This window comes from Candidatus Nitrosotenuis chungbukensis, assembly GCF_000685395.1.
GTDB classification, from domain to species: Archaea; Thermoproteota; Nitrososphaeria; order Nitrososphaerales; family Nitrosopumilaceae; genus Nitrosotenuis; species Nitrosotenuis chungbukensis.
Map to the genome: position 1 here is coordinate 1 of NZ_AVSQ01000016.1, position 56896 is coordinate 56896.

General features: G+C 41.6%; 65 protein-coding genes and 1 tRNA gene (1 of these 66 cut by a window edge). 31 read left to right on the forward strand and 35 right to left on the reverse strand.

Going from position 1 to position 56896, the window contains the following annotated elements:
• On the forward strand, positions 1–215 hold a 215-nt coding region (locus tag NKMY2_RS05995), incomplete at its 5' end, for an AMP-binding enzyme (protein WP_042685990.1).
• A gap of 45 nt (positions 216–260) precedes the next feature.
• Here NKMY2_RS05995 and NKMY2_RS06000 read toward each other — a convergent pair.
• On the reverse strand, positions 261–623 hold the full coding sequence (locus NKMY2_RS06000) for a hypothetical protein (protein ID WP_042685992.1): 363 nt from the start codon (positions 621–623) through the stop codon (positions 261–263).
• Positions 624–770: 147 nt separating this feature from the next.
• Positions 771–1070, reverse strand: a complete 300-nt coding sequence (locus NKMY2_RS10525) for a response regulator (RefSeq protein WP_081781882.1) — start codon at positions 1068–1070, stop codon at positions 771–773.
• Positions 1071–1599: 529 nt separating this feature from the next.
• Between NKMY2_RS10525 and NKMY2_RS06015 the strand changes: the two genes are divergently transcribed.
• Positions 1600–1797 (forward strand): hypothetical protein, encoded by a 198-nt coding sequence (locus NKMY2_RS06015; protein ID WP_157832465.1) that lies wholly within the window; start codon positions 1600–1602, stop codon positions 1795–1797.
• A gap of 36 nt (positions 1798–1833) precedes the next feature.
• Positions 1834–2178, forward strand: coding sequence for a winged helix-turn-helix transcriptional regulator (locus tag NKMY2_RS06020; protein ID WP_052347552.1), 345 nt, complete (start codon positions 1834–1836; stop codon positions 2176–2178).
• 54 nt (positions 2179–2232) lie between these two features.
• Here the strand turns inward: NKMY2_RS06020 and NKMY2_RS06025 are convergent, their stop codons facing one another.
• A complete protein-coding gene (locus NKMY2_RS06025; RefSeq protein WP_081781883.1) occupies positions 2233–3129 on the reverse strand; it encodes a PEFG-CTERM sorting domain-containing protein in 897 nt (298 codons plus the stop codon).
• A gap of 368 nt (positions 3130–3497) precedes the next feature.
• Between NKMY2_RS06025 and pstS the strand changes: the two genes are divergently transcribed.
• Positions 3498–4997: a phosphate ABC transporter substrate-binding protein PstS gene (gene pstS, locus NKMY2_RS06030; protein ID WP_052347553.1), complete on the forward strand. Its 1500-nt coding sequence runs from the start codon at positions 3498–3500 to the stop codon at positions 4995–4997.
• Between the two features lie 202 nt (positions 4998–5199).
• Here pstS and NKMY2_RS06035 read toward each other — a convergent pair whose 3' ends face one another.
• Positions 5200–5793: a hypothetical protein gene (locus tag NKMY2_RS06035; RefSeq protein WP_052347554.1), complete on the reverse strand. Its 594-nt coding sequence runs from the start codon at positions 5791–5793 to the stop codon at positions 5200–5202.
• Positions 5794–6111: 318 nt separating this feature from the next.
• Between NKMY2_RS06035 and NKMY2_RS06045 the strand changes: the two genes are divergently transcribed.
• On the forward strand, positions 6112–6687 hold the full coding sequence (locus NKMY2_RS06045; RefSeq protein ID WP_042686228.1) for a hypothetical protein: 576 nt from the start codon (positions 6112–6114) through the stop codon (positions 6685–6687).
• Positions 6688–6837: 150 nt separating this feature from the next.
• Here NKMY2_RS06045 and NKMY2_RS06050 read toward each other — a convergent pair whose 3' ends face one another.
• Positions 6838–7245: a PPOX class F420-dependent oxidoreductase gene (locus NKMY2_RS06050; protein WP_238549787.1), complete on the reverse strand. Its 408-nt coding sequence runs from the start codon at positions 7243–7245 to the stop codon at positions 6838–6840.
• A gap of 173 nt (positions 7246–7418) precedes the next feature.
• Between NKMY2_RS06050 and NKMY2_RS06055 the strand changes: the two genes are divergently transcribed.
• Positions 7419–8213 carry a hypothetical protein gene (locus NKMY2_RS06055; protein WP_042686006.1) on the forward strand — a complete coding sequence of 265 codons (795 nt, stop codon included), beginning with the start codon at positions 7419–7421 and terminating at the stop codon, positions 8211–8213.
• Between the two features lie 74 nt (positions 8214–8287).
• Here the strand turns inward: NKMY2_RS06055 and fen are convergent, their stop codons facing one another.
• Positions 8288–9313: a flap endonuclease-1 gene (gene fen / locus NKMY2_RS06060; RefSeq protein ID WP_042686008.1), complete on the reverse strand. Its 1026-nt coding sequence runs from the start codon at positions 9311–9313 to the stop codon at positions 8288–8290.
• 76 nt (positions 9314–9389) lie between these two features.
• Here fen and NKMY2_RS06065 point away from each other — a divergent pair.
• Together NKMY2_RS06065 and NKMY2_RS06070 are read left to right on the forward strand one after the other, a co-directional pair.
• Positions 9390–9486 (forward strand) — tRNA-Ser (locus NKMY2_RS06065).
• Between the two features lie 204 nt (positions 9487–9690).
• Positions 9691–10185, forward strand: a complete 495-nt coding sequence (locus NKMY2_RS06070) for a hypothetical protein (RefSeq protein WP_052347556.1) — start codon at positions 9691–9693, stop codon at positions 10183–10185.
• Between the two features lie 92 nt (positions 10186–10277).
• Here the strand turns inward: NKMY2_RS06070 and NKMY2_RS06075 are convergent, their stop codons facing one another.
• Together NKMY2_RS06075 and NKMY2_RS10760 are read right to left on the reverse strand one after the other, a co-directional pair.
• Positions 10278–10499 carry a type II toxin-antitoxin system RelE family toxin gene (locus NKMY2_RS06075; RefSeq protein ID WP_052347557.1) on the reverse strand — a complete coding sequence of 74 codons (222 nt, stop codon included), beginning with the start codon at positions 10497–10499 and terminating at the stop codon, positions 10278–10280.
• Between the two features lies 1 nt (position 10500).
• Positions 10501–10677, reverse strand: a complete 177-nt coding sequence (locus NKMY2_RS10760) for a hypothetical protein (RefSeq protein WP_157832466.1) — start codon at positions 10675–10677, stop codon at positions 10501–10503.
• Positions 10678–11089: 412 nt separating this feature from the next.
• On the opposite strand from NKMY2_RS10760, the gene NKMY2_RS06080 reads away from it, so the two are divergent.
• Positions 11090–12847 carry a hypothetical protein gene (locus NKMY2_RS06080; RefSeq protein ID WP_157832467.1) on the forward strand — a complete coding sequence of 586 codons (1758 nt, stop codon included), beginning with the start codon at positions 11090–11092 and terminating at the stop codon, positions 12845–12847.
• A gap of 67 nt (positions 12848–12914) precedes the next feature.
• Here NKMY2_RS06080 and NKMY2_RS06085 read toward each other — a convergent pair whose 3' ends face one another.
• Positions 12915–13166 (reverse strand): hypothetical protein, encoded by a 252-nt coding sequence (locus tag NKMY2_RS06085; protein ID WP_042686014.1) that lies wholly within the window; start codon positions 13164–13166, stop codon positions 12915–12917.
• A 93-nt stretch (positions 13167–13259) separates the two neighbouring features.
• On the opposite strand from NKMY2_RS06085, the gene NKMY2_RS06090 reads away from it, so the two are divergent.
• Positions 13260–13631: a winged helix-turn-helix domain-containing protein gene (locus NKMY2_RS06090; protein WP_042686017.1), complete on the forward strand. Its 372-nt coding sequence runs from the start codon at positions 13260–13262 to the stop codon at positions 13629–13631.
• 324 nt (positions 13632–13955) lie between these two features.
• A complete protein-coding gene (locus tag NKMY2_RS06095; RefSeq protein ID WP_042686020.1) occupies positions 13956–15200 on the forward strand; it encodes a cation:proton antiporter in 1245 nt (414 codons plus the stop codon).
• 86 nt (positions 15201–15286) lie between these two features.
• Here the strand turns inward: NKMY2_RS06095 and NKMY2_RS06100 are convergent, their stop codons facing one another.
• Both NKMY2_RS06100 and NKMY2_RS06105 read right to left on the reverse strand, forming a co-directional pair.
• Positions 15287–17488, reverse strand: a complete 2202-nt coding sequence (locus NKMY2_RS06100; RefSeq protein ID WP_042686022.1) for a CDC48 family AAA ATPase — start codon at positions 17486–17488, stop codon at positions 15287–15289.
• A gap of 78 nt (positions 17489–17566) precedes the next feature.
• Positions 17567–18496 (reverse strand): transcription initiation factor IIB, encoded by a 930-nt coding sequence (locus NKMY2_RS06105; protein ID WP_420887348.1) that lies wholly within the window; start codon positions 18494–18496, stop codon positions 17567–17569.
• A 674-nt stretch (positions 18497–19170) separates the two neighbouring features.
• Between NKMY2_RS06105 and NKMY2_RS06110 the strand changes: the two genes are divergently transcribed.
• Positions 19171–20559 (forward strand): NAD-dependent succinate-semialdehyde dehydrogenase, encoded by a 1389-nt coding sequence (locus NKMY2_RS06110; RefSeq protein ID WP_076613398.1) that lies wholly within the window; start codon positions 19171–19173, stop codon positions 20557–20559.
• A 143-nt stretch (positions 20560–20702) separates the two neighbouring features.
• Positions 20703–22619: a glycosyltransferase family 2 protein gene (locus NKMY2_RS06115; protein ID WP_042686025.1), complete on the forward strand. Its 1917-nt coding sequence runs from the start codon at positions 20703–20705 to the stop codon at positions 22617–22619.
• A gap of 8 nt (positions 22620–22627) precedes the next feature.
• Here the strand turns inward: NKMY2_RS06115 and NKMY2_RS06120 are convergent, their stop codons facing one another.
• Positions 22628–23425 (reverse strand): hypothetical protein, encoded by a 798-nt coding sequence (locus tag NKMY2_RS06120; protein ID WP_042686027.1) that lies wholly within the window; start codon positions 23423–23425, stop codon positions 22628–22630.
• A 146-nt stretch (positions 23426–23571) separates the two neighbouring features.
• Between NKMY2_RS06120 and NKMY2_RS06125 the strand changes: the two genes are divergently transcribed.
• Positions 23572–26256: a polysaccharide deacetylase family protein gene (locus tag NKMY2_RS06125; RefSeq protein WP_081781884.1), complete on the forward strand. Its 2685-nt coding sequence runs from the start codon at positions 23572–23574 to the stop codon at positions 26254–26256.
• On the opposite strand, the gene NKMY2_RS06135 is transcribed toward NKMY2_RS06125, so the two are convergent.
• Entirely contained in the window at positions 26253–26573 is a 321-nt protein-coding gene (locus NKMY2_RS06135) for a hypothetical protein (RefSeq protein ID WP_238549788.1), read from the reverse strand. The two genes, NKMY2_RS06125 and NKMY2_RS06135, sit on opposite strands and share 4 nt — an antisense overlap.
• A 20-nt stretch (positions 26574–26593) precedes the next feature.
• Complete coding sequence (locus NKMY2_RS06140; RefSeq protein ID WP_052347559.1) at positions 26594–27073, reverse strand: SRPBCC family protein; 480 nt, start codon at positions 27071–27073, stop codon at positions 26594–26596.
• A gap of 88 nt (positions 27074–27161) precedes the next feature.
• Between NKMY2_RS06140 and NKMY2_RS06145 the strand changes: the two genes are divergently transcribed.
• The 4 genes from NKMY2_RS06145 to NKMY2_RS06160 all read left to right on the forward strand — a co-directional run bounded on the left by NKMY2_RS06145 (position 27162) and on the right by NKMY2_RS06160 (position 29664).
• On the forward strand, positions 27162–28436 hold the full coding sequence (locus NKMY2_RS06145) for a hypothetical protein (protein WP_042686029.1): 1275 nt from the start codon (positions 27162–27164) through the stop codon (positions 28434–28436).
• An 11-nt stretch (positions 28437–28447) separates the two neighbouring features.
• Complete coding sequence (locus NKMY2_RS06150) at positions 28448–28843, forward strand: Mov34/MPN/PAD-1 family protein (protein WP_042686030.1); 396 nt, start codon at positions 28448–28450, stop codon at positions 28841–28843.
• A 238-nt stretch (positions 28844–29081) separates the two neighbouring features.
• Complete coding sequence (locus NKMY2_RS06155; RefSeq protein ID WP_420887350.1) at positions 29082–29333, forward strand: hypothetical protein; 252 nt, start codon at positions 29082–29084, stop codon at positions 29331–29333.
• A 7-nt stretch (positions 29334–29340) separates the two neighbouring features.
• Positions 29341–29664, forward strand: coding sequence for a hypothetical protein (locus NKMY2_RS06160; RefSeq protein ID WP_042686032.1), 324 nt, complete (start codon positions 29341–29343; stop codon positions 29662–29664).
• On the opposite strand, the gene NKMY2_RS06165 is transcribed toward NKMY2_RS06160, so the two are convergent.
• From NKMY2_RS06165 to NKMY2_RS06180, 4 genes are read right to left on the reverse strand one after another with little or no spacing between them, the layout of a single operon-like run.
• Positions 29661–31013, reverse strand: coding sequence for an ABC transporter permease (locus NKMY2_RS06165; protein ID WP_042686033.1), 1353 nt, complete (start codon positions 31011–31013; stop codon positions 29661–29663). The two genes, NKMY2_RS06160 and NKMY2_RS06165, sit on opposite strands and share 4 nt — an antisense overlap.
• Before the next feature lies 1 nt (position 31014).
• Positions 31015–32067, reverse strand: a complete 1053-nt coding sequence (locus NKMY2_RS06170) for an ABC transporter permease (RefSeq protein ID WP_042686034.1) — start codon at positions 32065–32067, stop codon at positions 31015–31017.
• A 31-nt stretch (positions 32068–32098) separates the two neighbouring features.
• Positions 32099–32470 carry a hypothetical protein gene (locus tag NKMY2_RS06175; RefSeq protein ID WP_042686035.1) on the reverse strand — a complete coding sequence of 124 codons (372 nt, stop codon included), beginning with the start codon at positions 32468–32470 and terminating at the stop codon, positions 32099–32101.
• A gap of 12 nt (positions 32471–32482) precedes the next feature.
• Positions 32483–32908: a PIN domain-containing protein gene (locus tag NKMY2_RS06180; RefSeq protein ID WP_042686036.1), complete on the reverse strand. Its 426-nt coding sequence runs from the start codon at positions 32906–32908 to the stop codon at positions 32483–32485.
• 99 nt (positions 32909–33007) lie between these two features.
• Here NKMY2_RS06180 and NKMY2_RS06185 point away from each other — a divergent pair, with 99 nt between their 5' ends.
• Positions 33008–33850 (forward strand): hypothetical protein, encoded by an 843-nt coding sequence (locus NKMY2_RS06185; protein WP_042686037.1) that lies wholly within the window; start codon positions 33008–33010, stop codon positions 33848–33850.
• Here the strand turns inward: NKMY2_RS06185 and NKMY2_RS06190 are convergent.
• Positions 33847–34170 carry a hypothetical protein gene (locus tag NKMY2_RS06190; RefSeq protein WP_042686039.1) on the reverse strand — a complete coding sequence of 108 codons (324 nt, stop codon included), beginning with the start codon at positions 34168–34170 and terminating at the stop codon, positions 33847–33849. The two genes, NKMY2_RS06185 and NKMY2_RS06190, sit on opposite strands and share 4 nt — an antisense overlap.
• Positions 34171–34284: 114 nt before the next feature.
• Here NKMY2_RS06190 and NKMY2_RS06195 point away from each other — a divergent pair, with 114 nt between their 5' ends.
• The gene (locus NKMY2_RS06195) at positions 34285–34527 is read left to right on the forward strand and encodes a hypothetical protein (RefSeq protein WP_042686041.1); all 243 of its coding nucleotides are present in this window, start codon (positions 34285–34287) and stop codon (positions 34525–34527) included.
• Between the two features lie 5 nt (positions 34528–34532).
• Here the strand turns inward: NKMY2_RS06195 and NKMY2_RS10285 are convergent, their stop codons facing one another.
• The 4 genes from NKMY2_RS10285 to NKMY2_RS06215 all read right to left on the reverse strand — a co-directional run bounded on the left by NKMY2_RS10285 (position 34533) and on the right by NKMY2_RS06215 (position 37452).
• Entirely contained in the window at positions 34533–35393 is an 861-nt protein-coding gene (locus NKMY2_RS10285) for a cupredoxin domain-containing protein (RefSeq protein ID WP_157832468.1), read from the reverse strand.
• Positions 35394–35568: 175 nt separating this feature from the next.
• Positions 35569–36162: a hypothetical protein gene (locus NKMY2_RS10290; protein WP_052347561.1), complete on the reverse strand. Its 594-nt coding sequence runs from the start codon at positions 36160–36162 to the stop codon at positions 35569–35571.
• A gap of 28 nt (positions 36163–36190) precedes the next feature.
• The gene (locus NKMY2_RS06210; protein WP_042686044.1) at positions 36191–36430 is read right to left on the reverse strand and encodes a hypothetical protein; all 240 of its coding nucleotides are present in this window, start codon (positions 36428–36430) and stop codon (positions 36191–36193) included.
• Between the two features lie 101 nt (positions 36431–36531).
• A complete protein-coding gene (locus NKMY2_RS06215) occupies positions 36532–37452 on the reverse strand; it encodes a carboxypeptidase-like regulatory domain-containing protein (RefSeq protein ID WP_157832469.1) in 921 nt (306 codons plus the stop codon).
• A 271-nt stretch (positions 37453–37723) separates the two neighbouring features.
• Here NKMY2_RS06215 and NKMY2_RS06220 point away from each other — a divergent pair, with 271 nt between their 5' ends.
• The 4 genes from NKMY2_RS06220 (at position 37724) to NKMY2_RS10765 (ending at position 42943) form a co-directional block, all read left to right on the forward strand.
• Positions 37724–39865: a PKD domain-containing protein gene (locus NKMY2_RS06220; RefSeq protein WP_157832470.1), complete on the forward strand. Its 2142-nt coding sequence runs from the start codon at positions 37724–37726 to the stop codon at positions 39863–39865.
• Between the two features lie 86 nt (positions 39866–39951).
• The gene (locus NKMY2_RS06225; protein WP_042686048.1) at positions 39952–40611 is read left to right on the forward strand and encodes a hypothetical protein; all 660 of its coding nucleotides are present in this window, start codon (positions 39952–39954) and stop codon (positions 40609–40611) included.
• A gap of 364 nt (positions 40612–40975) precedes the next feature.
• Complete coding sequence (locus tag NKMY2_RS06230; RefSeq protein WP_042686051.1) at positions 40976–42694, forward strand: DEAD/DEAH box helicase; 1719 nt, start codon at positions 40976–40978, stop codon at positions 42692–42694.
• A gap of 75 nt (positions 42695–42769) precedes the next feature.
• Entirely contained in the window at positions 42770–42943 is a 174-nt protein-coding gene (locus tag NKMY2_RS10765; protein ID WP_157832471.1) for a hypothetical protein, read from the forward strand.
• 137 nt (positions 42944–43080) lie between these two features.
• Here the strand turns inward: NKMY2_RS10765 and glnA are convergent, their stop codons facing one another.
• From glnA to NKMY2_RS06255, 5 genes are all read right to left on the reverse strand, one after another.
• The gene (gene glnA / locus NKMY2_RS06235; protein ID WP_052347563.1) at positions 43081–44556 is read right to left on the reverse strand and encodes a type I glutamate--ammonia ligase; all 1476 of its coding nucleotides are present in this window, start codon (positions 44554–44556) and stop codon (positions 43081–43083) included.
• Positions 44553–45425, reverse strand: coding sequence for a mechanosensitive ion channel family protein (locus NKMY2_RS06240; protein WP_052347564.1), 873 nt, complete (start codon positions 45423–45425; stop codon positions 44553–44555). Before NKMY2_RS06240 ends, glnA begins: the two co-directional genes overlap by 4 nt.
• Positions 45425–46183, reverse strand: a complete 759-nt coding sequence (locus NKMY2_RS06245) for a DUF432 domain-containing protein (protein WP_157832472.1) — start codon at positions 46181–46183, stop codon at positions 45425–45427. Before NKMY2_RS06245 ends, NKMY2_RS06240 begins: the two co-directional genes overlap by 1 nt.
• 44 nt (positions 46184–46227) lie before the next feature.
• Entirely contained in the window at positions 46228–47760 is a 1533-nt protein-coding gene (locus NKMY2_RS06250) for a KamA family radical SAM protein (RefSeq protein WP_238549790.1), read from the reverse strand.
• Positions 47761–47891: 131 nt separating this feature from the next.
• Complete coding sequence (locus tag NKMY2_RS06255; RefSeq protein ID WP_042686053.1) at positions 47892–48146, reverse strand: Lrp/AsnC ligand binding domain-containing protein; 255 nt, start codon at positions 48144–48146, stop codon at positions 47892–47894.
• A gap of 434 nt (positions 48147–48580) precedes the next feature.
• On the opposite strand from NKMY2_RS06255, the gene NKMY2_RS06260 reads away from it, so the two are divergent.
• A complete protein-coding gene (locus NKMY2_RS06260) occupies positions 48581–49138 on the forward strand; it encodes a hypothetical protein (protein ID WP_042686055.1) in 558 nt (185 codons plus the stop codon).
• Positions 49139–49172: 34 nt separating this feature from the next.
• On the opposite strand, the gene NKMY2_RS06265 is transcribed toward NKMY2_RS06260, so the two are convergent.
• A complete protein-coding gene (locus tag NKMY2_RS06265; RefSeq protein ID WP_157832473.1) occupies positions 49173–49463 on the reverse strand; it encodes a hypothetical protein in 291 nt (96 codons plus the stop codon).
• A 135-nt stretch (positions 49464–49598) separates the two neighbouring features.
• On the reverse strand, positions 49599–49793 hold the full coding sequence (locus tag NKMY2_RS06270; RefSeq protein ID WP_042686060.1) for a hypothetical protein: 195 nt from the start codon (positions 49791–49793) through the stop codon (positions 49599–49601).
• Between NKMY2_RS06270 and NKMY2_RS11085 the strand changes: the two genes are divergently transcribed.
• Together NKMY2_RS11085 and NKMY2_RS06275 are read left to right on the forward strand one after the other, a co-directional pair.
• Positions 49759–49932: a hypothetical protein gene (locus NKMY2_RS11085; RefSeq protein ID WP_420887351.1), complete on the forward strand. Its 174-nt coding sequence runs from the start codon at positions 49759–49761 to the stop codon at positions 49930–49932. The genes NKMY2_RS06270 and NKMY2_RS11085 overlap by 35 nt on opposite strands.
• A 156-nt stretch (positions 49933–50088) precedes the next feature.
• On the forward strand, positions 50089–50340 hold the full coding sequence (locus NKMY2_RS06275; RefSeq protein WP_042686063.1) for a hypothetical protein: 252 nt from the start codon (positions 50089–50091) through the stop codon (positions 50338–50340).
• Positions 50341–50358: 18 nt separating this feature from the next.
• Here the strand turns inward: NKMY2_RS06275 and NKMY2_RS10770 are convergent, their stop codons facing one another.
• Positions 50359–50505, reverse strand: coding sequence for a DUF5679 domain-containing protein (locus NKMY2_RS10770; protein WP_238549796.1), 147 nt, complete (start codon positions 50503–50505; stop codon positions 50359–50361).
• Positions 50506–50610: 105 nt separating this feature from the next.
• Positions 50611–51891, reverse strand: a complete 1281-nt coding sequence (locus NKMY2_RS06280; protein ID WP_042686277.1) for an MFS transporter — start codon at positions 51889–51891, stop codon at positions 50611–50613.
• A 69-nt stretch (positions 51892–51960) separates the two neighbouring features.
• Here NKMY2_RS06280 and NKMY2_RS06285 point away from each other — a divergent pair, with 69 nt between their 5' ends.
• Together NKMY2_RS06285 and NKMY2_RS06290 are read left to right on the forward strand one after the other, a co-directional pair.
• On the forward strand, positions 51961–52536 hold the full coding sequence (locus NKMY2_RS06285) for a hypothetical protein (protein WP_042686066.1): 576 nt from the start codon (positions 51961–51963) through the stop codon (positions 52534–52536).
• Positions 52537–52567: 31 nt separating this feature from the next.
• Positions 52568–53653 carry a hypothetical protein gene (locus NKMY2_RS06290; protein WP_052347566.1) on the forward strand — a complete coding sequence of 362 codons (1086 nt, stop codon included), beginning with the start codon at positions 52568–52570 and terminating at the stop codon, positions 53651–53653.
• On the opposite strand, the gene NKMY2_RS06295 is transcribed toward NKMY2_RS06290, so the two are convergent.
• Positions 53634–54059, reverse strand: a complete 426-nt coding sequence (locus NKMY2_RS06295) for a hypothetical protein (protein ID WP_052347567.1) — start codon at positions 54057–54059, stop codon at positions 53634–53636. The genes NKMY2_RS06290 and NKMY2_RS06295 overlap by 20 nt on opposite strands.
• A 62-nt stretch (positions 54060–54121) precedes the next feature.
• On the reverse strand, positions 54122–55450 hold the full coding sequence (locus tag NKMY2_RS06300) for a hypothetical protein (protein ID WP_042686070.1): 1329 nt from the start codon (positions 55448–55450) through the stop codon (positions 54122–54124).
• A 224-nt stretch (positions 55451–55674) separates the two neighbouring features.
• Here NKMY2_RS06300 and NKMY2_RS06305 point away from each other — a divergent pair, with 224 nt between their 5' ends.
• Entirely contained in the window at positions 55675–55905 is a 231-nt protein-coding gene (locus tag NKMY2_RS06305) for a hypothetical protein (RefSeq protein ID WP_042686073.1), read from the forward strand.
• 49 nt (positions 55906–55954) lie between these two features.
• Positions 55955–56353: a hypothetical protein gene (locus tag NKMY2_RS06310; protein WP_042686077.1), complete on the forward strand. Its 399-nt coding sequence runs from the start codon at positions 55955–55957 to the stop codon at positions 56351–56353.
• Here the strand turns inward: NKMY2_RS06310 and NKMY2_RS06315 are convergent.
• Positions 56342–56896: the 3' portion of a DnaJ domain-containing protein gene (locus tag NKMY2_RS06315; RefSeq protein WP_052347568.1), read on the reverse strand. Its footprint extends 48 nt past the window's final position; only the last 555 of its 603 coding nucleotides appear in the window; the start codon falls outside the window, past its right edge — the gene reads right to left on this strand; the stop codon is at positions 56342–56344. The two genes, NKMY2_RS06310 and NKMY2_RS06315, sit on opposite strands and share 12 nt — an antisense overlap.

Below are 56896 nucleotides of genomic sequence, written 5' to 3' on the forward strand. Positions count from 1 at the left end.
TCAGATCTGATGTAGGGGCAATTGCGACTCCGCAACAAATCTATTTTGTATCAAAGCTGCCAAAAACAAGAAGTGGTAAAATAATGAGAAGGCTGCTAAAGGCAATGGCAAGCAATGAAAAAACAGGTGACATCAGTACGCTTGAAGATGGGGCAGCTGTTAGCGAAATTCAAACTGCGTTTGATGATCTAAAAAATCAGATCTCGCGAGCATGAACGCCAACTGACACAAAGAAAACCCGGTAAATCGACACTGCTTGTCTATTTTGATAGTTTTTTATCTATTGCTGCCTTTATTTGGTGTAGACTTGCCTTCGATTCGGCCTGAGCCTTTTTCATAGCAGCACTGTAGTCTAGTCTTGCCTTGTCTATTGCCGCTTTGGAATCCGCATTGATCTTATCTGTCGGTATTCCCTTTGATATTGCGTTTCTTGCATCCATCTGTGATTTCTCAACAGCTGCCTTGAAATCCGCCCTTGCCTTTTCAACTGCAATCTTGTATGTGGTCATAATTGACTTTACGTCGAGTTTTGCTGTTCCTTTTACTTCTGCAAACGCGTGGCTGTGTGGTGCAACAAAAAGCAGCACTGACAAGACCACTGCTGATATTGCTATTGTCTTCATTTCGTAAGATCTCTAAAAAGGCAATTAAAAAATTTTGCGTAACAATTGCACTATTCTGAAAACGCCGATTTCGTGTGTAGTGTGGGCTCTTTTTTGTGCCTATCTTGGATTAAAATTACTTCTGGTTTCAATATTTTGATCCGGTCGCTATTTTGAATTTTTGATCCAGTCTACAGCTTCTATGATCTTGTCTACCTCAAACGGTTTTTGCAATATCCTGTTCGGGTTCAAGTAATCCAGTTTTTCTGAAACGTCCTTTTGTAAATTGCCTGTTATTATGATGACGTTTGCCTTTGGATCTATTTCTCGAATGTTTTGCAATGCAAAAATGCCATCGTATTCTGGCATTGTCAGGTCCACAAATGTGATGTCCGGGGATTTCTCTTGATACAGTTCGACTGCTTTTTTGCCGTCATGTCCTTTCCCAACTACCTCGACTTGGATTATTTTCTAATATTCTGAAAAAAGCTCAAACACGTCTTTGTCATCATCTATCACAATTGCTGTAAGTGTCTTATCCATACGATGATTCCGTTTTTAATTGGTATGTTTTTTGGCTACGTTTTCCTCTCTCACATTTTTTGTTTTCTGACTCAAAGCTCTTATGCCCTCGTTAATAATCATGCTTAAAACTGAAGAATAACTCCAACTCTTACTTGATTTGGAAATAAAGTCTGCTTGTAGGTGATGGATTTTTTTATCGAGATCCTCGTCGATAGTAAATGTCACGCGTTTTTTTACCATATGCCAAAATTTTGTTATAATTAACTTATTTAACATATAAACTTCGATGAATCGAAGTTAAATTGGAAACTACATATTGAATAAAGATAGAACTGTATGTGTCAAATGATCAACACATATCTCTTCTATGTCTGTCTGACATTAATCACATATGCAAAATAATAATTTTAAAGCATTAGTTACGATCTCGATCGAAGTTGTTTTAATGAGAGCAGGTGGCCCACAATATTTCATGATCCTTTCGAGATTGGAGCGAGACTATGATTGTAAGATTGCTGACTGTTTTGAGCATCCAGAATATCTGAAAAACGTGCTAAAGGACGTTTATGAAAATTCCTATGGTGGGATACTGGATGACTTAGAAACCGAACTTGGAGAGATTGCATCCGAAAAAGAAATCAAATCTTTTCTGAATGCTCTGAGGGAATAAGACTACTCTTAAAAACAAGATTCTCTATGCTTTGACATGGACCTATTTTCCGCCCGGCAGCAGGATTATGTTAGGCCTTATCTTGGCGAAGTAAGCCGATTTGTAGGCAAACGGTGGAGCTTTGGGGTAATCTGGGAACTGCGTAATAATAAAAAAATGAGATTTAATCAATTGCTGTCGTCTCTTTCTGGAATCTCGCCCTCTACGCTCTCTTCTACCCTGAAAAGTCTGGAAAAAAATGGGCTGATAACGCGTACCAGATATGGGAAGACTCCTCCATTCAAAGTAGAGTATAGTATAACAAAGAAGGGAATTGATCTAATCGTTGCAAGCTCCCCGCTGATTAAATGGGTAATGAAAAAAAGAATAAACCCCTTGTGATTTTCTAATTGTTTGGCAAACAGACCTTGGGTTGGTTTGTTAAATGTGTGGTGATTAGTACTTGAATAATACGTTGAATTTTGTTCTAGCAGATATGGCAACTATTGATGCTATTGCAATGGTGAGAATTATCATTACCAATGTGCCAAATTCTGGTATTGCGTATGTTCCGATGATCTCTATCTGCTCCGTGTATTCTGGAAATAGGATCACTAGCGTTCTACTCTGATCATCACTGTATGGTTCATAATAATCGACTGCGGATTCGTCGTCAATTGTGACTATAAATGGTGTGTCGCCGGTGCTCGACTTTGCATCTAAGATATACCTTGGAATGGATAATAGTAATGATCCATCGGTTTTAGTGTTTAGTTGCAAAAGAATAGAATATGCACTACTGCTAACTCTGGCATTTTTTACTACTGCCCCGCTAATTTCATGCGTTATGCAATATTTGTCGCCCTCACCCATTACGGTGATCTGGTTCTCGTCGCACTCTATGGGCGTTCCTGGCGCACCAACTAACTCAAATGTGACTTTGTCATTGGTTTCGTATGAGCCGTATTGGACTCTGATAGTGTATACTCCCTCACTGTTCCATAGGCTGCCAACTGCCTTCAGTGTTGTTTGAAATGTTTTATCCTCCGAAACTTCGATTTGCTGTATCCCTACAACGTTGTTCTGCGGTCCCGTTATTTTGAGTGTGACTGGCATATCTTTTAGATTTGCGACTGCTCCGCGTACTTGAATGTCCGAGCCATAACTGTATAGGTTTCTCTCTATCCAGACCCGCACTGGAACATCGATTTCTCGCAAATCTCTGATGTTCTCATAAAGATCAGTTGTCTCACAAAGTGGACATGCCTTATCTGACGCCGCATAAGCTTGTGTCATGCCAATTATCGCAACAAAAGCAGTTGCGACAAATAACATGGATAAGCGGCGGTTCATTTTATTTTTTAAAGTTTAAGGTTATTTATGTATTTTAATGAAAAATAGTACTATCTGGACGTTTTTGTGACTGTTTTCTAATCATGTGAGTTGGTTGAGACTTGGGAGAGAGTAATTTTACAAAAAAGTATCTGATCCATCCAATCTAAAGAAGAGGTTGTAAAATGTAATCGGGCGCTGGTGAGTAAATGGGCATCACTCCATGTCGGGTTGCGAATAATTGCAAACCGAGTATCTTTTTTATGATTTTAGATGATGATCAGAATTTACTGTGGATGACCGTGGATTACTTGTTTTCTATATAGTTTCCATTGTTTTAGTAATCTATAGTAGTTCTATCCATATATCATATGTATTGGGTAATGTAGATGAGAATCATAGTTGCAAGTATTGTTGCAATTTTTGCAGTGTCCCTTGTTTGCCAATCTGCAGTGGCTCAAAACCAATACACTGTCACTGGCGCGGGGGCAACATTTCCATTCCCTCTTTTAGATCTATGGCGAGTAAAGTACAATGCGGAACATCCAAACATCAACATGAATTACCAATCAATCGGCAGTGGTGGGGGAGTAAAACAGCATATTGAAAAAACTGTCAATTTTGCTGCTACTGATGCTCCGCTAACTGCTGGTGAATTGGAGCTTGTGCCTGACTCACTACACATACCAGAAGCGATAGGTGGGATCACCATATCTTACAACGTTCCGGAGATTCCAGAAAGCGGCCTAAAACTTACCGGCAAACAGATTGCAGACATATTTCTTGGCAAAATAACAAAATGGAATGATCCATCCATCCTTGAAACCAATCCTGATCTGTCTCTTCCAGACAAGAATATTCTTGTGGTGCATCGCTCAGATGGTTCTGGTACTACTCATGTTTTTACTGAATATCTTAACATGGTTAGCCAAGACTGGCATGACCAGATTGGTTTTGGGAAAAGCATTCCTTGGCCTGCAGGTGTTGGGGCGGCGGGAAACGAAGGCGTCGCTGCTACAGTCAGGACCACTCCGTATTCAATTGGATACGTGGAACTTGCCTACGCATTCCAAAACGACATGACATTTGCATACGTTGAAAACGGCGATGGCACCGCATTTATCGAGCCATCACTAGAAACGCTGTCTGCATCAGCTGCAGGAGCTGCATCTAGCTTGCCTCAAGCACATGAAAGCTGGCAAGGCATTACTATCAACAATGCGCCTGGGCCAAACTCGTATCCGATTACAAGCTTTACGTACATTCTCTTGCATCAGAACTTGGAAACCGCCACACCAAGTAAAGAGCATGCCGTAGAAACGGTCAATCTCATAAAATGGATGATAACTGACGGTCAAAAATATTCTCCAGAATTATTGTACGTTCCAATTCCTGCCGAGGTTACACAAATAGGATTGGATGGCTTGGATAAGGTCACGTATGACGGAATGTCACTTTCTGCCAGGGCGGTGACGGAGCCGCAATCCCTGCCTTCACCGGATGCCAAAAGTGGCGGTTGTCTAATCGCAACTGCTGCATTTGGATCCGAGCTTGCGCCGCAAGTACAACTGCTTCGAGAAGTAAGAGACAACGTGCTGTTGGATACGGGATCCGGCATGGCATTCATGGGAGCATTTAACAACATTTACTATTCGTTTAGCCCAGCTGTTGCAGACTTGGAGAGACAAAACCCCGTATTCAAAGAAGTGGTGAGGATGACCATAACTCCGATGCTTTCGACTCTCTCTATACTAAACTATGTCGGCATTGATTCAGAACATGAAATGCTAGGATATGGAATTGGAATCATCCTGCTGAACATAGGTATGTATTTTGTCGCGCCGGCGATAATCATTGTAAAATTACGACAAAAAATATGTAAAATCTAATTTATCTGTGATGCGTAGCCTATTCTGTTTTGTTGTCACAAGCGAATCATTGGGCTGGTCTATGGACACGATCTCACATCTTATGTCTTGTCTGACGCTTCAGCACTATGAATTAAAAGAATCACGCACCCAAGTATGGTGACGGCGCCCAAATCATCAATATGAATATTTAGATTATTTTGTAAACTGTTTTCGTTTTCTACTAATCGAACAATTCCTGAGATTCCAACTCTGCAAGTTGTTCTTCGATCTCTTCTGGAGTTTCAGAACCATAGGAAATCAAAATTCTATCATTATCAAATATTTCATAATCTCGTATGTCTGGGACTTTTTCTCCATTGATGTAAAACTTTAACTCATAATCGTCATTGGTACAGAATTCTCTTTTGTCATGAGACACAAAACAATCCTGCGAGAGTCCTAGGTACAGGGTGTCAAAGAGATAACCGAGTGTTATCCCCTTTGAATGTCTGTGAATGGTGTTGCCGTTTGCTCCCTCGAAATGAATCCAAGGGCTCATTAGTTGAAACTGAATGCTTGAAAAATCAAACTTGTCGCCAAAAATTTTTACGAGTATGGATGCATGTTCATGTGCATCTCTCAGAACGGAACCTGACGGGACGTCAGGCATGTTAGATCCTGTGTTTTGTTTAAGGGTAGTAGGGGCATTTCCGGGAGATGTTTTCGCCGTTTTCTCCAATGTGCTGGGTTGTAAGGAATTTAGATAAATCATAATAGTGGTGCCTGATATTGCTATTCCTGCAAGCGCAATTATGACGAGGTGTGATTTTCTCATAAATCAATTCAAGTAATGGGCTTTTCGCTCTTAAGCTATGCGACTGATTATTTCAAATGAGCCATTGAATTGGTCTGGAAATGCCGTCAAAATTTCATCGTTGGTTATTTGGATTTTGGTAAGGTTGTTCTCTTCAAAGCATGTTGAATAATTATAATTAAACTCAGTCACATTTGAGCCACATGATAATTCTATCATCTCGGACCTTGCATTGTTTCTTCTAGGAGCATGGTGGGAAATGAAGAATTTTTTGAAAAGTTCGATTAAATTATAGGTAATCCTGAATCCTTGATCCATCTTATATGTGATGAATACGTAATGAAATATCTGGCAAGCATGATTGGAATCAAACAGTTGTCTGATCGTGAAAATACGAAAAGTATCACTTTCAGATTACCAAAAAGAATTCTAGAGCAAATTGAACTGGAGGCAGGACAAAACAACGTTTCTGAGAATGTCCTAGTAAAGCAAATCCTCACAAACTATGTTGATTGGTTTAGGCTTTCAAAGGGCACTGGCATGATTCCGATATCAAAAGAGTCATTTCAAATGCTAACCCAAAATCTTGATGGTACATCAATATATGATATTGTTGAAAACATACACTTGATGATAAAGAATTTTGGCCTCATCAGGTATGGAAGATACGATCTCAAGACCGCAATAGAATCATTATCAATGTATGTGCAAATGTCCAATTTTCAGCTAGTCCACCTAAAGGAAGAAAACAGTCACCGATTCTTGATAACTCACAGTCTGGGAATATCTTGGTCTTTGGTCTTAGAGCAGCTAATCAATGCGACATTTGGCGAATTTATTGATCCTTCCCAAATCAAATTCAAGACAACCGATGACTCCATTATTGCTTCTGTCACCTTGCCTTCTCTTGATTAATTCTGAATTTTTTATTCTAATTCTAAAGAAAAAACGTTAAACTTCAAATTCTGTTTTGTTGTCTTGACAGAATCATTGGTAGATCAAAAAACATGATCTTAACCGTTTCAGGGCACGGTTTTTTAGATGTGCTGACAATCAAAATCTGCCTCAGCTGGACATGTGAAAGATCTTTTCTGGTTTTATTTTCAAAATGACTCGTTTTTCGCTAGGCGCTCTGAATGGATACTTGTCTACTCCTAGGTATTTTTTTGCAAGCTTGTCTATGTGCTCGTCAGCACCGTTTGTAGTTTGCTCTACTACTCTTCCTCTAATGCTAACTGTGTTGTAAGGATTGGTTTGATCAACTACTGACAGTGCCACTCGTGAATCTCGTTCAAAGTTTTTTTGTTTTGTTCTTCCCTCCGCGGTATTGACTAGAAAGAATTGACCGTCATAATCAATCCAGACGGGCGTTATTTGCGGCGAACCGTCATTCATTAATGATGCTATGAATGCAAAATTCTTTCCTTTGAAGAGGTTAATTGCCGAATCTGTGAGTTCTCTGCTAATTTGCACAAATTTACTAGGATTTCATAATTCTTAAGCCCTACTACTGATTATTTTACGCAAACCATTGAACAGGTAAAGAAACACGAGCTAAAAGTTTCAGAGTATGACTATTTTTAGATTAAAGCCGTACTATGGAATCCTCTAGATTACTTTTAAGCAAATACTGTTGATAATTAATAGTGAAAAAGGTAAAACTTGCAATCATTGTAATCCCATTTGTAATAGCAGTTGGACTGTTCTGGTTTTTTGCAGGTTCTTATGATTTTGTGCCAAGTGCAACAAAAAATCCGTTTGATGTGGATGGGATGAACAGAATTGACTTGACTAACCCACAAATCCCAAAGGATTCAGAAGGAAGGATCGATTACGATGCGCTAATTCAGCTAGTGTCCAAACCCTACTTTTCCAAGCTGCTCTCTGAGAGAAACGTAAAACACCATCCTGGTGATATTGTTTTGATGATTGGACCACGTGTTTCAATGTATACTGAATACAGCAGCTCATGCGGCTATGTCATAGCAGATAATGGGGAAGACTATTGGCTAAAGAGTAGTTTGGATCATGATACTCTAACGGAGGCAAAAATAATGGACACGAATCCAGATCCATGCAGACCGAATACTAGTTCATGTTTTTGTCAAGCACAGACACATATGGCAGAAAGTACGCTAAAGGAGCTGTCATATTTTGATCCTGTTCAGGAATCTGATGTTGCTAACACTGTTCTAGAATACATGACTCAAGGAAATCAAAATCTCACTCCAAAGTTTCTCATAGGAAAGTATAATCTAGATTTAGGTGACGGTGTAACTGCGTTTTGTGGTGAATTTTGGGGTAAACACAGCTTTGATTATTTTCAAGGAACGATTCGTGACAGTAAAGTTGTAGGATTTGGAATCGAAAACAGTCTTCCAAAGTTATGTGCGATAAACAAGGATGCTCAGTATTTTGGTAAAGTCTTAGGCGAAAATTAAAAATGAGAATGTGATTGTATTTTATTGCTGATCTGAACTGTCGATATGAAACTCAAGTCATACTGTTGATCATTTCAAGCGAACCATTGTTCTAGTGAATGACTGCGCCTCTCTGTGCTTTTATGCAGCCTACTTAATGACGATTCTAGTCTCTCCTTTGAAAAACTTCGCTCCTCAGAGAGATACCTGACTATCTCAGAATAATTCACCGCATCAAATTTGATTTCTGATACGTCTGCTACATTGGGGTTGAGGAAAATGTTTCTTATTTCATTATAGTTGATTTGCACCAATTCTTCTTGAATCTGCGGAACCTCTTCTAGTTTTCCATGCTCTTTTATCATTTTTAGTGCAGTCTTTGGCCCAATTCTGTCAAACCCATCTGGGTTAAAGTCTGTCCCAATTAGTATCCCGATATCAACAAGTTGTTCCTTTGTTATCCCAAGATCATCGAGCATTTTCTGAGTGTCTATTATTTCTGGTTCTATCTCGATGTACGTGTTGCGATTTGGAATCTTGCGCCTTCCGCTGTTTGTAAAATTCCTGACAAGTCTTTTTGTTCCAAACAACAGCGAGTCATAGTCTTGACTCGCAGCTGCATATGCGAGGCCTGTTTTTGTCAGATGTGCAGCTGTAGCCTCTCCCTCCGAAGGTGCTTGGATGTATGGTATCCCAAATAAACCCAAAAGATGCTTTGCGTCATCAACCATGCCATCCTGCATTGAAGTAGTTTGCTGGGCGAATTTTCTCATGTCTTCTAGATTTCTTTCAGCTACTGCTCTTTCGTATTTTACAGTGGCGTCTTTTTTGATCTGTTTTCTGCGTGCAATTTCTGCTGATTTGAGCGATGGAGACTTGCCGTCAAAGACATAAACTGGTTTTATTCCAAGTGATAGAAAGTTAATGTTCCTATAGAACAGGCCGCTTAGGTGGCTTGTTATCCTGCCATGTGAGTCTGACAGCGACGTGCCGTCAGGGCCCCTAATTATTGCCAAAAACTGGTATATTGTGTTGTATGCGTCAACTGCAATCACTTTGGATGAAAATGCCTCCAGCCTCGTCTTTTCTTTTGTTAATAATCCCTTTAGGTCTAGACCCATTGTCCTTTCTGTACGAATCTTGTTTTTGTATCTACCTGCTAATTTGCTATATTAGGGGCAATCTGAAATGTAAATTGCCAGGTTAGCCAAGTGGTACGGCGGCCGCCTCGAGATCAACTCACAGGATAGCGGCTGTGCATTCGCACTCAGGGGTTCGAATCCCTTACCTGGCGCCTAGGTTTTTCCTTTAAATGGTTTTAGCGTAATTTTTTAGAATTTTGGAAAAGATGTCGGGGCTTCGAACCATTCATTTTCATATGATTCTGATTGTTCTTCCCAAATGGACTACGTCGTGAATTGTTCCAAAACTGTATCTGTAGATGGATTCGATACTAATCTGTAGCACAACTTAAGAGCATTGGACTAAAATTCAACTTATGTGGTTTCTTTTACTGTTAATTCTGCCGATTGGTTTGATATTCTTGTTTGGTACGACTGAAAAAGATGTAAGTGCATCGTGTACGGTAAACACAGATTGGCCTGATGCCCCATGCATGGATGTGATTGAAGGCGATCACTATCCGCAAGACCAAGTTGACCGATGGGCAGCATACTATGACTACAAAGGTGCACAATTCATGAAATCTAAAAAAATTCAGATGGATAATGCAATCAAAGAAGATCGACTTATTGGATGGGTTAATGAATCGATACAAAACTCAAATGTTTGGCAGTATTATTATTTTTCAGGTCAGGCTCCAAGTCAATATCCACAAAAAATTGGATTTGACATAATACATCATAATATTACCTCACCACAAAACTTCATGACCACTCACAACCTCGTCTGGAACACGTATCTTTACTGGATTCTGGCTTTGATTGTGGTTGGGATTATTACGGCTGTCCTTGTAATTAGGAAGAAAAAATGAAAAATATGATATCGAACAGTTGTAGTGTGAACCCGACACCAGAACTCACATATTTTCATACACGCTTTCACGTGACTCAATTTTGTGTACTGTTATTTTCTTATCTGCCCAGAATACTTCGTATACAAGCCTATACTTCCAATCCTTATCCTGTATATCGAATCATATCCTTTGAGTTTTGCCACATCATAAATCCTAACTGGAACAGGGTTGTCCTTGAGTGTAAGAAATATGTCCTTCAGATTATCCTTTCTTTTGGAATCAAGCTTGTTGATAACTTTTAAAACGCTTTTCTTTGCATTGATTTCAAACAAATTAATCTAGCGCATTCATCAAAGATGATTCTTTTACGATTGATTCCTTCTTTTTAATTGACGATTTGTCACTTGGGGTGGGCTCTTCGAGGGGAACGACTTTATCGATCAAGTTCTTGTATAACAGTCTTAACTCCTTAATTTCATCCCTAATTATCTTGAATTCTTTTGTACTCATCTATGTCATATATCGCACTAAAACAGTTTAAAGTCTTCGGCTTTCGGAACTCCTGATGTCATAAAATACCGGTGTTTAGGAAGCCCACCTGGTTTTCTAACCTGAATCGTGGCATCCAAACCAATCATAAATGTAGTCAAACTATCTATCTTCACAAATCTGCCGTCATGGCGTCAAACCTTCCGTACCAATCTCTTACCTGGCGCCTAGGTTTTTCCTTTAAATGGTTTTAGCGTAATTTTTTAGAATTTTGGAAAAGATGTCGGGGCTTCGAACCATTCATTTTCATATGATTCTAATTGTTCTTTCCAAATGGACTACGTCGCGAATTATCCAACAATTGTATCTGATCTAGGCGAACTCACCACAATTCTGTAGCACGACTTAAGAATTGCCAAAACAGAAAAAATCAGTGAAGTATTTCATTGTCTTCCTTCTGATTATTCTCTTTGTTCCAATTTTTGCCGAAGAGGTGGGAGCAGTACATTTTCATGGCGGATTGGATCCTGTTCGTTCTCATCTGACAGAGAACTATTACTATTCTCTTGGCGATACGATCAAGTTCAATGGATGGGCAAACGCTTACCACGACGGAGGAAACGGAACGATAACTGTCTCATATCCAACATTTGACATAAAAATAACAGATCCAGACAACCAACTTATCACACATCAGACCCTAACTGGAGACAAAGACGGACATGTTGAATTTTTATTTCCAGTTGGAAAAGATTTCAAGTTTGGTCAATATCTTGTAGACATTCATATCTCAAAAGATGGGTATGATACCTATACGCAAGACCCACAACCTTTCTTTGTAATCAGAGGTCTTGCAGATGAGCTCAAAACTCAAGGGTATGATGTGAAAATCTGGCCGGAAAAGGCGAAGATTCGTTTTGCCACCACTGAAAAGATATTTGTCTCAATTTGCCCATCCCCACTTCAAGGAATCCATACTGAGGAGTTCATAGACCCAGAGACAGGATTCAATGTTTATGATTCGTATTTTTTGGTAGACTATACCATTACAAAGCCTGACGGCACAAAAAATACCCAGGCGTTTTCTTCAGTAAACTCGTATCGATGCAATGAATCACTTGAAAATCAAGTATATGCAGACACTCCAGGCAAGTGGACCATAAGTGCGTCTGCAAAATGGGTCAATGATGGAATTTTGTATTATGCAGAAAGTAATACGATTGACATTATGATCGAGGAACCTGTTTTTAGCAACACACGAGTTGAACGGATTTTGAATAACTTGTATGCTCCTCTGGATTGGAGCCCTGATGGGAAATATATGCTTGTCAAGAATGGGACGGAATATTATGTGAAAGACAATGTCAATCTCGAACTAGTCGACGCACAGGATCATTCCATGACCGAACTAATCATACCAATAAACAACAATAATGATCTCTATGTAGACAGCGCCAAATTCTCATCAGATGGCAAGGGGATATTTTTTGTAACTATAGATCATCTGTACAGGTATGATCTTGCAAACAAGACCGTACACGACATTGAAATCAAAAATATTGCAAGTTTTAGTCTGGATTCTCTTGGACATGTTTTCTATTCTACTCGCAAACCCCAATCAACAGATGAACGATACTTTGAAGTCTGGAAAACAGATCTAGTAAATACAGTCAAAGTGACGAGCGGGCCTGACTTTTCTGGGTTCGATGTAAATGATAATGGTACAAAACTGCTCTACAAAAAATTCCTCAAAGGAGGGTATGGTTGGCAAGAAGATGTTCTTGCAATATATGACATTGACCGCGAACAGGAGATCACAATACCAAAGATAACTGATGCAGACTGTGGTCTGACTCCACAATTTGCTCCGAATAATGATTTGATAATTTATCACATTTCGAGCTGTGGTAAAGGCTGGCCTGGGGGAATGATAAAGATAACAGACATGGATGGAAATGAAAATGTGCTGATTCAGCCAAGCAACAACAACCCTGCAAGCTTTATTGTCAGTCCAGACGGAAAATATCTTGTCTACCCACAGTCATATTATGATGAAAACACAAAGTCCGGCCTGTACCAGATGACTCTTGCAAGGCCGATACCTGAATTCAGTTCGATTTCTAGTTTGCTTCTGATAGTTTCCTTGATTTCAGTTGTTGTTTTTGGAACAAGATTTAGGAAGAATCTGTAGCACAACTTAAGAATCTCAAAATAACGATGTTCATGAAACATGTTTTCATATGTGCCATACTTGTTACCTATCCAATGTTTAGAATTTTCATAATCTCATCTATTCGTTGAGGATTTAGTGCATACTGCATTCCATAAGATGTGGGATGCTGAACAACCAAATTCTCCTTTACTAGTTTTTTGAGGGTTTTTTCTATGTTTCCTCGTTCGTGCGAGGGGCACCCAGTCCTTAGATCTTCAAGCGATACGTGTCTCCCACCGATGATCCTATTTCTATACATTTTTTCCAAAATGAATGCAGATATGCTCTGCTTGATCATGATTGGGTTTACGTGAATATCGTATTTATTAATTATGTACTAGATTACATAGATCTAGTAAGTTTAATATAATATTTTGTCACATCGAGAGCCATGATACGCACAAAGCCAAGTACCAAAGCCATGCCTGATGGTCCGCTTGAAAGCATGTTTCCAGTAGCAAGCTCAAAGTTACTTGACTTTCTTTCCACGCATAAGCGATGGGACTATTCTGTTTCTGATATTGCAAAGTATTCCGGCGTCTCATTCAAGACTGCGCTGGCACAAGTCAAAAAGCTAGAGGTACAAGACGTCGTAGTACGGACAAGGACTGTTGGCAATGCTACGATGTATCAGTTCAACATGGACTCAAAACAAGCACACTATATTGACAAGCTCATAAACGAGATTGCTACAAGGAGAATCCGGGAAACCTTAGAATCTAAACCAACAATGAAAATTAAGCAGAAAAAGAAAAAATCATAGGTGTATTCTGAGTCCGCCGACTGCTTCTTACCCTCCTGACTCACATCTATTACGTATTGTCATAAACTTTTGGGCTCAAATTCTACTAATTTGCCGTCATGGCGTCAAACTTTCCGTACCAATCTCTTACCTGGCGCTAGGTTTTTTCACATCTACACTAATTTCTGTGGATTTTTATGATGCAAGTTTTACAAAAATAGCACGTTGACTATCATTAGGTAGTTTTACTGCAAGAGTTTATCAAAATCCCCCGTACTTTGGTCTTTAGTTTTTATTTTTATAATGATGATTTGATTTATCTATGATGAATGAAATACAAAATTAGTGGCATCTGACATTTTATCCTCCGTATCTGACTCGTTGCATTCAAAATTTTTTGCTGCCAGTACCTCGTCAGAGCTGATTATTCAGGATTTTGCAGTAATCATGATCATGGCGTCAATTATGGCACTAATATCATACAAGCTCAAGCAGCCAATGGTTATGGCATACATTGTTGCAGGAATGATTATTGGTCCGCATACTCCGCCGTTTAGTTTAATCACTCATGTGGACATACTGCACGTGTTTGCCGAGATTGGAATAATCCTGCTTTTGTTTGTAATTGGCATGGAGTTTCCTATTGAAAAGCTCAAAAACATTGGAAAAAAGGCAACTGTCATTGCCGTTGCAGAGGCTTCTGGAACTTTTCTTGCTGGCTTTGCAGTATCTCAAGCGCTCGGCTTTGCATTCTATGATAGCCTGTTTTTGGCGCTTGCGATTTCTGTGACTAGTACTGTGATAATCATGAAAGTCCTTGAGGAACTAGGTATGATTAAGGACGAAGCGACATACCTGATAGTTGGCATAGCTGTAATTGAGGATATTATCATAATATCACTTCTTGCTGTTTTGCAATCTGTTGCATCCACTGGAGACTTGTCAGTGGTGGAAATCAGTGTCTCAATAGGGCTGGTAATGGCGTTCATAGTGGGGGCAATTGTGATTGGCTCCAAGGTAATCCCTAGGTGTGTCGATCTTGTTGGGAGAACAGGTCATGATGAATTGTTGATTATCGCAGTGCTTGGAGTTGCATTTGGCTTGTCGTTTATTGCATTCAAACTAGATATCTCAGTTGCGACCGGCGCGTTTTTTGCAGGAGTTCTTGTGGCTGAATCCAAAATGAGAATGGCGACCAAAATAATGGCGACTCCAATTCGAGACATGTTTGCAGCATTGTTTTTCATTTCAGTTGGTGCTTTGATGGACATACGCATGCTTCCGCTGTTTATCGTACCTGCGATTATTCTGATACTGGTGTCTTTTGCTGCAAAATTCCTCACCGTGTGGATATCTGCCAGATCACAAGGACTTGGAAAAATGACCTCGCTCAAGGCCGGGATAGGACTGTCTTCATCTGGAGGCGAGCTTGCACTTGTTGCAGCAAAGGGAGGTGCAGATGTTGGCGCAACAAGCTCTTTCGTACTACCGATGGTTGGGGCAATGACAATTATCACCACTTTCATCTCTCCATACGTGATAAAATATGGCTGGAAATTCACAAAAAGACTAGAAAAAAAGCAAGACTGATGCCTTGTCCCATCGAGCGCATCTTGAGGAAAAACAATTCTGTTTATGTGACTCAAGAACTATGTTTGGTCTGATTCTTGCAAAAATTACATGTAGTACTGAACTGCTATCTTTTCTGCAATCTTGATGTCTTTTTGTATTTTCACTTTTTTTAGCGCTTCCTCAAAGTGCCTCATTGTTACCTTTGCGTCATTGACCTGTTTTTCAGCTTCCTTTGGATCCGGATATTTTCCTAGAAACTCGTGTATTACAATTGACGCTGCCGTATTTGCAATGGATGCGATATCTGCCCCGCTTAGCCCGTCTGACGCATCTGCTATTTTTTCTAAATCTACATAGTCTGGGTTTTTACTGCCATTTGAGCTGACTTCCCTGTCTATTGGGATTTCCTTTGTACTTATCTCCAGAATTTTCTTCCTGCCTTCTTTGTCTGGCATTGGGACTAGTATGGTCCTGTCAAATCTGCCTGGTCTTAAAAGTGCGGGATCAATCATGTCTGCTCTGTTTGTTGCAGCAATCACGACTACACCGTACAGGGTTTCTATTCCATCCATCTCAGTTAAGAGCTGACTGACAACTCTTTCCGTAACCGACGTGTCTCCGCTCATGCCTCTGATGGATGCTATTGAGTCAATTTCGTCAAAAAACACAACGCATGGTGATGACTGTCGCGCCCTTCTGAAAATCTCTCTTATGCCCCTCTCTGACTCTCCAAGCCATTTTGACAATAGCTCTGGACCCCTAATTGAAATGAAATTGGCCTCGCTCTCAGTTGCCACTGCTTTTGCCAGCAGCGTTTTTCCGGTGCCGCTTGCCCCGTGGAGCAAAATTCCGCGAGGCACTCTGTAGCCTAGATTTCTATAGAATGCTGGATACTTCATTGGCCACTCTACTGCTTCCTGTAATTCCTGCTTTACCGTTGTCAGGCCGCCTATGTCGTTCCAAGAAACGTCTGGATTTTCTATGTATACTTCACGCATACCAGCTGGTATGATTTCACGAAACGCATTATTGTAATCGTCAGCATTTACTATTAGCTTATCCAGCACTTCGGATGAAATTTTCTCGTCTGCCAAATTGATTTCGGGCAATAGTCTTCTCAAGCACTTCATCGCCGCTTCTTTGCAGAGATATTCCAAGTCTGCCCCGACATATCCGTGGCTAATCGACGCAAGTTTATCCAAATTGACATCGTCTGCCAGCGGCATGTTTCGTGTGTGTATCAAAAGTATCTCATGTCTTCCTTTTTTCTGCGGCACTTTGATTTCTATCTCCCTGTCAAATCTCCCCGGTCTTCTAAGTGCTGGATCCAGTGAGTTTGGCCTGTTTGTCGCGGCAATGACAATTACCTTGCCTCTTGCTTCCAGCCCGTCCATGAGCGAAAGCATTTGCGAGACTACTCTTCTTTCTACCTCACCTGTGACCTCGTCGCGTTTTGGTGCTATTGAGTCAATCTCGTCAATGAAAATGATGGTCGGTGATTTTTCTCTTGCCTCTTTGAAAATTTCCCGAAGCCTTGCCTCGCTCTCGCCATAAAACTTGCCAATTATCTCAGGCCCTGAAATGCTGATAAAATGAGCATTACTTTCATTTGCAACTGCCTTTGCCAAAAGTGTCTTGCCTGTCCCTGGCACCCCGTAAAGCAAAACACCTTTCGGTGCTTCAACTCCAAGTTTTTCAAAAATTTCCGGATGCCTCATTGGGAGCTCAACCATCTCTCTGACTTTCCGTATCTCGTCAGTCAGGCCGCCTATGTCCTCGTATGATATGTGCGGGATTCCTTGTAAGGACTCGCTTTTCTCGCCAATTACAAACGTGGTCTTTTGCGTTACGATTACTGCGTCTGCTGCCGGTGAGATATCTATTACTTGGAATGTTAACCTGCCTCCAAAATACCTCACCATGACATAGTCTCCTACTATGAGTGGCGTGTTTTCTAGCGATTCTGTAAGGTATCTCTCGTCAATTGACGGAATCGCTTCAAGTGGAGCTACGATGATTTTCTCAGCAGGCACTGCCCTTATCTTTCTGACCTCGACTTTGTCACCGATTGCAATCCCCAAATTGTTTCTTGTAACGCCGTCAATCCGTATGATGCCTTTTCCCTCGTCTGATGGGTAAAGGGGCAGGCACTTTGCCACTGTTCTTTTCTTTCCTTTGATTTCAAGAACATCCCCTGTCGCTGCGGCAACCGAGTCTGCAGAGTCATAATCAAGACGTGCTATTCCCTTTCCAACGTCGCGTGAATATGCTTCTAAAACCTTAAGCAAAGTAAAATTTTGGGTTATGTATTACTGCGTCTGATCTAAGCCTTATACCTTGTCATCAAATCCATGAAAAATTTAGCGTCTTTTCAACACTCTGAATTATAATTTTAATGACTCTCTTAGTCCCTTGTACCTATTTCGGATCGTAACCTCAGTTACTCCTGCAGCAAGTGCGATTTCTTTTTGTGAGACATTTTCCTTGCATTTTATACATGAAATGTAAAGTGCGGCAGCCGCAAGTCCCATCGGATCCTTTCCCGCAGTAATCTGCATGGCACTTGCCTCCTCTAGGATTGTAAGTGCCCTTCGTTTTGTTTTTTCGTTCAACCCTACCTTGCTTGCTATTTTGGACATGCAGCTAATTGGATCTACAACTGGCATTTTCAGTTCAAGTTCGTGCACTAGCAACCTATAGTTTCTTGAAACGTCCTTTCTCTTTACGTTGATTGCCTCTGAAACGTCGTTTAGGGTTCTTGGCGTCTCTACGTCCCTGCACGCCGCATACACTGCTGCTGCAAGAAGTCCTTCAATTGACCTGCCCCTCACCAAGCCCTTTGCAAGGGCCTTTCGATAAATGTAAGCTGTTTTTTCAACCACTGCATCTGATAGGGCAAGTTTGTCCCTTAGTTTATCCAACTGCGTAAACGCGTGTCTGAAATTCTTGTCTGCCTGTACGTGGGCCTGACTCCTGCTGTCCCACGTTCTGAGCCGGTTCATGCTCATCTTCATGGATGAGGAAAGTGGCTTTCCAGTGGCGTCCCTATTGGTGTGGCCTATTATTGTGGCAAGCCCCATGTCGTGCATCGCAAGCGATGTTGGTGCACCCGTTCTAGTCTTGTCATCGCGCTCGTCCTTTGAAAACAAGTGACGTTCAGGACCGGAGTCATCAATGCGTTCAACAATTACAAAACCACAACTATTGCAAAATCTTTCACCGGTGATGTCGTCTGTCATCATCATCCCTTTATTACAACGTCTACATTGTCCTTCTTTGTTCAAAGTTTGTACAACCATACTTGCGCCAGACATGTATTGTAAGCCTGTCTGCTAATAATAACCAGTGTATTCTGCAACCTGTTTTTGCAACTTATCTGCGTCTGAAGCCTCACGTTTCAGCATTTGGTGTCTTTTTGTGATCATCTCTTAGCTATTTTGTCTTTGGCGACAAATGCGTTTTCCGAGCCTTCCTCATCGTTTTTTATTAACTGTTTTGTGGTTGCAATGGAAAAATCTGCATCCTCTAAAGGAAACCGAACACCATCTTTTCGCAATATGCGTATCAACTGCCTGATTATGGCGCTTGTTCATAAGCCAGTCTATGGTATTCTAGTTCTAGTATGAGGATTTTTCCGCACTTTTTATCTGGGACATGATTCACACATTTTTTATGTACAACATGTCTTGAGATCACTTGACATTCTAACTGTGTGATCTGTCTTGTCAGTATGCATGATGTCACTGCAACGATATCGAATTTTATTCTGTGTTTTTGTAGCGTCCTACATGCTCGCACTCGTATGCCTCAAGTGATCCTCCTCCCCGCAGTACAAGCCCCGTCTCAAAACCTCTTGCCTCTTCTGCCGTTGCTTCTTTTCAACTTCATTACTTGCCGCATAAACGCATTTAAAGTGTAGATCCGCTAGCTGCCCCAAACTTGATTATCTTTGGAACATTAATACGACAATCCCTCATGAGATTGACAAGTGACAATTAGGACAGTAAACCCGGCAACAGAGGAACTCATCGCAGAGTATGATGTAATCAGTAAAGAAAAAATATTTGAAACTGTAAAAAAATCAAAAACCGCGTTTGCAGACTGGAAAAAAGACATCAAAAAAAGAACCCACTTTACTCATATCCTCGCACAAGAGCTGAGAAAAAACAAAACCGAACTTGCATCCTTGGCAACAAAAGAGATGGGAAAGCCAATCAAAGAGTCCCTTTCCGAGGTTGAAAAGTGTGCATGGGCAATGGAGTTCTATGCTGATAACAGCGATATCTTCTTGCACGACGAGGCGATAAACACAGATGCTAGAAAAAGCGTGATTTCTTTTGAGCCCCTTGGAGTGATTGCCAGTGTGATGCCGTGGAACTTTCCATACTGGCAGGCATTGCGATTTGCAGCTCCCTCGCTTATGGCTGGTAACACCGTTGTTCTCAAACCTGCCAGTGCAACAATGCAGTGTGGAATTGAAATTGCAAACATGTTCCAAAAGGCCGGTTTTCAAGACGGCATATTTCAAACACTTGTTGGAGATTCAAGCATTGTCGAGTCGCTCATAGACTCTGATGTCAGTGCTGTTACGTTTACTGGAAGTACGTCTGTAGGAATCAAGGTGGCACAAAGATCTGCCTTTAATCTGAAAAAATGTGTGCTTGAGCTTGGGGGAAGCGATCCGTTTATCGTGTGCAGTGATGCTGATGTGGAAAAAGCATCAAGTGGGGCAGTAAAGGGCAGGTTCATAAACTGCGGGCAAAGCTGTGTCGCGTCAAAAAGATTCTTTGTCACAAAAAATGTGGCAAATGAGTTCATCGAAAAATTTGTGCAAAAGACAGAAGGCCTCCGAGTTGGCAATCCAATGTCTGAGGAAACCGATATTGGTCCGCTAGTCAACAGTGCCGGCCTGAACAAAATTGAAGAACTAGTAGACGATGCCATTGCAAAAGGTGCAGAGGTGTTGACTGGAGGAAAACGACTTGGCAGCAAGGGCTACTTTTACAGCCCAACTGTGATCACCAAAATTTCATCAAAGATGCAAATTGCGTACGAGGAAACGTTTGGACCCGTGGCACCAATCACAATAGTTGATGACGAAGCAGACGCAATACGCCTTGCAAACGACTCTCAGTTTGGCCTTGGTGCCAGCATCTGGACGCGCGATCTTACCAAGGCGGATCGACTCTCAAGAATGGTCGAATCCGGAATAGTCACGATAAACAACGTGGTGATATCTGATCCTAGGATTCCGTTTGGGGGGATCAAACACAGTGGATTTGGCAGGGAGCTGTCTAGGTATGGGATGATGGAGTTTGTCAACATAAAGTCAATTAGGTTCTATGACAATTTGGTCAAGCAGCACTATGTGGAATGACCGTCCTGCGAAATTACAACTGAAATTTGTGCCTGAAGTTACACAAAATCTCAATCATAGCGTGGATCTTATTTGAAAATTTGAAGACATTTGTCAATTTTAAACATGCCAAATAATCTTAAAATTCCAAAATAACGGGATTTGTGGACAGTAACGCAACTCTGCTGGAAATTGTAAAAAAATTACAAGATGCGGAAATGGGCGACTCTGGGAGACTGTCTTACATATTACACTCTCTTGAAAAAGGAAAGAAAATCTACGAGTCTGATAAAAAATACCTAAACAAAAAATATGAACAGCTACAAAAAACTCAGTCTGTCAATGGCGCTGAGAAGCAAAATCTAAAGCCGCTAAATTTTCCGGCCGTACCGCTCTCTCACCACGTCTTGATTAACCGTATGCACAAATGTGCATCTTGCGGCAATGATCTGGGCCTTGAAGAAAGAACAACGCGATACGAAAACAGGTGGTTTCACGCCGCTTGTTTTAGCTCCATACTGAAAGAATCCGAACTGCCCAAAGCGACGCAGGTAGTCAAAGTACCGCCCCCAGTTGAACCATACCGTGCCGAGACTCTTCAAACAAAACCGATTGAGCACATCAAAACCAAGCCGCTGCGGACAAAGGCTGATCCTGTTTTGGTTTTGCTGGCGTCTATAATTTTTGCATTGCTTGTGATTACTGCATATAGCATGCTTTCGTATCTTAGCCTGATTGCAATTTCAGTTGCCGCAGTGATGGTCTTTTATCACATCGTATCGAGAAAGGAGCCAAAATCGCAGTATTCCTATGGGAGGAGGGCCGCATCGTCTTATTCGATAATGGTGATGATAATGCCGTTCGTGCTTGGGACGATGATTGCGTATGATGGGTATGCTAGCGGAATTGCAGGCGTTATCCAAACAATTTTTGTCTGGTGCCTGATGCTGTCTTTCTGGCAGACGATGCTCTTTGTACCGCTTGCGATAAGGAGCGTTGCACTTGAGGCCTTGCTAAGGGAGCCTGACTCCTATCCGAAGATAAGCGTACTAGTCCCGGCATATAATGAGGAAAAAGTCATTCAAACTACAATAGAATCACTCCTTGCAACCGATTATCCTGACAAGGAAATCATAGTAATTGACGACGGCAGTAAGGACAAAACACTGGAGATTGCGTCGCGCTATAAGGACAAAGTCAAAGTCATACACAAAGAAAATGGCGGAAAGGCATCTGCGCTGAACGCCGGAATACTTTACGCGACAGGCTCCATAATAACAATCTTGGATGCGGATACAATAATTGGCCACACTGCGCTAAAGCACATTGCAAAATCGTTCTCAACTGAGAACGTTGCAGCCGTTGCAGGCAACATCAAAATAAGAAACAGGGTTAACTGCCTTACTTGGTGCCAGGCACTGGAGTATCTGTCTGGCATACAAATCATGAGGCGAGGGCTGGACTATTTCGGTGCAATCACTATCGTTCCAGGAGCGCTAGGCGCATTTAAGAAAAAGAAACTCGAAGAGGCTGGGACCTATCATAAAGACACATTGGTTGAGGACTTTGATGCTACCGTGAAAGTCCTAAGATCTGGAATGGTCGTAAACGGAAGTAACATGGCAACTGCATACACGCAGGCACCGCAGAAACTGCATGATTTTTACAAGCAACGAAAAAGATGGTACCGCGGAAATCTTCAAGTGTTGAGAAGGCACTCTGATATCTTGACTAATCCAAGATTTGGATATCTTCACAAGTTCTCATATCCTCTGTTGGTAATTCACATGCTTGTGATTCCTACTACAAGCTTGATGGTTCTGGGTTTTACAGCCTACCAATTACTCCTTGGCAACTATTCCTACGTGGCATTTGTCCTTGGGATGTTCATAGTGCTACAGTACCTGCTTTCGGCAATGGCAGTCAGAATGGACCGGGATGACAAAAAAATGATACTTTATTCCGTGTTCCTGGTGATTGGGTACAAACAGCTAATTGACATTTTACAGCTAAAGGCGCTTTTTGAAGAACTTGTCGGCCTAAAGGCCAAGTGGACTAGCGCCCAAAGAATCCAGCAATAACAAAATCGCTACGGCCTGATTTCATTAAACCCTACTGCGAGTACTCGGCTTTCTTCCAGTGGTGGCAGCTTGGTTATCTTGTATGCCGCGTCTCTTGCCTTGATCCCATAGCCTGTGAATATGTCGATGTGTTTGTCATCCCACTCTCCGATGTCTGTTGCCCAATACGTTCTGGTATTCCAAGGTGAGGGGATGTCTGGAATGCGAAGTAGTGTTCCATGGGAAATCACTCCTTCTCTCATGTCTGTCTTTCCTGCCGTTACTGCGACCATTATAGTGCGCTCGTTAAGTGAGCTTGTGGCTAACGGCAAGCAGGCCCCTGAAAACGTCATTGCGCATTTTCCGTAGTGGTAGAACCTTGTTTTTTCTCCCTTTGGAGAAATGAAATCATGCGTCCAGCTTTGAAGTATCTTGTTTTCGTTTGTCTTTCCAGAGCCTTGGATTGCTATTTCCTTGAGAAACGTTGATCTGAATTGCTTTAGGTAGTACGTCGAGTTGTTTTCCGTATAGTCAAAAGAGCCGTTTTTCTTTACGCCTTGCACATATGCTGAAACTAGGGGATCCCTTGGATAGTCTTTTTCTAGCGGCAGAAAGTATCCTGTGATCTTCCAGCCTGAAGACCCTGGGTAGCATTTTTGATTTATTGGGTCCCGAATCTCGCCACTCGGGCATGACTTTCTTATCTCAGAGCATAATTTGTCACCGCAAATTTTTTTGGATTGTGCAGCATCTGCATCTTGCATTAAAACTGGAATCACTGATGCAAAAACACTGAACAGTATGATGCCAAACACAACCTGTCTCATACGTCTACTTTGACTTTTACATATAAAAGCCTGATTCATCTAATCTATGTTCTTTATCTGGACGAATTTTGTTTTTTTCCGATTAATCTGCAATTTGGACTTTTAGCTAATGGTTATAAAATTAGGAAAATATAGCATTAACTGGTATGGTGTTTAAAACTAGCATAATTTCTTTGGTAATATCATTTTTAATTTTTGTCCCTGTAATATCGTATCAACAAAATACCGGCTCAGTTGAGGTGACCATAAGAAACGAAAACGGCGATAGGGTGACACCTGACCTCTTATCCGTTAAAGTGTATCAGGATTTTTCAAGCGTGCCATTCAAAGAGATCACCTCACTCATCGATAATCCGCTTGTTGTAGACTCGTTGCCATTAGGGCATCGGTACAAGTTTGAAGTATACATGAATAGCCTGTACGGAGACGTGGCGTTTGTTGATCTACAAAAAAGTCAGGACAAAGTCGAGATAGTAATAAAAAACCCTGGCGGCATACGCCTTTCTGTATTTTATGGCGACGGTGAGACTCCGCTCACAAATGCGGATGTTTGGATAAAATCGTTTGATGGTAAGTCATGGGGTTATTCTGGAACTGACGAAAGTGGCCAAACCCTTAGAATGTGGCTGTACCCAACAATGAAAGACACTGATTATTATTATGCTGAAATTGCCCTGGGGCCTGACCTGAAATATGTTCAGACACCAGTCAAATTACTGCCAAATGTTGCTCAAGAACTCAAAGTTGTAACACAATGGCCTACTGTTGTGGATAAACTAATCACAATTGAGGTGTACAATACAACAAATACGAAGGTTGCCAAGTCCGACGGGGAATTTATTGCGCAATTATACGATGGCAAGAAAAACAAACTGGCCGATTCCTTGGTATCTGATAAGGGTCTTGCTGGATTTGCAAAACTAAAAGTTGGCACATATGCCATACATATAAAATCAAAATCCTCAGATGGTCAGCTAACTACTCTGGCCTCAAAAAAAATCACCATATCTGGCCCTGAGAACGTTTTCAAAATTTACTTGCATAATCCTGAGCTGAATTCCGAGTATCTGAACTGTAATTGCGTGGCATTTCGTCTGGATGATATTCAGGATTATTTTCTAAATGGTGCTCAAATTGACATAATCAACATGTTCGCACAAAAACAGTCTAGTCTTACACTTGGAGTCGTCGCAAATGTGTTTGGCGATGATCCAAATCTGGTTCCTCTTGTTAAGAATATGCTAACCGATAAAAGCCTTGATCTGGAAATAGCAAATCACAGCTGGACGCATCGAATAATGACTGCACTGACAAAGGATCAGCAGGCAGACGACTTTGCAAAATCAAACAAAAAAATCCACGATGTGTTGGGAGTTACTCCGACTACGTTTATTCCGCCAGAAAACCTGTACAATGATGATACGATTGCAATACTAAAACAAAATAATTTTACGCAGATCAGCTCTCATACATCAACTTCAAAATCACCTCCGTTCCAAAAGTCAAGCCTTTACTATTTCCCCGCTTCCACACAAACATCGATACTTGATAGGCAAGAGGCAAATTGGAAAGTTCAATCAGTGGGCAAGGTGCTTGATGGGATAAATGAAAGCCTGTTCAATTATGGCTATGCCGTAGTGATGATGCATCCACACGAATTCTCTACATATTCCGATGGGATCTACCAAAACAAAGTCAATCAAACTCAGGTGCAACAACTTGGATTGCTAATAGACAAGGTCAAAAGCCAAGGGCTTAAAATAGTGACAATCGATAAAATAAGTTCCTTTGACAAACCTGCGCCACAAAAGCAACCTGCTACTGACACTCCAAAAGAGCCTCTGACCTGTAACTGTGTTGCATTTAGGATGGACAACATACAGGATTTCTACCTAAATGATGTGCAAAATGCCGCAATTGGCAGATTTAGTGAAAAAAATGCCCAGCTTACAATTAGTGTAATTGGGCAATTCTTTGGCAATGATCCAAAAGCCGTTGATCTGATAAAAGAGAAAATCCAAAGCAAGACAACTCTCCGAATAGCAAACAGAGGATGGGAATATGTAGATCACACGGCATATGACAAGGAAAAACAAGCCGCCAGCATCAAAAAAACCAACGACAAGATATTCCAGATACTGCAAGTAAAATCTGTCATATTTGCCCCGCCATTGGACTCGTTTAACAAGGAAACAATTGAGGCCGCAAATCAAAACAACGTGCGCTACTTTAGTGCAAGCATTGTACGTGATCCTCCCCCATATGCTGACTCACTAAAACATGTTCCAAGTACTGCATTGCTTGCAAGTCTGATGGATGATGATCCGTTTTACGCTGGAACCATACCTGAAAAGGCGCTTACCAAAATTAAATCGAACATAAGCCAAAATGGTTACGCTGTAATCAGTCTGCAATCCCAAGACTTTGCCGCCAAAGATGGCAAATTGTTTAAAAATGAAGTCGATTCAAGCAAACTCCAATTGTTGGATACCATACTAGATGATCTAAAATCGAGCGGGATAAGCATAGTTGCACTAGATGAAATTCCATCGATTCTGGAAAACAAGTCTCTAGTCATCCCGGACACTGCTAAGGACAATGCCGGTTTGTGGTCAAAGGGGCAGATGTCTGATTCTGATTTTACGAAAGAACTCAAATACTTGGTGGAACAGAAAATTCTGCAAATTCCAAATTCACAAATTAGCGGTGAGCAAAAAATTCCGCCCTGGGTCAAAAACATTGCCGGCTGGTGGGCAGAAGACAAAATAGGAAACGCTGATTTTGTAAAAGGAATCCAGTATCTGATGGAACATGGAATAATTCGAATCTAGCTTGGATATGATGTTCCTGGGCCGACACTGTCTTCTGGCTTTACGTCCTGATCCCACTTGCCCCTGACCCCTTTGATCAAGAAAAATATTCCTAGTCCGATCAAGCCTACGACCAGTCCGAAAAATAAGATTCGGTTTTGCAGTACTGTATCGCAGTCTATTTTGATTTGTTTTCCGTCGTCAGAAAATTCGTAACAGTCCTCAAATTCTTCTGCCTGAATTGCCGCATTGTAGTAAGAGTGGCCAAAGATCCCAAATATCAAAAACCCTGCAAAGACAAGTGCAATCCCAATCATTGTGAACCGCGTGTCGCTCAACAAAAAATCAATGCACGAACTCAGTTATGTTGCTTTTCTATTCTTGCCTTGAGGGTTTTAAGCGAGTTTGCGTAAAACGACTCCATAAACGACAAAAACTCTTCAAACTGCCTTCTGTCTGATTTCTCACTTATTAGAAATGAATTCCATAGGACGTACGAGGAATTTTTCCTAGGTGTGATGGATATGGTTGCGTGATACCCTCGCAGTGGAAGACCGCTTGTAGCAATGTATGACAGGTATTGCTCGTCTCTCCAGCCTGTGACATATTCATCAACAACGCTGCCGTCAGAAAACCACAGTCTCCTTGCCCCGCCGATCCCGTACTTTGCCTTTGAAAGAAATTCTGCCTTTTTGATGTCTGCAATCCAGTCTGGGAGGCCAACTATGTTGCTGATTTCTTTCCAGACGTTCTTTTTTGATGCGTTAATCGTCACTGCCTGCAATACAGTTCCGCAATACTGGCCGTTTCCGTCCTCGGCAAGTATTGTAGTTCCCATGCATTGGAATGATGCATGCTGTTTTAAATTTGTAAACTTTTAAACTGTCATTCGACACGTATACATCTAATCAAAAGGTATTGAGATCATGGTTTTTGGATGGAATAAAAAGAAAACAGAAAAAGAAGAGAGTGTCCTATCCTCAAGGGAAATCAAACTGGATCAGATATCTGCAATACTATCTGATCTGAAAAACTCTAGACAAAAACACCTCGTCGAGAACACGGCCCCTCTGTTTTCAAACATACAAGACGAGCTAAACTCCATTCTAAAAATAATAGATCACCTCTCACATGACAGCCTAAAGATAGACGACATTGATAACCAGCTAAAGATAATCGTGACAAGAAGCAAGACCGAAGTAATAAGCATCATATCCAAAGAGGCCAAGGCCAAGATGCCTCAACTAGGCACACTTGATGATGTAAAAAAAGCAACAGAACTTGCGTCCCAAGCCTTAAAAAAAATAGGCGACGTGCTTGGAAAGAACAGCAGGGTAATTCACGTATTTGCAAAAAAATATGCGCAGGACCTAAAGGATCATCTTGCAACAATCAACACAAACTACATGTCAGCACTGCAACTGCTTGACAATTATGTGAAATTTGAGTCTGACGAATCACTCATCAAAGAAAAAACGAACAAAATTATCGATATGATTCAAATCATAACTGACAAAAGCGCACAAATACCGAAACTAAAAACGATGCACGATCATCTTGCCGCTTCCATATCTGAGCTCAAAAGTAAAACTGATTTGCTAAAGTCGAGCCCACAGCACGCCAAATATCTTGAGATAAAAAATCAAATCGAGCAAAACAAAAAAGAAGAAAATAAACTCTACAAGGAAATAGACGAAGAGTTCTCAAAAATATCGCGACCGCTTGGCAAGTATTTTTACGTGACCTCGCTTGAAAAGCCCCTCAAAATTCTCATGGAAGATCTAATTCATGATCCTGCAAAGACAATCACCACCCAAAACAAGGGCTCGATAATTGTTATTCTGGAATCCTGCATGAAAGGAACCCTGTCTGGTGCCGTCTCAGTAAAGGAAGCCGACAAATCCGTAGATCATATCAGTGCCATAATTCGAAAGATTGACGATTTTCTCGTACGCAAGAACGCTCTAATGCAAAAAGATCAGGACCTCCAAAGCCAACTTGGGATTTTTGATATTGATGCGTTTGAAGAACTTGAGCAAAAATTACAAAAGACAATAACTGACAAAAACGACATGGAATCAAAAATTAAGAAACTTGAATCCGATCTGGCTCAGGAAACAAGCAACCGCGCACACGCAATTTCGGAATTGGGACGTGACTTGCAAAGTATTTCAAATACGAAATATGTCATTTTGGTGTAGGTTGATGAAACATGGCTGACGAATCTCGTAGAAAAGTAGTGCTGAAAAAAGATCCACTTGATGGTATTTTGTCATATTGCAAAATGAAACACCCAAACGAAGGAATACTGATACTCAAGGGCAAGTCAAAAAAGGGAATCATAACAATAGATAGTCTTGTAATCCCGCCGTTTTCATATGGCGGCCAGACCTTTGCCGGATTTCCTCACTCGTTTTTGCCGTTTGACCTGTCATACGTGGGTATAGTTCACTCGCATCCTACCGGCCCTGCAGATCCTTCCGTAACTGACATGCAGAACTTTTTTGGCCTAGTTTCGCTAATAGTTAAATCCCCATACGAAAACAGCGAGGACGTTTTTGCCTGGGATAGCGACGGAAACTCGCTTGAAATAATTTTTGAAGACTAGGGGTCGTTCCAGACTGATTTTGTCGCAAGCGCGGCATTCTCGCAGTTATTAACTGATATTACCGTGCGCGATTTGCTCTAGGCTAGATAAAGCCGCAGTAACTATGTTGTGCCTAGTATCGCGTAGTTCGCATGGGCTAAACTTTATAAGGTTTTTTCGAAGATTGATTGTATTGTACAGCTATAGAAACTACCTGATCTTTCTGTTTGCATCGCTTGCAGTAAGCATTGGACTGCAGATGATATTGCCGTTCCCATATGGGCTGGCAGCAGCACTTGCAATTTTCATAATTTTGCCGCTTTTCATAAGGCGCCGATACATGAGCCGAGTCAAGGGATATGGAGGAGATTCGGGAGGTGGCGGCGGATTCTTTGGACTAAATCAGGAAGGAGGCGGAGGAGTAAAGTACGTCTGTCTGACATGCAATCACCGATTCAAGGGCGCGATGTGTCCTAGATGCGGCTCAAAAATGAAGCGCGCCGACTTTTAGCCTAATCATGACACTTGAGGATCTTAGGAAAAAGGCAATCTATCAAAATTCAATTGATACGTGGATTGTGGCGTGCGAAGAAAAAAACATAGATTGGTACGAGACTGAGAACTACAAAAAATTTGTCGCGTATCTTCTGAAAAGCGGACTCAACATGAAAAAATTCCCACTGTGCATAAAGGAAACGGGGGGAATTTATGAGCGCGGAAAGGACAAGACAAAGTTTGCCGAAATACTGGCGCAGTACAACGAGCCAAACTCTGCAGCATACACGTTAAAGCTAAACGACCAAACCGTAAGCATAATTCGAAATTTTACTCTGGATTCCTAGCGTTTTATTCTAAAAGTATCAAGGGAGTTCCCGACAAAAACAAAGGCAAGCCCTGTAATCGTTATCATTATTCCTGGAGGGATTACCCACCACCACAATCCCCGAGTTACGGCACCGTGCTTGCTTGCGTCATGAAGTATTTGACCCCATGTGGGGAAGCTTGGATCCCCAAGACCCAAAAAGCTCAGCCCTGCCTCAGTTGTAATTGCCGCTGGCACCGATATCGCAATGCTTGCGAGCGCATATGGCATGATCTGGGGTATGATGTGCTTGAAGATTATCTTTGAGCTTTTCTGACCCATTGCTTTTGACGCTTCGACAAATTGTCTGTTTTTAATCTGAAGTGCCATGCTTCTTGAAACCTTGGCAATTCCAACCCACCCGAAAATCATCAGAAAGCCAATCATCAAAAATATGCTGTTGCTAATCGTTACTGCCAAGATGATGAGAAACGGAAGAGCTGGCAGGGCGTAAATTATGTCGTTAAATCGCATCATGGATTCGTCAGTCTTTCCGCCCTTGTATCCTGCAAAAACCCCATAAACCAAGCCTGATACTACCGATACGACGGAAACTGTTATTCCGATAAACAGTGCAAGCGGCGTGCCCCACAGCAGTCCTATTGCCAGGTCCCGCCTTTGCTCGTCTGTCCCAATCAAGCCGAAAACCTTGCCGCCTATGATCAGTTTTGAATCATCCATGATACTTTGGGCGTCAGTCGTAGATATTTTTGCCACAAAAGTGTATTTCCCCTTTAAGACTTCGTGCGCGTCTGTTTTTGAGAAAACTACCTCCTCAACTGGCATGCTGACTATTGAAAACGCAAATCTGTCTGATGCAAGCAGGATGTTTTTTCGTATGGACTCGTTTGTCGAAAAAACCTTGTCTGAAAACACGGTCCTAGACTTCAAATTCGGTAACGAATATGACAGCAAGTGCAGAGTCATTCCGTCAGGCCTTGTGACGTCAAACTCCAAAACTGGAGTTCCTTGGTATTTGGCAGTGTACTGGTATATGAAATCGCTTGGGAAATAGTCAAACGCATAGTCCGTCTCAAAACTCTGCATTATTTTTCTTGCATTGTCTCCGGTTTGCACTGTGGTGCTAGTGTTGTCTAGTATCTGGTGCTCCGGGATTTTTTTTGCAAGAAAAATATTGACCCATGACGGGAGCGCTGATTTTGGAAATAACGTCCAACTGCTTGGGTTGTTCCATTGCTTGTACGTGTCTAGTGGAATGAAAATTATTGTAAACGCTGATACCAAAACCAGGCACAGCAAAATGCCGGCGCCCGTAATTCCTACCCTGCTTTTCAGAACATTTGCACTGAGATCATTGAATAATCCCATGCTACACCGTCTTTATCCTTGGATCCAAGTACCCGTACAACAAGTCTGATACAAATATGCTAATTAGGAAAAACGCCGTCAGCACATATGTTGCTCCTATTATCACCGGCAAGTCCATCACGCTTATTGCCTCAAAGTACAGCCTTCCCATGCCTGGCCAGTCAAACACTGCCTCTGTAATGATTGCCCCTCCAAGTGAGCCTGAAAGGCTCAGTGCAAGTACTGTGATTATGGGGGGTGCTACGTTTTTTAGCGCACTCTGAAAGACGATTTTTCTTTGGGCGACGCCTATTGTCTTTTTGACTGTGACAAAGTCTTCTTGCATCACGTTTACCATGAAATTACGAACCAAGTATGCCCATGTTCCAAACCCAATTAGGATTATGGTGATCAATGGGAGTGCCATGTGGTATAGCAGTGCAGGTATGTATCCGGGGTCGCTTGGGGAAATGAGCGGCGTCGCTCTTGCAGGAAACAGATGAAGTGTAAACGAAAAAACAAAAATCATCATCATTCCTATCCACCACACCGGAAAACTTCCGCTAATCACTGCAAACGCCGATGTTGCCTTGTCTATTTTTGATCCCGTCCTGCTTCCTGCCAGCGCCCCAAGAAATATTCCGATCATCGATATGATTATGGTGGCAGTGGTGAACAACAAAACGGTCCTTGGCATCTTTTCTAAAATTATGTCTGACACCTTCGAGGATCCAGAGTCGCTTGACAAAAACGTCGCATGTCCAAAATCAAGCGTGATTATCTTGTACATGGAAAGCCCGATTCTGTTTGGCGAATACCACGGGGAGTCAAGGCCGAGCGCTTTGATCCTGTTGTCAATGCTGTTCTGTATGAATTGGTCCAGCTCCTTTGTATCCTTGAAGCTTCCCATGAGTGCCCTGTTTTCCGTAATTTCTGACCTGACCTGAATCGACACACCTTTTTTTAGTATAACATCCATGTTGGAGCCGACAAGCATTATTGTCAGCAAGAGGGTTGTCATTAAAACGCAGAACAGTATGATCCCGCGAGTGGCCAAATACCGCCTAAGTCCCATTGACCAATTTTACAAAATTAGCTTAAAATGTCTATTGTGAAACGGCTGGCGCGTTTATCTCTAGATATGAAAGCAGGCTGACCATCGCAAACGGTTTGTCTATTATGCTCATCGTGTCGCTAATGCTGTCAAATTCAGAATTCCTTGGCGGGAGGTACGGGGACAGGAAGAATATTTTTTGCTGCGGATTGATTGCCAGAATTTTATCCTCCAAGTTGACGCGCTCATCAAACTTGGTTGATTTTTCCAGAATCACAAAGTCGTATTTTTTGCCCTCATTCAAAAGTTTATCAACACATGAGATTTTGTCAGGTGCAAAGTCTGCCCCGAATCCAACTGATGAGAAAATTTTCTCATATAGTTTTGTGATTCGTGGATTGTCTTCTAGTACCAGGGCACTCATCGCAGACAATGTTTAGCCCCACCTGATGTAGTTTCTTGGTAGGAATGCCTGGACGCCTTCCATCTTTGCAGTCTGCAGGAGATCCCTGTCAAAGCTAACTAGGGTGGAGCCTGTCAGTTTTGCCGTTGCCAAAATAAAATTGTCTGGAACATGGCACTCGTAATATTTCTGCGATATCTTGCTTGACTCTGTAATTATTTCGTCTGTCCTGTCGATCATTATTGGCTGCTTGCAGTACTGGTAGACGTGCGTCATAGTTGTGATTGGATCGGAGCCTGTTATTTTTGCAATCTCCCCTAGGACCGTTTCTGGCATGACTAGTTTTGAGGACTGTTTTTTCATTTTTTTTGCGATGGGTCTTAGAACTCGACCTTCTTGAATTTCCTTGATAAACACGTTAGAGTCTAAAACCACTGTTTGTGCTTTTCCAATTTCCATAGTATGATTTAGCCGTGGATATAAAAGCGATTTTGCAATAACTGTATCATGTTACAATTTGTAACAATTGATTAAATATTTACAAAAAACGCTTACTGTGTGTCTGAAAACGACAAGCTGTCTCTTGCAGAAAGGCTAGATGTTGCAATTGAGAACCTCAGTGTTTGGCACCGGGTCACACTTGTGATGGTGATAATTGGATTGCTATCCCTGTCTGTAATTATTTCCATGTCTCAGTATTACTTTCAACAGGAAATAAGCAAGCACGGCCGTATCACCGAAATCCATGACGAGAAAACAGGAGAGGTGGCACTTTCTTTTATTCCAAACGGCGCGCAAGTTTTCTCAAGTGAGAGCATAGTTGCGCTTTATTCGACGCAAATTTGGCTGATGGCAAGTAACGGACTTGTAATAGGGCTGCTGTCTTTTTTGTTTTTGTGGATTACGTATAGGGGACAAGCGTACAAAAAGGAACTAAAAACAATAGAGAACCAGCTTATTAGGCAATCATACCTTGTGAACTTTGAGACGTCCATACCAGAAGGCGTAACAAGAACAGAAAAAATTCTAAACCACTCGAGCCTTGTATTTCCCGAATTGCGCTCTTTGCTTGGACGCGATAAGCCCGAGGGCAAAAAGCTCCCATACAAGACAAACCAGACAATAGGAAATGAAACTGTGGACATTCTTGTGTCTACAAAGAAAGGAGACTTCATTGTCAAATTCTTCGATGATGCCTCAGCTAAGGCAATAGAGCAGTTCGCGCAAACTCTTTCAAAATCCAACAAGAGAATATTCCGCGTCCTATGCGTTGCACAAAACTATGATGATGAATTGCAGTCAAACCAGCTGTCGTCATTGATGCAAAAACTAGGACTCAAATTTGACATGGACTTGATTTTTGAAGAGGAGCAGGGCTATTCCATGTTGTGGATAAACTAGAGTGAGTTATCCTTAAAATCTCTTAATCCCAAAATGTATCTTACGTCTGGCTCAAAGTTGACGCATTTTAGAAATGACGCCTTTCCTTTTTCAGTTACTCTGTACTCGAATTTTGCCTTCGGATTCTGGCTTTCCCTGATCTCGACAAATCCCTTTTTGTTAAAGCTCTCCAAAATCGATCTCAGCCTGTCCCTGTTAAGATCGGAGCCGGGGGTGCCTGTAGTTATCTGTCTCAAATTCATCCAAGTTCCGACCTTTGTCAGATAACCAAGTATTGCAATATTTGTGTCTCCCGGAGTCTGATTGAATTTTCGCTCCAATTTCTATTCCACTCAAAAGTCCATTGATATGCCTTATGTCTTGTGTGAATAAATTTTTTCAACCAATGTAAAAACCAGAATCTATTCTAATGGGCAATACCATATCCTATGTAATTGAGTGCAGGTACGATAAAAAAAGCAAAGAAGCTAGTTGAGGAGGGCAACGTGGTGCAGATCGACAACGATCTGTATCAAGTAAGATCCTCATCTGATCCTGGCAAATCCTACATGGTTACCGCTGATTCATGTGATTGCCTTGGGTTCAAAAACTTCTACAAATTCCACCACGGTAAGGGGCTCAAGGCCAACTGTTCGCATTTGGAGGCAGTCAAGATATACTTGGAATCTCATAAGTGATTCTGCTAAATTTGTATGATTCCCGCATTTACCAGGTACTCTAAGGCACTGGCAAACTCTGTATCTGAAATCAAGTCATCTGTCCACCATGATGCATTTGTCTTTATCCAGCCTGGGATTACCTTTTGACCATTCTGCATTTGAGAATCGATTATGTTTTCTTTTGAGAGGTATTGTATTGTCTTGATGAATTCTCCATCTGAGATGACATTGCTTGACCACATCTTTGCCTCTGTCTTTATCCAGCCTGGGATTTTGCGTTCCGATGCATCTTTCAAATCAAAGCTCGTGCTGGCTATTTGCGTTGGAAGACCATACACCAGTTTGAGTGTGTATTTTGCACCGTCTAATTTGTCAGTGCGCACTGTTTCGTCAAGTGTCGCGTCGTCATTAAAGTGCCCATCTATGGAATCGACCAGTTTTGACTGATCGTAAACTAGTATCTGATATCTTATTTTTGCATAATCGTCTGCAACCTTGCCTGTGACTGCAACGTCTTGTCCTTTGTGGTATGTCGTGTGGCCTATGACAATCGGGAGCGCCGTGTCTGGCTGTGATTCTGGCGCGGTGGATATGACTATCTTTCCAGTCATCCATGGATGGATTTCACAGAAATAATAGAATGCAAAATGTCCCTCTAGGTCTGTTATTTCTGCAGTCCCTGACTTTTTGGCATCAATTTCTCCTGTTTTAAAAAACAATCCCGAGTATTCAGGTGCTTTTGGGATTCCACTTGTGACGCTGTGCATGACAGAGTCCTCGTTTACCCACGTTATGGTGTCCCCAGGTTCAATTGGAAGAATGTCAGGATAAAATGCACTTGCCGTCTCATTGTTTGCTGAGCCGTCTGGAATCGTTACTTCCAAGTTTTTGCCCATTTGTCCAAAGGCTACTTGTTGATAGGAAAAAATCAACAACCCCACTACAAAAAAACCAACTAACGTGCTGTCTTTGAACAAGTGGACTCAAAGTCAAAATCCCGCCATATGGTATTTTGAATTTGTCTGTTCAAAACAGACAAACTAGGATAAATTAGGAAAATCACGCCACGCTGACAGGCCTGAACATTTTTCTGTAGAGCCAAAAAAGGCCAACCATCTCAACTTGTTCCATAAACAAAATCAAATGTATGCTTGCCAGCCAGTCCCCCGTCATGTCGTTTAGTATCGCAAACGATAACGAAAAAACGTACGCAATGTACCTGATTTGGGAAACCCCTGGAAACTCGCTATCCTCCATGCCTGGCCCGTTAAGCTTGATCTGAGAAGCGTGTTCCTCACTAAACATGTCCTGGAATAATGCCTCTTTGTCCTCCTGGTACACCGTGTTTCCTTGGTTTACAAGTACGATGACGGTGCCAAAATAAACCATAAACCCTAGTAGCAAGATAATGATCAGGCGTGATGATTTGCCCCATACTACCTTTCTTATCTGGTTTTTCAAAATCTCACCAAATCTTCCAAGCTTGTTTTTCTTGGCCAGATATATCATCAGTAATGACACAGCTGTGGCAAAGCCGAGGTTGCCAAGCCAGTGCTCTGCAAAGTACTGGCTTACAAGCAGCCGAAATGGGAGAAATATTCCTGCGGAAACTCCAACTAGGATGCATTTCTCCTTAAGATCCTCGAAATTCATTCACTACCCTCTTGAATCGAACCTGTGATCAGAACTTGTTCTTGAGTTCCTTTAGATATTTGACACTCACTCGATACGCCCTGATTGCCGAGTATATCTCGTAGAGGTCCTTGTATGTCGGACTTAGTTTCTTCAAGTCTTCCCTGTTTATCCCAAAGTCCTCAATTGTCTGCCATATGTTCTCAAGAGAAACCCCTTCATCATCAACTAGTATTGAAGAAAGGTTCTTGATGATTCCCCTGCCCAAATAGATGCTTGCTGTCTTCATGCGCACGTTTCTTTACCTTTGATTATATCTTTCACGGAACTTGATCGGATTTGGCAGTTCCAATTTGGAACTTGAAGTCTTTGGGAGACTTTGCAAAATTTCTACTTGTATACATTCTTGACTGTGAGCCCTTTTACCTTGCCGCTACTGGATTTTTCATCGTGTTTTTTTGGCTTGGAGTGGTTCTCGGTGCCGTTTAGATCTGCGATTTTTTCCATGCTGTCTCTTTTAGTCGAAAGCTTCTCCAAGTACGCCTTTCTGGCCTCGTCTTGGGTGCCGCCATCATCCAAAACATGCTTCATGGCAAGCCTTGCGTCTGCGATTATTTTTTTAGTGTAGTTCATTTGGTTTGCGATGTCATCTCTTATGCTGGGGTTTAGTTCTGAGAAATACCTGTCATATCTGTAACCTGAAAAACTTCCCGGACCTGGCTTTAGCTCAGTTACCGTCTGGTTTAGTCTTTGGCTTGCAACGTCTTTTTTTTCTTGCAATGCTATCTTTTTTGCCTCTATGTCTAGCTGCTTTTGGAATATCTTGTTTTTCTCCTTTAGGAACCTCTCATAATTTTTAATCTTCAGCGATTCGTACGGGTCGGATTTTTTCTGATCAGTGCTGTTGGCCATCTTTGAGTTATAATACAAGTCGCTAAACGTTGTCAGCTGCTTTGATATTCTTAACGACGCTTCTCCAAACCCCTTCTTTCCGTCCTGGTGCGCAAAAACATTCACCTTGAAAATTCCTGGCATTGTCTGCTCGGGAAACTCTTGCCTGAACCGTCCATCTGAATCTGTCGTGACGGTGGCAGAGTTTGCGCCAAACGTGATCTTTACCTTCGTGTCTGGCACAGGCCTCATCACATTGTCTGTGACCGTGCCGAAAACTACTGGCTTTTGACCTAGTTCAATTTGGTATTGTTCGAGTTTGACATTTATGAGAAAATCAAGCGGGGCAGCAGATGCCTGCGACACCAGTACGCAAAACATGGCAAAAAACATGATCCCTACGATTGTTACTTGTCTCAACATTGTGAATTGAACCAATGTTTGTTAAGCTCAAGCATCAAAATCAAAACAGTCGCAAATCAGTTATTTTTTAGCAATTCGAGTTATATGACAATTGTTTTGGTTTCCTTGACCCGTCTGTATTTTCAAAAAGCGCCGTCGTTTTGCAAAACGATCCAAAGTTTGTAGTTTGATCTCAAAATGCAAAAAAGATCGATAAAACAAAATGTTGATCCCAAAATTGCATACAATTGAACGAAAGCTTTTAATCAGTGTAATTTTTACGATTAAAATGTTGCAATTAAAATTTTACACAGTTCTGATGACACTGCTGGTTGTCAGCATGGTCTATTCACCGTCTTTTAGTAACACAGCTAGCGCCGCAACCCAGCCTCAAAACATTGTAAAGGCCGGAGACTTTGTAACCTTGTCTGGAACCGGAACTGACCCTGACGATGATTTCCTTACAGTCCAATGGAAACAAGTTGGTGGCGAGCCAGTTACCCTGTCCTCAACAACCGTTGCAGAACCAACCTTTACTGCCCCTGAAGTTGAAAACGGCATGGTGAAAATTTTAACTTTTGAATTAACCGTTACTGATCCTTATGGTGCAACTGACAAAGACACACTGAAAATCACTGTCTTGCCAAGAAATCAGCCCCCAACTGCTGACGCTGGCAGTGATCAAACTGTAAACAAAAATGACCAAGTCACCCTCAATGGTGACGGCTCAGACCCAGACGGTGATGCCTTGTACTACCACTGGTCACAAATTGACGGACCAATCGTAGAATTATCTGATGCAAATGACCAAAACGCTTCATTTGATACTTCATCGATGCCTCGAAGTTCTGGCATATTACGATTCCAACTGACTGTAACTGACGGCTATGGTGGATTGGCACGTGATAGCGTTGTAATCAAAGTAAACGCTGCAAAGGCTACGCTAATTACTGCCGATGCAGGTGATGATCAAACTGTTGACGAAGGAACAAACGTACAACTAGATGGCTCTTGTAATGATAAACTCAATAGAGAATTCTCCTACAGATGGGTACAAACACTTGGACCATTCGCACCACTGTCATCAACAACTAGTGCAGACCCAACATTTACTGCACCTGAAATCGCTAATGGACAAATGGTTCCAACCGCATTTAGATTGACTTGTGCCGTAGGAGATGGCGGTGGATCATCTACCGATGTTGTAATTATTAGAATTAACCCAGTCAACGATATTCCTGTAGCTGATGCAGGTCCTGACAAGAACACTCTCTCAAACAGACTCGTAATACTTGCCGGTTCTGGCTCAGACCCAGACGGAGATGCACTCAAGTATACCTGGAAACAAGTTGGCGGCGAAGATGTAGACCTTCTATTTCCAAACCGATCTGAACTAAAGTTCACAGCACCCGAAGTATTTGGCGGCGACTCTACAACTTTGGAATTTGAATTAACTGCAACTGACCCATATGGGGCAAAGGGAACAGACACTGTTACTGTAACTGTAACCTCTGATAACGCAAGACCCTCTGCAGACGCTGGGCTTGACCAAACTGTAGATGAACAAACAAGCGTTACACTTTCTGGCTCTGCAGAAGACCCAGACAGTGAAGATATCACTTATACATGGAAACAAGTTGGCGGCGAAGCAGTTGAATTATCATCAACTGATGAACAAAACCCGACATTCATAGCACCAATAGTTGCCAACGGCAAAATCAAGGTGTTGGTATTTGAGCTAAGAGCAGCTGACGAGCATGGCCGTCCATCAAAGGACACTACCAAAGTATACGTGCTTCCAGTCAACTCTGCACCAGTAGTTGATGCAGGCATTGATCAAACTGTAGACGTAGATGCAACTGTAATGCTTGCTGGCTCTGCATCCGATGAGGATGGAGAACAGCTAACATATCTGTGGAGCCAAATTGGCGGACAGACAGTGAGCTTGTCTTCGACAACAGACTTGGACGTAACCTTTGTGGCACCAAAGACAGAACTTGACACCAAACTAACATTCCAATTAGTAGCTAACGATGGAACTATTGACAGCGCACCTGACACAGTCGATGTCGTTGTAAAGGGAATTACCACAAAGGCGATAACTGCATATGCTGGCAAAGACCAAAATGTCAATGAGCACGTTGTTGTGACCTTGTTTGGCTCTGGAAAGGATCCACTAAAGCACAACCTCTCATACAGCTGGAGCCAACTATCTGGCGAGCCTGTAGTCTTGTCATCATCTACTCTGGCAAAGCCTTCATTTGAGTCACCTGACGTGGACAATGAGGAGACAAAGACATTGGTATTTGAGCTAACTGTCAGTGACGGAACTGGCCGCAGCGCAAAGGACTCTGTCAAGATAACAGTTGGTCCAATTAACGGCGACCCAACAGCGTTTGCCAAAGTAAAAAGCACAAGAGAGCCAGTATAAGTCTGGTTTAATCTGTTCTAATTTTATCAATCCGCAACCACAAGTATGTTCATAAACCATCTGCTCTGATGTAATGATGAACCTTTTTGGATGTTGAGAAATTCAAAGACGACGTTTATGTGATAACTGACCGCCTTGCAGCGAGCCTGCAAAAAGACGACGTGCCAAAGCTAAACTATGTCCGCCAAAGACTAATCGACCTGTACCAGCAAAACTTGGTAAAAATCAACCACTCCGTCCTTGAGCTGATTTGCGCGGCAAACCTGATATCAAACGGATATGTGGTGGACGTGGAAAAACAACTGACTGATTCGCTTGTGTGTGATGTCTATGCAAAAAAAGACGACAAGGTATCAATAATTGAGATAGAGACTGGCTTTACCCCGCCTGAGCATGCACTAGACACGATTGATTACTATACGTCTAGAATTGTAAGCAAGGTTGCCCGTTACAGCAAGTATTGTGCCAAGTTTTCGCTTGCCACGCCAGTGATTGGAATGCTGCCGATACACAAGATCTTCCTAAATCCTTCCACACTGAGGCCCGAAAATGAGATCAAAAAAGTAAAATCCCTATGTGACAGATTCTACAAAAACCCGCCAATAGCATATGATGACATAGTAAATGCAAAGCTAAACTCTGTTTATCTTATCAATATAGACAAAAACTTTGCAAAAGAAATCGATCCGATCGTATACCATGAATTGACAATGTCAATTTTGGCCAAGAGCGAAATCGACCTTTGAAAGTAGTCCTAAAATATGACAAACATGTATGATCCATTGGAATCATGATCTGCGGCAACTGTGAAAAGCATAGGCACTATGAGTGCATTGACTGTCAAAATGACCACAAAACTGAGCTGTGCAGCTGCGACTGCCACGTGGATTCTGAGATGCACGGACACGGCAAATAAGCCAAGTTTATTTTTAGTCCAAGTTGGTAAATAGTGAGAAAAAACATCACACTGGTGTTGTTTGACTCAAAAATCTGCTCAAAATATGGGTTTTTCTATAATTCTTAACCTAAATTTTAGACATTTGGTTTGATCTCTGATAAACTCAAGATTCATAAACAGAAAAAACAATTCAACGAAGATCATTGACGACCATGACTAACTTTGGTACATTAGAATACGTTCTGGACAAGTTTTCAGGCACGTGGAGCTGGAAGGTAACTGGGGAGCGAGCAGTGGCAATGGTGTCTAGAATCATCCCACAAGCGTGGTATGGCGATGGCGAGTTTGAGGCAATAGTCCCAGACGATCCGAAAAACGTACTGCAGATAAAATGGATAATGGACAGATACCCACTTGAAATACTCTCAAAGACAACTTGGCAAAAAAAGCTCCCAATCACCACAAAGCCTGAACCAAAAAAGCCAAAGAGAATTGAAAAGCTGCAGCTGGCAAACCCTGGAAAACAGTTCAAGGGGAACCTGCTGAACTTTCAGAGGGAGGGCCTTGACTTTCTGATAAAATCGTCTGGGAACGCACTGCTTGCCGACGAAATGGGTTTGGGGAAAACGGTCGAGACATTATCCTATATCGGAACAGAGCAAGGAACGTTTCCAGCACTGATTGTTGCCCCGCTTGTGACCCTGAACAACTGGCAGAGAGAAATTGAAAAGTTTTTGAAACTAAAAAGCAGAAACGGCAGACTGATTGATGACAAACCGCCAACCTCGACAATTATCCGCGTTGGAAAATCCGAGGATTTGGGGAAATATGATTTTTACATAATCAACTATGAATTGTTGTTCAAGCGATACAAGGACCTGGCCAAGCTAAACCTGAAAACAATCGTGTGCGACGAGGTGCAGAATCTTCGCTCAAAAACTACGCAAAAATATCATGCGATAAAGAAACTCTCCGCGCTGGAATCTGTAAAGTACAGAATTGGTCTTTCCGGCACTCCGATATACAACCGCGGCTCTGAAATTTGGCCAATAGTTGACATCCTTCGCCCAGGACTGCTTGGGAGCTTTAAGGAATTTTGCGAATATTTCTGCTACATAAATGAAAAAGGAAAGGCGATCGTACTTGAAAACAAGCGAGAGTCTCTCAGAAACATGCTGCAAAAGCACGTCATGCTCAGAAGAAAGAAAACCGACGTGCTGCAAGAGCTCAAAGAAAAAATCCGGCACAAGGAGATAATCGACGCAGACATCAATTATTACAATAAGGAGCTTGAAAAAATCTGGAAAAAACTTGAGGATGATAGAAAGGCAGCGCAGAATGCGTTTGACGCATCAACTGCATATCAGAGAGCAATCCAAAGCGAGCGACAGGTGGCAGGTGTTGCCAAGCTGCCGCACGTGATTAATTTTGTTAAAAACATAATGGAAATCGAGGAAAGCGTAGTCGTCTTTTGCCATCACAAGGCAATCCACTCGCTGCTCCACCAAGCACTTGCAGAGTTCAAGCCTGCATCTATCATTGGGGGACAGTCTGACAAGGAACGACAGAACAGCATTGACACATTCCAGAACGGCGAGACCAAACTGATGATTGCCGGGCTGCGCGCAGGAAACGTCGGAATTAATCTGACTCGCGCAAAATATGTGATATTTGCCGAGCTTGACTGGAGTCCTGCAATACATCTGCAAGCAGAAGACCGATTGCACAGAATTGGGCAAAAGAGCACGGTATTTGCTTACTACCTGATGGGCAACGGAACACTTGATGAACACGTTGCGCGAGTCCTTGTGGACAAGAGCTACGAAATAGACGCAATAATGGACAACAAGGTGGAATCGTTTGAAAACAAAGAAAAGGCAGAACTGATTTTGGCGCAAATCCACGACAAGATCCGCTCCATTACAGGCTAGCTCTACGTATCACCCCTTTCACTATATCACCTATATGCAAAAGATCAAATACTTAGATCCTACAAAGAGTAATTCTTGAGAATAGATAGCTGCAGAAACTGTGGAAACGCCCTGGAGGTAAAAAAGTACTGCCAAGTATGCACCCAGCCAATCCAGTTCCTTTGTTCACAATGTGCCCACTATGCAGACGACCCGATCCACTCCGTCTGTGATCTAAAACTGCATATCGGAAAACAGTCTGTGGCCTAGTTGTCAAATTATTCAAATTTGCTGTAAATGTTGAGAATACTTGAATTTTGGATTTTAGCATAGAAGGATAATTTTTGAAACCATGTTGCTATGAAAACAAATTTCCGATTATCGGCATTGAATATTTGTTTAGGCGACTAGACATTAGCATACATTGCAACTTCCCACGCTGTAGGAATTTGTGCAAACGCTGAAAATTCTTTCTGTTTTATTGAACAATACACATCAAGAAAGTCTTTTGTAAATGTAGCCTGTAAAAAATCATGGTCACATTGCAGTGCATTTATTGCGTCTTTTAATGTAAGTGGCAGTGACGTAACTCCGTAGTTTCTCTTTTGCTCATCTGATAATTTGTATACGTTTTCTTCAACGGGATCCCCCGGATCTATTTTTTTCTTAATTCCGTCCAAACCTGCAAGGAGTAAGCCTGCTTCTAGAATGTATATGTTTGAAGTTGCATCTGGTATTCTGTATTCTATTCTTTTACTTTTTTCAGAGTTATGCGATGTTGGCACTCTGATTGCGACTGATCTATTGTTTATTCCCCAGCAAACGTTTACTGGTGCTTCAAAATTTGGAATTAGTCTTTTATACGAATTGGTAGTTGGGTTTGAAATCGCGCAAAGTGATGCTGCATGAGAAAGAATCCCTCCTATGTAGTATCGACCAATCTGACTTAGCCCGTTTTCATCGTCCTGATCATACATCCTGTTTCTATCTTTCTGCCATAAGCTCTGATGAATGTGCATGGCAGAAGCGTTATCCCCGTAAATTGGTTTTGGCATAAATGTTGCAATCTTGTCCTTACTAGCTGCCTTTACTTTGACTAGATTTTTTATGGTGATTACGTTGTCTGCCATGGCTGTCATTTCATCATGTCGAATATTCAACTCGCACTGTCCACCAGTGGCTACTTCATGATGCTCTGCTTCGATTCTCATTCCAAAATATTTGTGTAGATCATCACAAATGTCTTTTCGCAACGAATTTGTTGTGTCTATTGGCTGCGCAGTATAGTATCCGTCTTTTAGGCTCACCGTCGTTCCAACGTGTTTGTCTGCCCATGGTGCCTCCTTTGATTCGATATGGTATCCAGCTCCACCATATGGCTGAATTGCGCCAATTGACGATGGAAACAACTTGATACTGTCAAAAATAAAAAATTCTATTTCAGGACCGAACCTGGCTTCAGTAAAACCAAACGCCATCATCTCATTTTTCGTCTTTTTTAATATGCCTCTAGAGTCTCGACCGTATCTATCTGTGCTCTGGACACTTCCATCGTATACGTCAACAAACATTCTCGCATTTCTTCTATTTTCATTATCATAGTATGGGGGAAGAACCTTGTATGTTGAAATGTCTGGCAACAACAGTAAATCTGATTTATTGATGGGGCTGAACCCTCTAACTGAACTTGCATCAAGTTTATCAAATCCGTCTTTAAAGTGTTCTACATTTAGGGAATATGATGGAATCCCAATACAATGAAGCTCTCCAAATATGTCTGTAAACCACATGCTTACAAAATCAATCTTGTCGTTTTCAATTTTTTTAATTATGTCGTGAGACGCATTGTCCAATGACGTGTTATTTTCGGTAACGTCACTCATGTCTTTTCATGCGTTTCCGTGGATTTGTCTGTCTCGTACTGCTTTGCATTTTCAGCATAATGTATGATTCTCTGCGGAAATGGGATTTCTATTCCCTCATCATCTAGTGATTTTTTAATTGTCTTGAGCAAAACTGGCCCAACCTGGTCCCACTCGTCCCGTGGAATCCAGGCTAACACCTTTAGATTTACGCTTGAATCCCCAAGACTTTCAGTCCAAACAGCTGGCTCGGGCTCGCGTAACACAAATGGTAGTCTTTCTAGGGATTTTTTGATTACCTCGATTACGTGATCAATATCCTCCTTGTATGCGATTCCCAATGTGACATCTACCCTTCGTATCTCGCTTCCTGAAACATTCCGTATCTCTGACGTGAATACTTTTTCGTTAGGAACCCGAACAATGGATCCATCGAACATCTTTATTCTTGTTGAGAATATTGTAATGTCCATCAGTTTTCCGTAAACCTTGCTGTCGGTGATTTCAATTAAATCGCCTACCTTGGCGGGTCTGTCAAACATTAGGAAGATGCCTGAAATTAGGTTTGATACAACTGACTGGGTCGCAAATCCAATTATTATTCCAAATATTCCTCCCGCCACCATTAATCCGCTCAGGTCTATCCCCTGGCTCGTGATTACAGCTAAAAGGGTAACAACTATGATTCCGTAATAGATTATTTTGTGAAAGCTTTTCGCGGTATTTTCTGGAAGGTTTGCTGAAACATATCTTTTGAATATGATGCTGACTGCTCGTGCAAATATGACGCCTGCCACCATGATTAGAATTCCAATTATCAGCGAGTCAATGAACACTTCTTTTCCCATCACGTTGATGGACGTTGCATTTGTAAACAATTCAAAAACCATTAACTAAACCCCCATTCCATGGAAAATTTGTAATCTGTTTTTTTAATATTTCTGGGAGCTAATGACCAATTGTCTGGCGTTGCTATTGGCTTTTGCACAACTTCTATTATTTTCAGCCCTCCCCTGTTCTTTATCTCGATCCTTAGTTCATCCATCATCACATTTTCACCGTTGTAGTAAAGATCATGGTCTGATGCAGGAATGATGATTTTTCCGACATGTACTGACTCTTCTAATTCGTTCTCGACTGCGATTCTTAGATCCGTGTGCACTAAGGGAGACTGTGTGTTTTTGTCAACAAATGAAGGTGTTTTTGCATACTTGCACAATCTTCCCTCTTCGGGCGTACCATACAGGCCAAACCTAGAATTGCTTGGCTCACACGAAAAACAATCGAGCATGTCCGTCTGTTCATCATTAATCAAAAATATTCCAATTTCTATGGGAAATGGTACTGTTAATTCTGTGGTGGATTTACCGCTAATGAAAATGGGGTCTGTGAATCTGATGAAAACAAAATCTGTCTTGTATGTAGGTAGGTGAATTGGCAGAACCGGTGCTATCTCGATTTCAAGATCTCCTGCTCTGCAATGGATTATGTTCTTTGTAGTTTTGTTCTCTGAGTCGTTTCTAACATAAGAAAATTTGTCCTTGTCCACTCTGGAAAATAGTATCTTGTTTTTTGATATGGTTAGGGTTGTATCGTTTTTTATAATTTGTTTTCCAAACTTGAAATTATTTGACTCTGAGCTGCTCACTGATTTCATATCTCTATTAGCCCTTATTGTTGCTTTTGTCTGTTTTATGGAAAGTTTTTTTTGCCTATTTGCTGAGTGTTTAATCCCTGTCTGTCCTCAAACTCTTTTTTTCGCTTTAACGCAATGATGCTTGTGGTCTCATCTCTTAGCAATTTGTTTGTTTTTGATATTTTGCCTGATTTTTTACCAAATTTATGGATGATGTTGTTGATGAGATGCCCTTTATTTTCTGATTTTTTCTGCGATGATATCTTGCCAAATCCTTCCTCGAAAAAGAACTTGTTGCCCGTAAACGGTTTTAGCTCATCAATCCATATTGCATTTTCATCATATTTTGCCAAAAATGGCTTTTGTACCCAAGTGGGATCTCTTCCCTGTAAAAACCTCATTGCAATAGCCTTCTTTTTTCCAATATCGATGACTCCGAGAACCTGGATCTTTCCTGGCGTTGCAGACATGCTTGGGCCTCTGACTGTCCTACATAATCCGCTTACTTGTTGATATGCATCACGAAATATCTCCTGGGCCTTTACAAGTGGCACCCCGAAGAAATGCTGTGCACCCGTGTCTCTTGCAACAAACATGTAATATGGGACGCAGCCCAGATTGACCTGTTTTTTCCACATATCTGCCCACGTTTTTGCGTTGTCATTTATGTGTGCTAGAATTGGAGATTGGGTACGTATCTGTGCCCCTGTCTTCCTGATCAGTCTGATGGCCATCTCTACTGACTTTGTGGATAATTCTCTTGGATGATTAAAATGTGCCATGAATGCAAGATGGATTCCTCTTTTGGTGATTTTCTCAAACAATCGTAGCATTTCATCAGAGTCATCGTCACTGAGAAATCGATACGGCCAGTATCCTAATGCCTTTGTTCCAATTCGAATTGTTTTTAGATTTGGGAGATCTGCGTCTAGCAAGGAATTGACATATTCTGAGAACAATTTGGTCTTCATTATCATCGGATCTCCACCAGTAAACAACACGTCTGTTACACTGGGATTTTCTTTTATGTATTGGACTAGTAATTCGGATTCTCGCATTGCAAATTTTAACTCGTTCATTCCAACAAATTGCGGCCATCTGAAACAAAATGTGCAATATGCGTGGCATGTTTGACCCTGACTTGGGAAGAACAGTACCGTTTCCTTGTACTTGTGTTGCATTCCATACAATTTTGTCCCGTCTTTGAGCTGTGGCACATTGTGCTCCATCTGGCCTGCCGGGTGAGGGTTTAGTTGTAATCTGATCTTATTTGCAGTTGTCTGTATTGTTTTTTTATCTCCGTTTTCCATGGCCTTGACCATTTCCTTAAAATGCTGTGGTCGCAGCATTTCTTTTTGAGGAAATGTCAGAACGAATATTGGATCATTTACTGCATCGTCCCAGTCGATGAGGTTTTCTACAACATAATTGTTAACTTTGAAGGGTAAAACATTGGCAACTACCTCCATCTCACGCTGCTTTTCAAAAGAAATGTTTCGCATCTGGGGAATTTCTCTAAAATTGTTAATCCCATACGATTTGTACTTTGGAGGGTCTGACTCGTTCCACAAATCATCAAATTTTTGCATGCTGGATCTATGTCGTCATAATTGTTAAGTGTTGAGAAATCTGTAGCTGATTCTGAGTTAATTATAATCAGATGTGTTCATTTGTAATTATGAAATCTGGTTGCAAATACGAATGACAAACCGGATGCGGCCTAGTATGTCGTGCTATCTATGGCCTCTAATGTCATTGTGTACTTTATGGAGTCCAATGATCTTATTTTATGATTAAACATGTGCTTAAACTCTTCATCTGTTTTTGACTCAACCTTGATGATGATGTCATACAAACCGTCAGTAGATCTAATTTCCTTAACTGAGCTAATTTTTTGCAAATGTTCGATTGTTTTGCCAGTTTCTCCATCTGTACAGCTTATCAGGACAAACATGGTTGGGCCTGATTCTGACATTTAGATCCGCCTTTTTCCAAAATCTGTTTCTATATTTTTCATCATGATATCATGTGACAAAGTTAAACGTATTGCGAATGTCAAAACACGTACACGCCAATTTTTTTACAGTCAGGCATTTTATGCACATTCGTTCAACTGTCTGCATGCATCTTGAGCAAGTTGCATAGATCCCAGTCTGCCCTTGACACGACTCGCATAAAATGGCCCTAGGATTCAATGCCTTCTCCATCGTTATCATAATGTGACAAAAATCGTTCTTCTTTACGCAATATATTGAACATAGTCTGGTGATAGTTGTTAAATGTGATCAAATTAGTGATTAATTCTTCACGTTTTGTACTCAATTGTAATTATTTGTATGCTAATTTTGATTTTATTTAAATGATTTAAAAAACTATTAACTATCAAATTCTTAGTTAATTGATCTTTATATGACAAATGACTACAAGTCTGAAAAAACCGAAACTGTTACTGCCAGGATTAACAAGCAGACTCTTGACAAATTAAGGTCTTATGCTAAATCTGAAAACACCACTCTTAATTCTGCAATAAACCAATTACTTTCACACGCAGTTGATTGGGATGTTGTTGCTGCCAAGACAAGCTGGATCCCAATTCCGAAGGATATCCTGATATCGTATTTTGACAAGCTGGATGACGCTACAATAATTGCAGTAGCTGAAGAAAGCGGCAAACATGTGCCAAGAGACATGCTTCTTGCTATGCGGGGCAAGCTTAATGTAAAAGAATGGATATCAATCCTAAGAAGCAGGGCAAAAGCCTCTGGGTTTCACTATGCAGAGATTTTGGAAGATGATCATGTCAAATTCATCATGAAGCATGACATGGGAATGAAATGGTCGATCTATTTTCAAACATACTATATCTCCTCATTTAGCATGCTGGGATGTGACGCTGAATTTAGTATTACAAATAATACCGTCTCTTACCGAATAAACAAAAAAGACTATGATCCGGATGATGCATGATAGTCTGGCGCCTCTAAAGTTTGCAAATGCGTTATCAATTGATCCAAATCTCGTATTTTTTGACATCTTTGCAATGTGTTTTCTTTCTTCTGAACAACTGATACTCGATTAGCATCATGCAATTTCCAAATGCCACGCAAAAAACCGGCAAAAGTGGCACACCGTCTCCAAGTATGAATTTTGGGATGACTGTCAGTGGCAGTTTGAGCAGAATTGCAATTAATATCGTTTCTCCAAGTGCTGATAGTGCTATTCCTGTGGAAAACACCACGACTCCTATTTTTTGATATTTTTCATTAGGATTTTCATAGGTATTCTCGTGCATGACTGATTTTCCATGTTGGTTTCTTGCTGTTAAGTATGACCAAACTGCTGACTGAATTCTAATCAAATGTAAACAAATGCAATTTTTTGTACGTATTTTTATCACCGATTTCAAAATTGTTTTATACGATAGTCTTTATCCTCGATGAGTTGCAAATATGTCGAGCGCTGCGCCGTCATCGGATGGAAAGAATTCCGAATTGATCGACATACCTATTCCTGATGGCCTGATCGACCAATTTTTCGATGTAACCTCGTTGAGAATTCTTTGCGTGATTACGGATTTGCCAAAATCGGTGTCCCAAATTTCAAAGGAGACAAAAATACCCATTAATACTGTGTATTATAGGATAAGAAAGCTTGCTGAGCAAAAAATCATAAAAACTTCGGGCCATATTAACAATCTTGGAAGGCGGCAAATGCAATACCTGAGTAAGTTTAGTCCCGCGGGTGCTTTTTTGAGCAATTAATGCACTGTTTTTTGTGTGCTAATTTACATTGATGAAGAGATGATTTTATTTTGTAAGTGTCAATATGCTATATTGCTACCTTTTAACCACGTGATAACTTGATCGACTAAGACGTTACCAGCGTCCTTTAAATATATTGTAAAATCTATTTTATGCATGGACTTTATGCTTGAAGAAGAAATGATTGATTTGCTAACCCTGTGCCTTCAAAATCCTAATTCTCCTGAGGTACCTAGAACCAAAGAGCGAATCACAGAAATTGGAAAGGAGCTTTATGCAGACGGCGGAGTAGACGCACTTGAAAACATGTTTTTTGCACTAGAGAACCGCATCAAAGAAGAAATCGCAAAAGATCCGCTGCCGCTCCGCTCCCTGTGGAACGGAATTACTGATCAGTGGTATTACTAAAAAAGTAGCAGGAAAAGGCTACGCTACCTTTCCTATTCTAAATATGGCTGTGGAACATGAAGGACACGTTCCCTTTGTCGCCGGTTTTCCGTTCTTGAGCGTGACTGGTTTCATACCTGCCATCTCGCGTTTTGCTCTGCATTTTACGCAATAGCCTATCATGATGTCCTTAATGGCCAGATCTTCTATTACTAGAATGCTGTGAACATTATTTCACACCTAGGTGGACTGCGATCCAATTTTTGCGCCGTTTTCCTTATAAGATGACTGTCATTCCATCTCGTCGTCTTTGGTTTCCCTACTAAGCATGGTTGGCACGATGACGATTACTGCGCCGATGATTATGTTTGCGCCAAGCGCAAAAGGAATCATGCTTTTCTCAACACTTGACATGAGACTCAGCGCAATCAATGGAGACCATGACCCGAAAATCAATCCTGCATTGTATGAGAAACCAGCAGCACTGTTTCTTACCTGTGTTGGGAATCTTTCAGAAAAAAACGCAGGGACTGGACCTGATGCAGTTGACACAACAAAAGCAAACACTACGATGTATATGATGACAAGATTCGTTTTGTTTAAGATTGCATCTGCAAGCGGCACTGACAATGCAACTGACATCATGACAAAAACCAGCATTGCTTTTTTTCTTCCTGTTTTTTGAGAAAGCCAGCCCGTAACTATCATTCCAATCCAAGATGACGCAGTTGCATAGATCATGATTCTTGCAACGTCTCCTTTGTCAAATGTTCCAAACTGCTGCAGGTATGTGGGCAAAATGCTAATGGATCCGTGATACATGTAAACCAGGCCCGTCATTATGGCTGCGCACAAAAAGAACTCTTTTCTGTATTTCTTGCCCAGGACTATGGTTCTCAGTGGCGATCTCTCAAGTGCGCCTGCTTTGTTTTTTTCAGCCCACAACGGGGATTCATTCATGCTTAACCTGACAAACAGTGCCACAAAGCCTGGGATTATCCCTGTGAAAAACAAGACCCTCCAGCCTATCTCCTCAAACATCTGCCCGGGAAACATCCAAGTTGTGATCTCAAAGGCAATCGCTGCCAGCAAAAATCCGAACGAAAAGCCGCTCTGCAAGAACCCTGATATCAGCCCCCTTTTTTGCTTTGGAACGCTTTCCATTGTTATGACTGCGCCACTGCCCCATTCCCCACCTGCAAAGATTCCCTGAATAAGGCGAATCATCACAAGAAGAATTGGGGCCATGATTCCTATGGCTGCATATGTTGGCAACAGGCCGATTGCAAACGTGGCAACTGAAAAGCCGAGAATTGTAATCATCATTGATCTTTTTCTACCAAACTTGTCGCCGTAAATTCCAAAAATCACCGATCCCAGAGGCCTCATTATCAAAGTAATTGTGTATGACGCAAATGTTGCCATTATGCTAAAAACTGGGTTGTCAGATGGGAAAAACAGCTGACTGATGGATGGGATGACAAGAAGCATCAAAACTATGTCGTACCCATCAAGTGACCACCCAAGAAAAGATCCAACCGCGATTTTCTTTTGAGCGCCTGTTAGACTCAACAGACCATTGGCGGTATGTCCCATTATTTAGTCCTAGAATTTTTAACTGGCACAAAAAAATCACAATGAGTGAAAATTGCATTAATTCTCACACTGGCAGGCCTTGCGTCTTATTTTGGAATCGTCCTATTTGTGGTTCCTCAAGAATATTCAGATGTTCCGACCCTTGAGCCTCAGCCAAGCTTTGATGCAAAAATAAGTTCAAACCACATCCGTCTTGGAGATTCCTTTGACATTGTGGTATATTCAGGCAACTCTAATGATGCATCTGACATACAGATAGTGTCAATTGCGTTTCCAAACATGACGAAGATAGGAAGCAATGTGGAAATTGTCAGCTATGACTTTACCCAGTCTCCAAGGTATGTAAAAACTGGAGACAAAATCGGCTATGCTTATTCAGGTGGAACAAAATTGGTCCTGGCGCAATATCCGTCAATTGAGGCGTACAGCAGGCCAGTAACTCCGGGCGCTCATTATTCCGTGGAATTGAAGGTAACTCCAGATACGGTAGGAAATTTTACGGTATTTGTAAAGACTGTCGCAATTCCTCACACTACTGAGTATTCACATTATCCACATTCTGGAATAAAGGATCATCAAAACGAGTATGTGGAATCTTTTTCTGTAATGGTTTCCCAATAATTTACATAAACCAACAGGGGAATTACAATAATTGAATTACTCCCAAACCGATTCTGCAAAAAACTACCGGGTGTTTTTTCTTGGAAACATTTTGATCAGCATTGGCATATTGATTGTGACTACTGGCGGAAGCTGGGACATATCAAACCACTTGCTAAACAGACCTGAAACGTTTTTTGCTCCTCCGCACGCCGTCCTTTATTCCGGGGTGATGGTTGCACTGTTTGGGGCAGCACTTGTGATGCTGAAAATGTCTGTAAAAGAAATAAAGTCAGAAAACCGGTTCTCGATAAAATTAATACTGGTTGGAATCGTATTGCTGCTTGGCGCAGGGCCGTTTGATTTTCTCTGGCATTCTAGTTTTGGATTGGACGGGTTGCTCAGTCCGCCCCACCTTGCACTGATTTGCGGCATGGTGTTCTCCAGCATAGGCTCGTTTATCTCGATTGCAAAAAACTCTGCGGTTTTTGTCAGTAGATCATATGTGTCAAAAAACATTCTGACTGTACTTAGCATCATTCCGGTATGGCTGTCTGTGACTGGTTTGTTTTTCTCGTTTTCGTTGCCCTTTTCGCAAACTGATTATTTTGATTTTAATCCAGACCCTGTCTTTGGAGCGATTTTTGCAACAATCGCGTTTCCTTTTTTGATTTCACTCATGCTGCACATGGCATATCTTGTAAATGACAGGAAATTCGGTTTTATCTCCACTACTGGTGCTACGCTAGTTGTCATTAACATGATGACTTCGATCATCCCAAATCCTTGGCTGCATCCGACAGTTCCGTTTTACTTGTTTACCATAATCCCAATAGTTCTCTGTGATTTGGTGCTGATGATGACTAAAAACAAAATGCGCACCTATCTTGCAGCTGGAGTTTTTGGAATGCTTGGCTATTTTGTGTATTACCCGCTAATCACTCACGTGTACAACAAAATAGACACAAACCAGATTGTCTCTGCCAGCATGACTTCAAAAATTTACTTTGATATGGTTTTGTCAGTTTACCCACTCATCGCAGTTCCGTGTATCGTAATGGGTCTAGTCGGCGCTTTGGTCTGTCATAGGATGATAAATTCCATAAGGCGTCAGGAGATCAGCTCACCGTTATCTTGATCTCTGATCTTGCTGCCAACGCACTTGCGTTTTGTATGCTGTCCCAGAGAAATATCTGGGCAGTATAGGTTCCAGGCCTGTCTGTGACCCAGGAAAGCGCCGGCGAAAAAGTCTGCTGCGCCTTAAACGACGCTTTAATCCACGTTAGTTGAACTGGAACCTTGTTCTGATCTAATACCTGGACTATGTATACAAAGTCCTGGTTTTGGCCCTGCATGTTTGTAATGTCTGCTGAAATCTGTACCTGCTGATTGGTGTTGATGTTCTGTGCTGATGCCTCCCCAAATGCGTTTACCAGCCGCACGTTCTTTAGCTCTGCACGACTCGTCCCGTCTAGTGCAAAGGCGTGCGGCGTTGTGATTAAAACTAAAACACATATGCCAAAAATCAAAATTTTCTCTAGCACGCATGAATACTAATCTGTAGGATACTAAAGAGTTTGCATGGAGACATCTGTGAAAACTGCCTTTACGTCAGATCTATTCTGTAATAGTCCCATCTTTCTGGGTCGAATTTGGTTACAAATTCCGCCTTTTCATGGCCGTCGACTCGTTTTTGAATTACATCCCTTAGGGCAAAGCTTGTCAGGTACTTGTAGTTCATCGAATGCGCCTGCATTGTGAACAGGTGCCTCATTTCACTTCCACCTCGCAGTCCCCAGTAGCCCATCTTTAACGCGATTGGCTCCAAAAACACCGTGTTGTTCTTGCCGTAATTCTCGTCTATTATTTCGGGACGCAAGATGTAGTTTTCTATTGGCCCGCCTTTTGCAAAACCAATTATCGGTCCATCGGAACTCCCAAGTCGCAATGTGTTGAGAATGGTCTTTGTGTCTCTCATCGTTCTCTCAAAATGCTCTCTGTCAAACTGCAGGGGCATTGGCAGTTCATTGTATATTTCTACTAGAGTTTTTACAAAATCCGAATCGTCCCTTATCTTCATTGATTCTATTTTTGGAACCAGTCTTAGATTCTCGTATAGGTAATCTGATTGGATCTTTATTTCTTGTTGCCTCAAATTCAAAAATCCCGTCACCGTGTCCATGAAGTTTTTTCTCATGTGCTTTGGGAGTGCCCTGAGGACTGTCTCGCACATCTCTGCCTCGTCATTTAGCAGGTCCTCAAAATACGCAACTGAGCGTTTTACTATAAATGAAGGATGCCATGCCAGCGCGTGAGCATTCTTTTTTGCCATGTCCATCGCCTTGCCAAAGTCTCCCAGCGCATACCCGCTCACCCTGTCAATTATTGAGAGCAGCCATCCCAGTTTCATAAAGTATTCTTGCATTTGCGGATTGTCTTTTGTGATTGGCGATTCGTTAAAGCATTCCTGAATTTGTTTTTCCGCACGTTCTTTGAGCTTGCCGCCCCACGGGTACGTGGTGCGCAAAATCAGGGCCTTTACGATATTAAGATCAAGTTCCGCATCATGGCAAAGCTGCTTTACACTGCCATCGTGCGTTAGAAACCTGATCACGTTGTCCTCGTGTGGCTTGTCTACGCTTTTTTGCGGGTCAAAATCGTGAAACAGTGCAGCCGCGTAAAGGTACTTAAAATCATCAGGACGCACGTTGTTTAGTATGCTCTTCCAATTTAGGACAATCATGGAAACGTACGTTACCTCGAGCTCGTGCGTTATGTTGTGGTATCCGTAGTAGTCTTTCCCAAGTCCTTGGGACTCGAAGAGCTTTATGGTGTAATCTAGCATGCGCGTATAACAGGGCTTTTCCAATCCGCATGAAACCGATAGGTTGATGATTTCATTTCTAAGAGTCTGTGGATTAGCAAACAATTGCAATAATCTATCGATAATCCACTCAGTTTTAAATCTGTGGCTAATAATTCAAACAGATTTTGTAAATTTTACAAAGTACTGTGCGGTTTTTATGCAAGAATTTCAAATTAAAAGACATCGTCACATCCGTCCGGCATACCAAGTATTGTGTTTTTGATCAAGTCAAACAGCTTGATATGCCGTATGAACACACACACGGTATTCTACTAAGTGATTCGTAGTGTATCATGAGCACAAAACAAACTCAAATCAAAATTAAATCCCCAAATAAATCCCAAATCCAATCCAAAATACTGCACCTTCTTGAAGAAGGGTGCTCTGACAAAAACAAAATCTATGCCGCAATCCAAAATGACTTTGACGTATCCAAGTCCGAGGCGAGAATTGCCTGCAAGGAGGTAAAAATCGATCTCATGCTAAAATTAAAGGTCTTGCAGTCTGGCGTACTTGAGATGTGAGTGCACGAATTAGCAAAACTCAAAACCCCAAATTTTTCACCACATGGATATGGATGACTCGCAGGTAATCTCGTCTCTGGTTGATCAGCAAAACAAACTGCGATTTACAATGTCAGTTGGCGGGGCGAACTATCCCGTGGAATCACTTGACATTGCGCACATGCAAACCCCTGTGACAAAACCGACAATGCGTGGCGGAGTGTATTTTTCAAATTTGAAAGAGTACAAAATCAGGGCAAAATTCTCAGATGCTGCGCTGTCGTCCGTTCTCTCTAAAACAATGCTTGGGCCGAACACTGATTTTGAGCGGATCGAGTTTTTGACCGACGTGGAATCTGGCGGTACAAAAAAACAAGCTACGTTATTTGCAAACCTGACAAACTATGTGCAGCGTGGAGGCGGCCTTGAGCTAAATCTTGTCGTCGTCGGCGCAGAACTATCCGACTGATGCCTTGTAGTACGCATCGTATGTTTTCCTTTTTTCCGCATCCGATAAAATCTTGTATGCTTTGCTGATCTCCGCTAGCCTTTCGGCTGTTTTTTCGTCCTTTGACTTGTCTGGGTGTAGTTCTTTTACAAGCTGCCTGAACCTTGCTTTGATCATTTTTTGATCTGCATCGTTTGGCACCCCGAGCATGGCATAGTAGTCTGGTAGGCTTGACTCTTGTACCTGCCTTCTGAACTCTTCTGCGTCCTTGCTCTTTTTTGTAGATGAGATAAAGTCATCCTCGTCTTCGTTCCACGGGGAGTGATACTTTTCATAGTCCCTGTTCCGCTTGGACTCCAAATCCTTTTCCTCATATCCTGTTTTTCTTCTAAGAATTATGTCGCGTGCAAGATACAGAAACAAACCGACTACTGCAACTGCCATTATTACAAGTGCCATCTGTACATCTTTCACATTGTAGTATTCTGAAATTTCTTCTGAGCCGCGCGGGGCTTGGCTTGGGTCTGGCTGTTGAGCGTTTACAAACTGTGGTGTTTCTAAGCA

Excerpts from the sequence above, each read along its gene's own strand:
- NKMY2_RS06000 (WP_042685992.1), bottom strand. The coding sequence starts at position 623 with ATGAAGACAATAGCAATATCAGCAGTGGTCTTGTCAGTGCTGCTTTTT.
- NKMY2_RS06015 (WP_157832465.1), top strand. The coding sequence starts at position 1,600 with ATGATCCTTTCGAGATTGGAGCGAGACTATGATTGTAAGATTGCTGAC.
- NKMY2_RS06020 (WP_052347552.1), top strand. The coding sequence starts at position 1,834 with ATGGACCTATTTTCCGCCCGGCAGCAGGATTATGTTAGGCCTTATCTT.
- NKMY2_RS06025 (WP_081781883.1), bottom strand. The coding sequence starts at position 3,129 with ATGAACCGCCGCTTATCCATGTTATTTGTCGCAACTGCTTTTGTTGCG.
- pstS (WP_052347553.1), top strand. The coding sequence starts at position 3,498 with ATGAGAATCATAGTTGCAAGTATTGTTGCAATTTTTGCAGTGTCCCTT.
- NKMY2_RS06035 (WP_052347554.1), bottom strand. The coding sequence starts at position 5,793 with ATGAGAAAATCACACCTCGTCATAATTGCGCTTGCAGGAATAGCAATA.
- NKMY2_RS06045 (WP_042686228.1), top strand. The coding sequence starts at position 6,112 with ATGAAATATCTGGCAAGCATGATTGGAATCAAACAGTTGTCTGATCGT.
- fen (WP_042686008.1), bottom strand. The coding sequence starts at position 9,313 with ATGGGTCTAGACCTAAAGGGATTATTAACAAAAGAAAAGACGAGGCTG.
- NKMY2_RS06070 (WP_052347556.1), top strand. The coding sequence starts at position 9,691 with ATGTGGTTTCTTTTACTGTTAATTCTGCCGATTGGTTTGATATTCTTG.
- NKMY2_RS10760 (WP_157832466.1), bottom strand. The coding sequence starts at position 10,677 with ATGAGTACAAAAGAATTCAAGATAATTAGGGATGAAATTAAGGAGTTA.
- NKMY2_RS06085 (WP_042686014.1), bottom strand. The coding sequence starts at position 13,166 with ATGATCAAGCAGAGCATATCTGCATTCATTTTGGAAAAAATGTATAGA.
- NKMY2_RS06090 (WP_042686017.1), top strand. The coding sequence starts at position 13,260 with ATGATACGCACAAAGCCAAGTACCAAAGCCATGCCTGATGGTCCGCTT.
- NKMY2_RS06105 (WP_420887348.1), bottom strand. The coding sequence starts at position 18,496 with ATGTCTGGCGCAAGTATGGTTGTACAAACTTTGAACAAAGAAGGACAA.
- NKMY2_RS06120 (WP_042686027.1), bottom strand. The coding sequence starts at position 23,425 with ATGAGACAGGTTGTGTTTGGCATCATACTGTTCAGTGTTTTTGCATCA.
- NKMY2_RS06125 (WP_081781884.1), top strand. The coding sequence starts at position 23,572 with ATGGTGTTTAAAACTAGCATAATTTCTTTGGTAATATCATTTTTAATT.
- NKMY2_RS06140 (WP_052347559.1), bottom strand. The coding sequence starts at position 27,073 with ATGGGAACTACAATACTTGCCGAGGACGGAAACGGCCAGTATTGCGGA.
- NKMY2_RS06145 (WP_042686029.1), top strand. The coding sequence starts at position 27,162 with ATGGTTTTTGGATGGAATAAAAAGAAAACAGAAAAAGAAGAGAGTGTC.
- NKMY2_RS06150 (WP_042686030.1), top strand. The coding sequence starts at position 28,448 with ATGGCTGACGAATCTCGTAGAAAAGTAGTGCTGAAAAAAGATCCACTT.
- NKMY2_RS06155 (WP_420887350.1), top strand. The coding sequence starts at position 29,082 with ATGATATTGCCGTTCCCATATGGGCTGGCAGCAGCACTTGCAATTTTC.
- NKMY2_RS06160 (WP_042686032.1), top strand. The coding sequence starts at position 29,341 with ATGACACTTGAGGATCTTAGGAAAAAGGCAATCTATCAAAATTCAATT.
- NKMY2_RS06165 (WP_042686033.1), bottom strand. The coding sequence starts at position 31,013 with ATGGGATTATTCAATGATCTCAGTGCAAATGTTCTGAAAAGCAGGGTA.
- NKMY2_RS06170 (WP_042686034.1), bottom strand. The coding sequence starts at position 32,067 with ATGGGACTTAGGCGGTATTTGGCCACTCGCGGGATCATACTGTTCTGC.
- NKMY2_RS06175 (WP_042686035.1), bottom strand. The coding sequence starts at position 32,470 with ATGAGTGCCCTGGTACTAGAAGACAATCCACGAATCACAAAACTATAT.
- NKMY2_RS06180 (WP_042686036.1), bottom strand. The coding sequence starts at position 32,908 with ATGGAAATTGGAAAAGCACAAACAGTGGTTTTAGACTCTAACGTGTTT.
- NKMY2_RS10290 (WP_052347561.1), bottom strand. The coding sequence starts at position 36,162 with ATGAATTTCGAGGATCTTAAGGAGAAATGCATCCTAGTTGGAGTTTCC.
- NKMY2_RS06210 (WP_042686044.1), bottom strand. The coding sequence starts at position 36,430 with ATGAAGACAGCAAGCATCTATTTGGGCAGGGGAATCATCAAGAACCTT.
- NKMY2_RS06220 (WP_157832470.1), top strand. The coding sequence starts at position 37,724 with ATGTTGCAATTAAAATTTTACACAGTTCTGATGACACTGCTGGTTGTC.
- NKMY2_RS06230 (WP_042686051.1), top strand. The coding sequence starts at position 40,976 with ATGACTAACTTTGGTACATTAGAATACGTTCTGGACAAGTTTTCAGGC.
- glnA (WP_052347563.1), bottom strand. The coding sequence starts at position 44,556 with ATGAGTGACGTTACCGAAAATAACACGTCATTGGACAATGCGTCTCAC.
- NKMY2_RS06240 (WP_052347564.1), bottom strand. The coding sequence starts at position 45,425 with ATGGTTTTTGAATTGTTTACAAATGCAACGTCCATCAACGTGATGGGA.
- NKMY2_RS06250 (WP_238549790.1), bottom strand. The coding sequence starts at position 47,760 with ATGCAAAAATTTGATGATTTGTGGAACGAGTCAGACCCTCCAAAGTAC.
- NKMY2_RS06255 (WP_042686053.1), bottom strand. The coding sequence starts at position 48,146 with ATGTCAGAATCAGGCCCAACCATGTTTGTCCTGATAAGCTGTACAGAT.
- NKMY2_RS06260 (WP_042686055.1), top strand. The coding sequence starts at position 48,581 with ATGACAAATGACTACAAGTCTGAAAAAACCGAAACTGTTACTGCCAGG.
- NKMY2_RS06265 (WP_157832473.1), bottom strand. The coding sequence starts at position 49,463 with ATGCACGAGAATACCTATGAAAATCCTAATGAAAAATATCAAAAAATA.
- NKMY2_RS06270 (WP_042686060.1), bottom strand. The coding sequence starts at position 49,793 with ATGGGTATTTTTGTCTCCTTTGAAATTTGGGACACCGATTTTGGCAAA.
- NKMY2_RS06275 (WP_042686063.1), top strand. The coding sequence starts at position 50,089 with ATGGACTTTATGCTTGAAGAAGAAATGATTGATTTGCTAACCCTGTGC.
- NKMY2_RS06305 (WP_042686073.1), top strand. The coding sequence starts at position 55,675 with ATGAGCACAAAACAAACTCAAATCAAAATTAAATCCCCAAATAAATCC.
- NKMY2_RS06310 (WP_042686077.1), top strand. The coding sequence starts at position 55,955 with ATGGATGACTCGCAGGTAATCTCGTCTCTGGTTGATCAGCAAAACAAA.